Raw genomic sequence first — 47,747 nt, 5'->3', positions numbered from 1 at the left:
GCCGCCACATTATTAAAAAGCCTTTCAGGAAACTGAAAGGCTTTTGTGTTTTATAGCCCCTTGCTCTCGCTAAGCTAGCAAAGGAGTAAAGAGCGCTGTGGAAGTAGAAGGAAGATATATGCTTCGCGATATAATGTTGATATATGCCTTTCGGCGATATAGTCATGCCTATTTAAACTTTAACCAACATTCTTTAACCAACATTTCAACTCAATCAAATAGTCAATTCACATCATAACTCAATAACTCAATCAACCATTAACTCAATCAACTAATCCCCGCTAACTTTTAAACCTTCAAACCTTTCAACCCAATTTCCAATTTTTCAATCTTATAATCTCTAATCCCTTAATAACCTAATCAACCAATAACTAAATAACTCAATTAAATACCCCTAGTTCTCCTTACTCAAGAACAACTTTCTGAGCTTGTAATCCGCTTTCTCCACTAGAATCTTTATATTTGCCAGCAAAGTATTGTTATGCATAAAAGACTCATCCTTGATCAAAAGCATATTGATATCATCCTCAGAAGGTTTTGTTATCAATTGATTGAAAATCATGACAATTTTGAAAATACTGTCCTTCTAGGTCTTCAGCCTAGAGGCCCAGTTGTTTTAAATAAAATTATTGCAATCATCAAGGAAATCACTGGAATAGATGTTCCCTTTGGTTATTTAGATGCTACTTTTCACAGAGATGATTTTAGAAGACGAGACTTTCCATTGAAAGCCAATGAAACAAAAATCAATTTTTTAATTGAAGGTAAAAAAGTCATACTTGTAGACGACGTCCTCTATAAAGGTAGGTCTGTCAGGGCAGCGATGGATGCGATGATTGCCTTTGGTCGACCTGCAAAGGTAGAATTGATGGTTTTGGTGGATAGAAAATTCACAAGGGACTATCCGATTATGCCAGATTATTATGGGATGAAAGTGAATACACTTGAAAGCCAATATGTGGTAGTAGAGTGGAAAGATCAAGGATTGGAAGAGAATGCGATTTGGATAACTGAAAAAGCTCATTGATAATAAAACATGTCACAACTCAGCACGAAACATTTACTTGGAATCAAAGATATTACAGCAGATGATATCAACCTTATTTTCGAAACAGCTGATAACTTCAAAGAGGTAATCAATAGACCAATCAAAAAAGTGCCTTCTCTTAGGGATATCACGATTGCGAATATTTTCTTTGAAAATTCTACAAGAACCAAATTATCCTTCGAACTAGCAGAGAAAAGGCTTTCTGCTGATGTAGTCAATTTTTCCTCCAGTAATAGTTCCGTTAAAAAGGGTGAGACATTGGTCGATACCGTCAATAATATCCTTTCTATGAAAGTGGATATGGTGGTTATGCGACATAGTAGCCCTGGAGCGCCACATTTTTTGTCCCGAAATATCAAAGCAAATATCGTCAATGCCGGAGATGGTACGCATGAGCACCCAACCCAGGCTTTACTAGACGCTTTTTCAATTCGTGAAAAACTTGGTGACGTAGCTGGGAAGAAAGTTGCCATTATTGGTGATATTCTACACTCTAGGGTAGCACTTTCAAATATTTTCTGCTTACAGAAATTAGGAGCTGAGGTAATGGTTTGTGGACCAACAACACTGCTCCCTAAGTATATTGGGAGCTTAGGAGTAAAAGTAGAGCATGATGTCAACAAGGCACTTCAATGGTGTGATGTGGCTAATATTCTTAGGATTCAACTTGAAAGACAGCAAATCAAATACTTTCCTTCCTTGCGAGAATATGCTCTTTATTTTGGGGTGAACAAAAAGATGCTTGACAATTTAGATAAAGAGATCGTCATCATGCATCCAGGTCCAATCAATAGAGGTGTCGAGTTGAATTCCGATGTTGCGGATAGTGAGCATTCCATCATCCTCAATCAAGTAGAAAATGGTGTCGCTGTTAGGATGGCTGTGTTGTATTTGTTGGCAGGAGTGAGGTAAAGTTTGTTGTGATTCAATAGCCTAGGTCAGCAAACCAAAATTGCTTCTCAATTTTCTTTCCCTCAGTTGTTGTAAAATGATAAGATTTGCTGAGTACTTCTCTAGTGCTGACTTTAATAGGTACTTTGAATAGAGGTCCATCATAACAAAAAGTATGGAATTCCCCATTTTCTCCACAAGGATCAACTTGATCAGGTAGATTCTCCAAGAAATCAAGATTGAATATCTTACCAAGCCATTTTTTTGTTATTAAATCAGCATCAGCTGCACAGATCAACGTTTGGAAACCTGCTGCAATAAAATCCCTTGCAGCTTGTGCGGTATCTTTTTTCCAAAGTGGAAAAATAGCATTGAAGCCTCTTTTGGAAAGCTGTTGTTCTCGATAAGCTTTCAGGTCTTCCAGATAAATATCCCCATAGGCAATGGTCTCAATTCCCTCTGCCTTCAGTGTATCGAGGTAAGTGTTTATGGCTTTTTCATACTCTTTATTATCACCACTAGCTGGATAATAAATTTTGTCTAATGGCAAGCCGATAGATTTTGCTTGCTGCTCCGCGAGCGATTCATGAATGCCATGCATGCCCACTCTTCGGCTTTCTTCACCGAAGGTGGTATGCAATCTATTTACTTCAAATCGGGTATCATTCATCAGGTGCCAGAGGGCAAAAGCACTGTCTTTGCCTCCTGACCAACTCATGGAAATCTTGATTTTTTTCATTTACCTTTTGAATATAAAACCTGATGGACCTACTCCTGTTGGAATTGTCTTTACTTTGGTTCCACTTTGATTGATTACTACGGCTGTTCCAGAACCTTGGAAACCATTGTTTTCAGCAACATATATATTTTTATCAAAGTAGTCAAATCCAAGTCCATAAAAACCGTTTCCTTCATACAGGGAAGCATCTATGACTTGACCTGAAGTGATTGAAATTTTGGCTACAGCATCATTGTAATCTGGCCATCCTGTTGAAGTAATGACATATGCCTCTCCATTTTCACCCAATGTCAACTTCGAAGTTGGTCTAGAAATATTGATTTCAGTCGTATTGCTAATGCTGTAGTTACTCTTATTGATTTCGTGAAAGAAAACAGTGCTTGAATTTCTAGTAAATAAGTATAATTTTCCTCCATCTTCTAAAAATCTAACAGGAGTGCCAGTAACTTCAATACTTCTACCAACTGTATCCACGCCAATTCTCATTACATCTATTGTCCGTGCTGCTGAACATGCAATAAGTAAATCGTTATTGATTTGATGAAAGCTTTCTGGACGGCTGGAAGTCTTTGCCTTTTTTGCAACCTCTCCACCCAATGGACTATTGACAATAGCAATGAATGAATCCGGGTTTGCGAAACTAGCATTAAAAGGACCATAATCGGCAATATAAATTTTGTTGTCAACCACAATTGCAGATCTTGGCTGGATCAGTTCAGGGTCTTCATCATCTATATTTCCACCTACAGAGCCTAAACTTTGAAAATTGACTTTATTGACAATTTCTACTTTTCCAGTGTTGGAAACGATGTAAAAATAATCACCGTCTTCAACAAGATTCTGTATTACTCCTGCAAAAGGTCTATTATTGACTTTTTCAAATATGTTTTGCTGTACCTCCCCCGTATTGAAATTATAATGGCTAATGTCCCCATCACGAGATGAGAAATTTCCTTCATTGATGATCAAAAGCCCCTTTTCGTACTCTCCCAGAGGTCGTTCCTCGCCACTACCTTCACAAGAATAGATAAATAATGATAAGGCTAGTAAATAGCCTAATAATCTTAGATTTTTCATAGTGTTAAATTGATATTGATTAGATAGTTTCTTCCAGGCATAGCCCTCAGCCTGAGAATTTGATAATCATTGTTTGTTATGTTGTTTACCTGAAAACCCACAGTTGCTTTTACTTTGGATATGATTGTTAAACTTTTACTAAGGCCGAAGTCCAGTAACCCATAGGGTGCAACTGATGAAATATTATCGGTATTGATATACCTTTCTCCGATCCAATGTCCATTTACAAAAGCAGAATTTGATTTGTATGTGAAGCGTAAATTTCCCTGAGCCTTATGTTTGGGTGTATAAGGAAGTTGATTCCCCTGTGAACGGTCATTTTCAGATAAATTATTGAGAATCGTCGCTAGAGTGTAATTGTAACTTCCATTGAATTCAAATCGGTATTCACCAAAAGATCTTGTTGCAGTGGTAAAGTACTCTAAACCTTGATTTCGGACTTCACGGATATTTTCTGGACTCCAAAAACTCCCTCTTGGCAGCCAAATGATCCAATTGTCAACCCACATGCTGTAGAGATTGATCTGATTGCTGATCATGAAATCATTGTTTTCGAAAACATGGTTCAAACCAATTTCTGCACTGATACTTTCTTCAGATTTTAGATCTGGATTTCCACCTGGAACCCAAAATCGATCATTGAGTGTAGGGATTTTATAGCTCTTTGAAATTGAGGAATGTGCGCTGAATTTATTCTTTTCATTTTTGAAAAAAGTCCATTCGGTTCCAATGCTTGGCGTGAACGGAGCAAAATCTCCATTGAAAAGCATTTGTCTAAGATTCACAGAAAATGATAAGCTCGGAGAGGATAGGTAGTTGATGGATTGATAGAGTTCAAGTCTGTCTTCCTTCGCTTCATAGGTGCTGAGGTTTCCTATGACATGGTTCAGACGCAGACCTGATTTAGACTTTAGCTTTTCCGAAATAGTCCAGTCGATGTCAGAAGATATGAGAAATTGTGAAGTTTTATTTAAGCTATTGTTGAACTGTAATTCATCAAGAACAACCCCTGTTTTGATGTTCCAGATGGTAGAGGATGTGAATCTAAAGTAGTCTAGCACTGCTCTGAAATTCCTGTCTTCTTGACGATCTCTATCGTTTGAGCCCATTACTGGCTGGATTTGCCTATCCGTCTTATTCCACCAAATGGAGGTGCTTATTTGCTGATTAGCTCGAATATTCCAAGCCAAGTCTTGCATGGCTCCGATTTGCTGAATGGCTGCATTGCTTTGACTTTCTTCTGGGCTTCCTGCTCTTGCCAAGTTTTTGAACTTAAAGTTGTTCTTGGAGGTATTTCGATATACCCGACTTCTGCTTGAGAAAAGCCCATTGGAATAGCCATATTCTACTAGCTGATTCCATCTACCAAAGCTGCCAAGGGTACTAGCTACTCTGGTTTGATGCCCTTTGTTGAATGTGTTTTTATTGTTAAGATGAATGGCTCCACCGATGGCATCAGTGCCATATAGTGCTCCGCTACTGCCATAATGTATCGTAGCTTCGTCAAATCCTCCAACTGGCAATATTGAAAAATCTGCTTGACCAAGCGAGGGGCTATTGATTGGGATTCCATTCCAAAAAACTGCATTATGACCTGCAGACGTACCTCTCAAAGTAAGAGACGCTAACATACCAGGTCCATATTGTCTCAAAAATAATCCAGAACGCTGCTGAAGTAGATCTGCTAAAGTTTGACCCTGAAAATCGTTCAGGTCTCTACTATCTATTTTTTGTAGTGTTTGCCCAAAACTGTATTTTTCAAGTGGCGCAACATAGACTTCCACTAGTTTGAGTTCAACTGTGTCTTGAGTATTCAATACAGTTTGAATTGCTTCTTTTGAAAAAGAAGCAATGAATAAGAGACTAATAAGTAACAATGCCTTTCGAATTAAATAATGATAGATTATTTAATACAAAGTCATCGGATTAGTAAAATTGAGATAAATGGGAACGTGATCAGACGAAGGAAATTGGATTTGCTTTTCTCTTATCTGATGTAGATCATCATCTTCTCAGCTTTTCACCCGAAAGCTTTGAATCATCAGAAATCGGCAGGTCTCCTGGCTTCCCTGAGTTTGTCAGCCTTCTCGCCCCGAACCTCGGGACAATGGCAATGTAGGTGGACAAACTTCTATTCTGAAAGTAATTCAGAATGGGGTTACAGTTGCGGGGACAGCTTCGGTGTTTCACCGAATTCCCTTTTAATCTCGAGAGCCTGAACAAGGATCGAGAACCGCTTTCTATTTGCAAACATAAGTAAACTTACTTTCTGTTTTCAAATAATATTCTGATTTTTTAATAAATTCTGCATCAGAAGCCTTGAAAATTGGTATTAATAGTCCGTGACCAATTTTTGTTTTAGGTGCTTAATTTCATTACCTAGTGATATCTGTGGTTATATGACCGCGTTGAACTTTGTAGGATTAATAAAAGCCATTACTATCTTTGAGCCTTTGAAGCGTTAAAATCTTAAATCAAATCATGCAAAATTTAAAGTGTATTCTCTGTGTGTTTTTCTTTTGCATAGCTTTTTCTTGTAAAGAAAAAAGCCAATTTCAAGCACAAGAAGAAATAATTTTGGAGAATACCTATGCGTCTGGTTTCAAGGTGATTCAAGGGAGTGGATACAAAGTTTTGGAAGTCTCAAAAGGCTTTCCTGGCGAGCATGATGCATTCAATTATTTGGTAATAGAGGACAGTTCCGTGCAGTTACCAAATAGAGCATTCAATGCAGTCATTAGCTTGGGACCCTCATCAATAGTTATGACTTCAACTTCACATATTCCTCACTTAGATTTGTTGGGTGAATCAAAAAAGTTGAAGGCATTTCCAAATTTAGATTTGATTTCTTCGCCTGCAGTGCGAGAACTGATTGAGAAAGGTGAGGTAAAAGATCTTGGGAGTGGAGCACAGGCTAATATAGAATTGATTATCGATCTTCAACCTGATTGGGTGATGATATCTACTTTGGGTGGAGATTTGAAGCATATTGAGTTGCTCAAGCAAGCTGGAGTTCCAGCTGTAATCAATGGCGAATATGTAGAGCAAGATCCCCTAGGTAGAGCAGAGTGGATCAAGTTTACAGGAGCATTGTTAGGTAGATATGAGGAAGCAGTTGAGATATTCAATACTATTGAAGCAGCGTATCTAGAAGCAAAGAAGCTTGCGGAAAGTGTGAGTCAAGAGGATAAACCAAAAGTTATGGCAGGAGTGATGTACAAGGATATTTGGTACGTACCAGGAAGTGACTCTTGGGGAGCTCAATTGCTTCTGGCCGCTGGCGGGGATTATATTTTCAAAGATCAAAGAGGATCGGGAAGCGCCCAACTGAATTATGAATATGTCTTAGATCAAGCTCAAGAGGCTGATTTTTGGCTTGGAGCATCTGACTTCCCTTCACTTCAATCTATGCGTGATGCAGATCAGCGCTATACTGCTTTCAAGGCTTTTGAATTAGGAAATGTATATTCTTACACTTCCAAGAAAGGACCTACTGGAGGGATTGAATATTTTGAACTTGGATATATGCGCCCTGATTTGATTCTTAAAGACTTGATTAATATTTTACACCCCAGCCTATTGAAAGATTATAAATCTTATTTCTACACCAGATTGAATGAAGAATAGCATCCCACACCGTAACCTATTCCTATTCCTTGGACTTGGTTTGATTATATTGTTTCTAATCAATCTAGGGGTAGGGTCTGTTTTTATTCCAATTGCTGAAATTATATCAGGCTTGTTTGGTGGGGAATTTTCAAAGAAATCATGGGAAGTAATCATTTATCAATACCGTATTCCCAAAGCTTTTACAGCAGTTTTGGCTGGGATTGCATTAGCAGTAAGCGGTATACAAATGCAGACTTTTTTTAGAAATCCACTTGCTGGACCTTATGTACTTGGTATCAGTTCGGGAGCTGGCTTAGGCGTTGCTATTTTAGTCCTTACTGGGTCTATGTTGGGATTGAGCCTGTTTGCTGGAGGTGTAGGAGGTTGGGCAGTGGTGATTGCGGCCACTATTGGGGCTATTTTAGTCCTATTATTGATGAGTTTGACCGCTTGGAAAGTTAAGGACAGCATGACCTTATTGATCGTAGGTTTGATGTTTGGAAGTCTTGCAGGGGCTATCGTTTCAGTTTTGGCGTATTTTAGTGATGCAGATCAATTGAAGATATTCACAGTCTGGTCTATGGGAAGTCTTGGCGGGACTACAATTTCTCAGCTCAAGATTTTTGGTCTGGCAGTTTTGATAGGGTTGATTCCTGTTTTGGTTTTTATCAAATCCTACAATGCCATGCTATTGGGAGAAGCTTATGCTGAAAGTATGGGAGTCAATATTCGCCAACTACGATGGGCTATGATTATCAGTACGGGAGTTCTTGCTGGTAGTGCTACGGCATTTTGTGGTCCAATTGCATTTATAGGAATCGCAGTGCCACATATGGCTAGGATTATTTTTAAGACGGCGGATCATGGTGTTTTGATTCCTGCTTCATTATTGCTTGGAGCGGTTGTCTTGTTGATTTGTGACTCAATTAGCCAATTGCCTGGCTCAGCACAATCATTACCGATCAATGCTGTCACCTCGTTGGTTGGTGCTCCTATGGTAATATGGTTAATTTTGAAACGTAATTTTAGCAAAGAGTTTTGAGTCGACGTGATATCATATTGCAAGCAGAAGGACTATCAATAGGCTATGGGAGTAAGTCTCAAGCTGCTATGATAGCAGAAGAACTGTCTTTCAAGCTAGAAAAAGGTCAACTTACCTGCCTATTAGGCCCGAATGGAGTAGGTAAATCAACCCTGATCAAAACTATCTTGGGGCAAATTGCTCCACTGAAGGGTTCCATTAAAATGAATGGTAAGCCACTACTCAATATCGGATATAAGGAATTATCGAAAAGTATAGCGGTAGTTTTGACTGAAAAGGTCAGGTTAGGTAATTTGACTGTTCGGGATTTAGTTGCTTTAGGAAGAACACCACATACTAATTGGTTGGGGAGTTTGAGTAAGCAAGATCAACTTATAATAGATCGAGCCATTCGGCTTACACACATCTCGTATATCCAAGACAAAGTTTTGAGTGAACTCAGCGATGGACAACTTCAAAAGGCTATGATTGCAAGGGCATTGGCGCAGGATGGAGATTTATTGATACTTGACGAACCCACTGCACATTTAGATCTGATCAATAGATTTGAAGTGATGCAGTTATTAAGAAATATCGCTCATGAAGAAGAGAAAGCAATTCTGCTGGTAACCCATGATTTAGACATCGCCATAGATACTGCTGACGAATTTTGGCTGATGCAATGTGGTTTACCATTAGTAATAGGTACTCCAGAAGATCTGATTGTAAATGGACAAATTAATTTACTACTACCCTCAGAGCGATTGAGTTTTGATAAAATGACAGGTAAAGTTTTGACTTCGAGTGATGTAAATTATCCGTTGATGGAGGGAGGAGATTACCTGATTTTTTGGATGAAATTATTTTTAAGAAAAATTCACAGTACAAAAGTTAATTCAATTTCTAAGATTTCGATAATTGATGATCCATTTTCAATTTATATAGAGAAGCAAGAAAATCATTTTCGATTTGAGACTTTTAATGATTTCAAAAGTTTCCTGAAGGATTGATGATTAAACTATTTTAGACACTTTTTAACAATTTCAAGTAATTATTTTTAAATTACTCAATAGTCATTTACGGCTTAAGTTATTGTGATTCAGTATATTGAATTATAAAGATATATTTTATTGGTTTTTAAATATCAAGTTAGTTGGGATGGATTTTTGTAAGTCTATATTATCATATCTGAAAAAGACTCAGATCATCAGAGTCTATTTGATTTATTGTTTGATGATTCTGTTTTATGGGGCAAATTTAGAAGTACTTGCAAATCAAAGTAAAATTGACAGCCTTCACCAAAAGCTTCAAACAAGTAAAGCTGATACAAATAAAGTTTGGATTTTAAGAGATTTGGCATTTTATCATTTAGAGGAAAACTTAGATTCAACCTTATTCTACAGTCAAAAAGGATATGTGCTCGCTAGAAACCTTAATTTCATTTCTGGGCAAATATGGAACCTTTATCAGAAAGCACTTGCTCTTGAATTCGGTGATGACTTTAATGAAGCAATGTCTACATATCGATTTGCCTTGGATCTAGCAGAAGAATCAAATGATCTGCTCAGTATAGCTAAGCTAAAGAATGCAATAGGTGCGGCATATTATTATAATTCTGATTATGCATTGGCTACTTTGGCTTATCAAGAAGCCATGGAAATTTCTGATGAAATTCATTATACAGAAGGCTTGAGTCATGCTTTAAATAATTTGGGAATCATCTACAGCAACAAAAAAAATTATAGCAAAGCTTTGGAGGCCTATGAGAGATCGCTGAGTTTAAAGTTAGCTAGTGCTGATACAATTGGAATTATAAATTCAAATTATAATATAGGGTTGCTCTATGCTTATCTTCAAGAATATGATAAGAGTTTGAATGCATTTAGGCAAGCGAAAAAATTAAATCTCTATACCAAAACACCAAGGGATCAAGCAGTCATTCAAATAGGAGAAGGTGTTGCATTGTACCATTTAGGTACGCTTGAAGAAGCTTATGAGCTATTAGATAAAGGGATTTCCATGCTGAAATCAGATAAGTCACATGAAAAAATTGCGGCTTTGGCTTATTTGGGAATCCTAAAAATCAAGAAGGGGGAAAAAGCAACAGGGCTGCAAGACTTATTGCAAGCCAACGCCATGGTTGAGCTAACTGGAAGATTGGAACTTCAAAAGCAAGTGACCAAAGAGCTAGCTTCCGCATATGAACTTCTGGGTCAAACTGATCAAGCTGTTCATTATTGGAAAATTTATGACCATGTGAAAGATAGTATCAATAGTGAACAGAGGATGTGGGCTTTTGAAGAGATGCAAGCCAAATACGAATTGATTGAAAAAGAGAAGTTGATAAATAAGCAAAAAGCAGCTTTGTATGCTCAAACAAAAAGCAAGTTTACAATTATCTCTGCTTTGGTTATGCTGTTTTTACTCACCATTTTTCTAGGATATAGGATTTATTTTTTGAAAGTAAAGTCTCATCAAAAGGATTTCAAACCCGAATTCATTCATCAATCAATAGACTTACTTGATTTTAAATTGGTCAATAGCCATTTGCCAACACCCCTCACAAGTAGGGAATGGGATGTGGTACAATTGGTAGAATTAGGGAAAAGTAATTGCGAAATTGCAGCTACACTTTTTGTAAGTGAAAATACAGTAAAAACACATTTGAAGAACATATTTATTAAAGTTGAGGCCCAAAGCAGGACAGATTTGATTCATAAGCTGAGGGCAATGTCATTGATTTTACACTAGGGTTAGGGTTTTTCACCCTTTAGGGTGATTTAAAAAATGTATTGAAATAGGAAATTTAGACTTCATTCCTTATCTAAAACCCACACACTATGAAAAAAGTATTTAAAGTTTTGGCATACTTAGTTACCTTATTGGTGATTTTAATTTTAGCAGTAATTGCTTATATTTCCCTAGCACTTCCAAATGTGGGGGATCCACCAGTAGATTTCAAAGTAGATATCACATCAGAGAAAGTAGAACATGGAAAGTATATGGCTTACCATGTTATGATGTGCGTGGACTGTCATTCTGTGAGAGATTTTTCGTTGTTTTCAGGTCCCCCAGTACCCGGTACAGAGACTTCTGGAGGGGAGAGATTTGATCAAACCATGGGTTTTCCCGGTGTTTTTATTTCAGCCAACATTACGCCTTATGGTATAGGGGACTGGACAGATGGTGAATTATTTCGATTGATTACGACTGGTGTAAAGCGAGATGGAACACCAATATTTCCTGTGATGCCATATCATAGCTATGGAAAGATAGCTTCTGAAGATATCGAAGCTGTGATAGCCTACTTGAGATCTCTTGAGCCTATAGAAACAAATCATCCGAAGTCCAAGGCAGATTTCCCTTTTAATTTGATCCTAAGAACGATGCCTACCAAAGCAACTTTGGTACAGAAGCCTGATCCTTCTGATCAGATTGCGTATGGTAAGTATTTGGTAACTGCATCCGCCTGTGCAGATTGTCATACCCGATTTGAAAATGGAGCTTTTGTTGGTGAGCCTCTAGCCGGCGGACGTGCTATGGAAATGCCAAATGGACTATTGACTACACCTAATTTGACACCACATGAAAGTGGGCTTAAGAATTGGACTGAAGAGATGTTTGTGCAGCGATTTAAAATGTATGAAGAAGGACATTATATTCCAGAGAAGGTTCAGGATGATGATTTTCAGACAATTATGCCATGGGTGATGTATGCTGGTATGAAGGTCGAAGATCTCAAGGCTATCTATGCTTATCTTCAGTCCCTTGATCCAGTAGAAAATTATGTAGAAAAATTTGTCGCCAAAAAGTAATTGCCCATGAGAATTTCTCGAACGTATTTATTTTCATGCTAAAAGGAAACTTTGAGATTTGAATTAAGCTTAATGTGTCTTAGTACCTTTGTGGCTATGATGATTAATCATACCACTAAGAGTCCAAGATACAAAGCTTGTTCAGGTTAATTACTAAATTAGGTTGGGAAGGAAAATTTCACTCATACTTTCAAGACCACTTTATTATTTTAATAAAAAGCATCTTCAAAATGCCTAAAATTGATGTTGGCGTGCTTGTCTTGATAGACTCCTACTATGTCAAATCGAATGTCTTGATGCCAGTCTTGCTCGTGGATGTAGTGGTCAGCAGCTTTGATCAAGAGTTTTCTTTTTGTGTAGTCGACAAACTCTTCAGCGAATCCGAAGCCAGTTCCGCTTCTAAATTTGACTTCTACAAATACCAATATGCCTTTATGTTCAAAAATCAAGTCAATTTCGGCATGTCCATACCTGTAGTTTGCAGTTCGGAAGCTGTAACCCTTGCTCGAAAGCCACTCTTTGACCAAGTCCTCTGCGAGCTTTCCTTTTTCATTATGTGTTGCCATCACAATAAATGTTTAATTTTGAAAAATCATTTTAAAAATGTCCTCTGAATCATCAACCACTACTAGAACTTAATGTAAAAGGTGGGCGTTTTGACAAATAAATATTTCAAAGGTGAATCAAGTTATCAATAAAAAAGTAAAATTTCTAGACTTAGGCAGCAAAGATTACAAGGAGACTTGGGATTTTCAGGAAGAACTTTTTGCTAGAACTGTAGCTAGGAAAATTGAAAACAGGAAATCAACAGATGATAAGCAATTAGCTACTGATAATTACCTGATTTTTGTGGAGCATCCTCACGTCTACACCTTAGGCAAGAGTGGAGAGTTGGCTCATTTGCTTTTGGATGAAGTGGGATTAAAGCAAAAGCAGGCGACTTTTTACAAGATCAATAGAGGGGGGGATATCACCTATCATGGTCCAGGTCAGTTAGTGGGTTATCCGATTTTGGACTTGGACAATTTCTTTACAGATATTCATAAGTACCTACGTTATCTGGAAGAGGCGATCATATTGACCTTAGCAGAGTATGGGATCATTGCAGGCAGAATTGAGGGGCTTACTGGGGTTTGGTTGGATCATGTAGAGCAGCAGAACCCAAGGAAGATATGTGCTCTCGGTGTCAAATCCAGTCGTTGGGTCACCATGCATGGTTTTGCGTTCAATGTCAATGCTAATTTGGAGTATTTTGGAAATATTGTGCCTTGTGGAATTGCAGACAAAGCTGTCACTTCCATGCATCTCGAACTGGGGAGATCAGTAGATGAGGTAGCAGTCAAAGAAAAAGTGAAGAAACATTTGGTCAATCTTTTTGAAATGGAATTGATCGAAGGAGAAATATAATATGAAGAAGGATATCAATTTTCATCCTGTCACAGGAGTGAAATTAGCCATCGCTAGAGAGCTGGTGGACGGTCAAGAGGAATGGGCTGTTTACATGATCAATTTGAACATGATAGAATTACACACAGTGATGATCACGAGCAAAGGATATGGGCTTATCGATGGAGAACAGCGAAAGACCTCTGTATTGAGGCACATGATTCAAGAAGTGGGTTCTCAATCTATCGCTAAGATAGAGCCTATTGATCCTGCGGTATTTACATTGAACAATGAATTTTGGCTGAGCTATTACATTTTGGATCAGATATTTGACAAAAAGTTTATCTTTACAGAAGGGAGTATGGACCCTTCTAACATCAGGATGATTCCTGAGCTTGGTCTAGAGGGTGTCCTTCATGGATAAACGACAGATTTATGAAGAATTTTTTTGAAGAATTGAATGATATCCTGTTTTTGGATATTGAGACGGCCTCTGTTGAGTCTGATTTTGAAACGCTATCGGAAAGGTATCAAGAGGAATGGTTGAAAAAAGAGAAACTCATCCACAAATCAGATGAAGCCATTGAGCCAGGGAGTTTGTTTTTCGAAAAGGCAGGGATTTATGCTGAGTTTGGAAAGGTACTCTGTATAGGTGTTGGTTACTTTGTTTTTGATAAGGATAAGGATGAGCTGGCGTATCGCACCAAGACTTTTGCAGGAGAGAATGAGTATGAAACACTACAGGGATTCACCACTTTACTTGAAAAAAAGCCATGGGTTCTCTGTGCGCACAATGGGAAGGAGTTTGATTTCCCCTATCTCTCCAGAAGAATTTTGATCAATAGAATTCCTTTGCCAGAACCACTACAAATGGCTGGTAGAAAGCCATGGGAGATCAGACATTTGGATACCTTGGAGCTTTGGAAGTTTGGTGATTACAAGCATTATACACGCTTAGAGTTGCTGGCGACTGTTTTCGATATTCCTACTTCCAAAGAGGGGATCGATGGTTCCCAAGTGAATGATGTGTACTACAACCAAGGAGGCTTAGCAAGTATCAGGGATTATTGCCTTCGTGATGTATTGGTGACTGCAAGAATTTACTTGGCCTTCAGGGGGGTGCCACCTGAAATTGAGTTTGAAATCATCAATTTGGATCTAGAAATAGAGTGACCTAAAATAACTTTTTCGCTTTATATTTTAAGATTACACTCGTGTTATTTCAAAATTGAAGTCATGTTAATCCAAAATTGAAGTCATGTTAATTCAAAATTGAAGTTGTGTAAATTCAAAATTGAAGTTGTGTAAATTCAAAATTGAAGTTGTGTAAATTCAAAATTGAAGTTGTGTTATTTCAAAATAATTAGTATTTTTGAAATAAAAAAATGCTGATTAACAGGAAGATATATGATTCGGTAAAGGCAATGATCCTAAAGTACCCTATTATTGCTTTGACTGGTCCGAGACAATCTGGGAAGACTACTTTGTTGAAGGATTTGTTTCAGGGGTATCGATATGTCAGTCTTGAGAATCCGGACTATAGAAATTTCGCTGAAAAGGATCCAAATGGTTTTTTGGAGGAGTATGATCATCATGTGATTTTTGATGAGGTGCAGAGGGTGCCAGCGCTGTTTTCTTACCTCCAGACAAAAGTGGATGATCATCCAGACCGGATGGGAGCTTATGTGCTTTCAGGGTCTCAGAATTTCCATTTGATGCATAATATCACGCAGAGCCTGGCGGGAAGGGTAGCAATATTTAAGCTCTTTCCACTGGATCATCAAGAACTTGGTTCTGTTGGTTTATTGCAAGATGAGTTTTCAGACAATTTAGTCAAAGGTTTTTATCCCGCGATTTATCATAGAGATATTCCGTCTAAGGTGTTTTATTCCAATTATATTCAGACTTATATCAATCGGGATGTGAGTGAATTGATTGCAATCAGAGAAATGCGCTTGTTTCAAAATTTCCTATCACTTTGTGCGGCTCGTGCGGGACAGTTACTGAACCTGAATGCTTTGGCTAATGAATGTGGTATCACACAGCCTACTGCGAAGGCATGGCTTTCAGCATTGGAGCAAAGTTTTATTACGTTTCAGCTGTATCCTTATTATAAAAACTTCAGCAAAAGGATTTTGAAAACCCCGAAACTGTATTTTTATGATACAGGATTGTTATGTCATTTGCTTAAGATTTCATCTATGGAGAAGCTTTTGATTCACCCTGTCAAAGGAGCTTTGTTTGAGAACATGATGATTGCAGAATATGTGAAGCAAATGCATCATTCCAATAATTTGGAAGATATATGGTTTTGGAGAGATTCGGCAGGGAATGAAGTCGATCTACTTGTGGATCAAGGGTTGGATGTGAAGGTTTATGAGTTCAAAGCGACAAAAACCATTACAACGGATATGTTTGATGGGCTCAATAAGTTTGAGGAAATTTCAAAAATCCAGAATTTAACAAAATCACTTGTCTATGGAGGCGATGATAATCAATCAAGAACAGCAGGTGACTTGATTTCATGGAAGCGTTTTCCAAGATGAGTTAAATAATCTTTGTTTTTGAAATGGAACCTTTTAGACAATAATCTTCTTCTTATCTTTGGGTATAATAAATGTAGTCGCTTTGAATAGCAGCCCAAAAGTAAAGATTAGTCGCCTCAATTTTTCAGTACATAGCAAATCGGAGCTATTTGAAAAAGTACATCAGCTTACAAGCTTTTCATTGCAAACCAATACTTTTCTTCGGAATACTGAATTCCGAATGGGATAATTATTAAATTAAAGAAATTAAAAACACGACCATTTTTATGGGAAGAAAATCAAACAACAAATCAGACAAAGGCAAGAAAAAAGGAGGTAAAGTCATGGACGCTGCCCAGCTTGCTAGAAAGATCTTAAACTTTTTGGATAATAACTTTGGAGAAGAATTCAATGCCAAACAGATCATTAAAAAATTAGAAATCAGAGACTCTGTCACCAAAGGAGGCGTAGAGCCGATATTGCATAAGCTCGCCGCTGGAGGATCTGTGTCCAAGTCTCCGAGGAATTATTTCTCCTCGACCAAAGACCCTGAGTTTGTCGAGGGTATAGTGGATTATGTGAATCCTAGATTTGCTTACATCATAGCTGATGCCAAATTCAATGTGGAGGAAGACATCCTTGTCAAAGAAGCAGACTTGAAAAATGCTTTGGATGGAGATAGGGTGAGAGTGATGATTTTGCCTATGAAGGGGAGAACAGGAAGGTCAGAGGGCAAGGTACTTGAAGTACTAGAGAGAAGTAGGGATGAATTTGTAGGTAGGGTGGAGATATCTCCAAGATTTGCCTTTGTGGTACCAGACTTTAAGAAAATGCATCATGACATCTTCGTGCACAAAGGTGATCTAGGCGGAGCAGAGCACAATCAAAAAGTAGTAGTGAAGTTGACCGAATGGAGAGAGGGGGATAAGAATCCTACTGGAAAAGTCACCAGGGTATTAGGCAAAGCAGGAGAGCATGAGGTAGAGATTCACTCTATTATGGCTGAGTTTGGCCTGCCATTCGAGTATCCAGCTGATATAGTAGCGGAAGCTGAAGCCATACCTGAGCAGATTTCTCCCAAGGAGATCAATGCCAGGAAGGATTTTAGGGGAATTACGACTTTCACGATAGATCCAGCGGATGCAAAGGATTTTGATGATGCCATCTCTTACCGAAAACTAGACAATGGGAATTATGAAATTGGCGTACATATAGCAGATGTGACGCATTACGTGCTACCTAAGACAAGTCTTGAAAAAGAGGCCTTTGATCGAGCTACATCCGTTTATTTGGTAGATAGAACCATTCCAATGCTTCCTGAGCGATTGAGTAATGGACTGTGTTCCTTGAGGCCGAATGAAGATAAATTGACTTTTTCCTGTGTCTTTGAGATGGATGAATCTGGTGATGTTTTGAAGCATTGGATCGGTCGGACAGTGATTCATTCGGATCGCAGGTTTGCCTATGAAGAGGCACAAGAAAATATCGATAGCCAGTCAGGGGACTTCTTTGAGGAATTGACTTTGCTAAATGAATTGGCTAAGAAATTAAGAAAAAGAAGGTTTGACAAAGGAGCGGTGAATTTTGAAACCGTGGAGGTGAAGTTTAAGCTTGATGAAAAAGGTACACCACTGGGACTTTTTGTCAAGGAGCGCAAGGATATACACAAGATGATAGAAGAGTTCATGCTGTTGGCAAACAGAACGGTGGCAGAATTCATTTACAATAAAAACAAAGGTGCCGATACTTTTGTATATAGAGTTCATGATCACCCCGATCTAGAGCGCTTAGAGACATTTTCCAATTTTGCCAAGAAATTCGGTCATGAAATCCAGGTGGGAGAGGGGAATCGGATCTCCAAAGCACTCAATAAATTGATGGATGAGATTCAGGGTAAGCCTGAGCAGAATGTATTGGAACAATTGGCGATTCGTAGTATGGCCAAGGCAATCTATACCGTAGAGCCTAGAGGCCATTTTGGATTGGCATTTAAGCATTACACGCATTTCACTTCACCTATCAGAAGGTACCCTGATATGATGGTACATAGGCTATTGCAGCATTATTTGGATGGTGGAAAGTCTCCTGAGTCAGAGAGTTGGGAAGATAAATGTCTGCATTCCTCAGATAGAGAAAAGCGAGCTTCCAATGCTGAGCGGGCATCTATCAAATACAAGCAGGTAGAATTTATGTCTTTGGCTGAAGACAAAGATTATGTGGGAATTGTCTCAGGTGTGACCGAATGGGGTGTGTTTGTAGAAATCACTGAAACCAAATGTGAAGGAATGATTAGAGTTCAAGATATGGACGATGATTATTATGAATTTGATGAAAAAAATATGCGCCTGATAGGTAGCAAAAATAAAAAAATGATCACTTTGGGTGATCAAGTCAATGTCCGTGTAGTTGCAACGGATATAGACAGAAGAACCATAGACTTGGAATTTGCAGATAATGAATCAAACGACAGAAAACCTAAGCGTAGATAAGCTTTTAGCTGATTTAGAAAACCACATTCAAAGGCACCATTATGGTGCGTCTCCTAAAGAACTATATGAGCCCATCAGCTATATCATGAGCTTGGGAGGCAAGCGGATCAGGCCTCTTTTGGCATTGATGGCTTATAGTCTTTATAAGGACAACTATCAGGACATTCTTAGCCCTGCCGCAGCAGTGGAGGTTTTTCATAACTTCACTTTGATGCATGATGATATCATGGATGATGCTCCATTGAGAAGGGGGCAAGCGACTGTACATGAAAAGTGGAATGCCAACACCGCGATCTTGTCTGGTGATGTGATGTTGGTCAAAGCTTACGATATGCTGCTAGATATTTCCTCTGATAAGCTTCCAGTGGCCTTGAGTCTATTTAACCAAACAGCAGCTGAAGTCTGCGAAGGACAACAACATGACATGAATTTCGAAAGAATGGATCACGTCACTGATGTAGCATATATAGATATGATTCGTCAGAAAACGGCTGTTTTACTTGGTTTTTCATTGCAACTTGGTGGGTTGTTGGCTGATGCTACACCTCAAGAGGTGCAGAAGTTATATGATTTTGGTGTCAATATTGGGATTGGTTTTCAGCTTAAAGATGACTTGCTAGATGTCTATGCAGACAAAGCTAAGTTTGGTAAGCAAGTAGGTGGTGATATCATTGCCAACAAAAAGACTTACTTGTTGATCAAAGCCAAGGAATTGGCTACTGGTGCTCAATGGGAGCAATTAGAAAGTTGGCTTGCAAAGAAAGCGTTTGACAAAGAAGAAAAAGTAAAAGCTGTAACAGCTATCTATGATCAATTAGGGATCAAAGCATTGACCGAGGCGAAGATGCACGAATATTTTCAGCAAGGATTCGAGCAGCTTAAGTCTCTGAAAGTACCTAATAGTGTTAATTTTGAGATTCTTCTCAAGCTTACAGAAGATTTAGTCAATAGAGAAAAATAATCCTTTAGCTTTTCAATCATGATAGAATTATCAACGACGGTGGTCCTTATAGTGATCACCGTTTTGACTTCCTATTGGGGGTTCAAAAATCCACAATTACTCAATCGGTGGATGTTTACGCCTTATTTAATTCAAGAAAGGAATCAATGGGATAGATTTGTGTTGTCAGGGTTTATTCATAAGGATGGTACACATTTGCTTTTCAATATGTTTACCTTCTTTTTCTTTGGTGGAGCTGTGGAGCGGTTTCTCTTGTATCAGTTGGGTTTTATACCAGGAACGTTGGCATTTGTGGCTTTTTACGTGGCAGCTATCGTAGTAGCGGATATTCCTACCTATATGAAGGAAAGAGGGAATAGCTACTATCGTGCGTTGGGAGCAAGTGGGGGAGTGGCAGCTACGGTATTTGCCAGTATCATTTTGATGCCCTTATCTGATATTTGTTTATTTGGATTGATCTGTCTGCCAGGCTTTGCTTTGGGAGGCTTGTTTTTGATCTATTCTATTGTACAAGCCCGCAAGGGAAACGATGGAGTCAATCACGACGCTCATCTGTATGGTGCATTATTTGGGATTATATTTATCTTGATTCTCAGTCCTAGTAGTGCTTTGAATTTTCTAGACCAAATAAAAAGCTTCAGGTTGTTCTGACCTAAAGCTTTTTACATTATGATAATTTTTTTCTAATCTTTATTTGTCTTTTTGAAGTTGTCTGATGTTTTTGTCGGTTACAGACTTCAGCATTCCGATCCAATTCTCACCTTTTTCTTCAGCGAATACATCTGGCCCTGGTACACCTACCCTCATGCCAATTGTAGTAGTGGCTGTCCCGCCTTGTCCTTCTGCTTTGAAATATACATCCAGTGCATTGATATTAGAAGTGAATCTAGAGAGTTTATCTATGCTGGCTCTGATTTCAGCTTGAACAGATTCGCTTACATCGAGATTTGGAGATTGAACATCGATCTTTACTCCTTTATAATTTTCTGTGTAGTTCATGGTTATAAAATTTAGATTTGTTTCGAAAATATATCTAATTATACGAATTTCAGGTGTTAAAAGTCACAAAAAAGCCACTCAATTTGAGTGGCTTTTTTAATCATCTCAGTCTGAGACTTATTTTTTTGTCAATTCAGTTTTCATCTCTTCGATGTTTAGAATTTTAGAGATTTGATTGCTTTCGATCTCTCTGAATTTAGTCAACTGAACATCAATTTGCCTGGTGATTTCAGCTCTTACTTCCTCAGCACCATCGGTAGGTCTGTATTCACCCGTACCTGCAATTACATTGAGGTGAGCGAGTTTGTTATTCAATCTGATAGGGTAGTTCAATGGATCTTGCCCACTTCTATTTTGAGTTTGATAGAGTTCCTTTTCAATATCAGATATTTGTTTCACGATAGGCTCAATTCTTCTTTTTTGCCTGGCATCTTTTTCAGCGATTGCATTGAGTTCATCTCGGTACTTCCTGATCATGATGATGGCTTCGTGAGTTTCGGTAAGTTTATCCCTTACAGCCAACAAGAAGTCATATTGGGCTTGCAGATCATCTTGTGTAGAAGGATATCTCAGGTCAGGTAGAACTTTGAATCCTTGTTCTTGAGCTACTCCATCTACGATTAGCTTTACTTTATAATCACCAGGGACCACCTTTGGACCTCTCAACGGACCAGACCACATGATCATCCCTTCAAATCCCCTTGCATCAGGAATTCTCAAATTCCAGTTAAATTCATTAGATCCAAGGCTATATTTTATTTTTTCGCCACCTTCCGCTTTGGAAGAAAATTCCCTAATGAGCTTATTGTTATTGTCATAAAACTCAAACCTGACCTCGTCTTTAGGTTCATCTTTCAAGTGGTAATATACCAATACACCACCTGGTCTATTTGTTCCAGCAGTCAGAGACTCTCTTCTCACCCCATCAAGTCGATAAGAATCTTGTGGTTTAAAAAGATGGAATGGTTTGGTGGCAATATCATTTGACATTTGGTGCAAGACTGTCAAGTCATCAATAATCCAGAAACTTCTTCCTTGAGTAGCTGCGATCAAGTTATTTTCTTTGATCGTCAAATCTGTGATTGGAACTATAGGTAGATTTAGTTGGAAAGGTTGCCAGTTTGATCCATCATTGAATGAAATGTACATGCCAGTCTCAGTCCCTGCATAGAGGATACCACGCTTGACAGGGTCCGCCCTTACCACTCTTGTAAAATGTTCACTGTCGATACCGTTGACTATTTTAGTCCAAGTTTTACCATAATCGGTAGTTTTGTACAGGTACGGTGCAAAATCACCATTTTTGTAAGAAGTGGCTGCAAAATACACTCCCCCCTCTTCAAAAGGATGTCCTTCCATACTGTTGATTTGGGTCCATTCTGGAAGGTCTTTTGGAGTGACATTTTCCCAAGTAGCTCCATTGTCTTTGGATACATGGACCAATCCATCATCAGAACCTGTCCAGATTACTCCTGCTTTGATTGGATTTTCAGCTGCTGAGAATATAGTGCTGTAGTACTCTACAGAAGTGTTGTCTTTAGTAATTGGCCCTCCAGATGGTCCAAGTTTTTCCTTAGCATTTCTGGTAAGGTCTCCACTGATGGTTTGCCATGACTGACCTCCATTGGTAGATCTGTGAACTTGGTTAGAAGTAGTGTAGAGTACTTTTGAATCGTGGATAGAGAAGAAAATAGGGAAATTCCATTGGAATCTATATTTCATTCCTTCCGCTCCATGCCCCATTGGATTGTCAGGGTAGACATTGACATTTCTTCTGGCCATGGTGCCATGATCCAGTCTTTGGAGTAGTCCACCATAGTTTCCACCAAAGACCACGTCAGGATTGTCAGGATCTACAGCGAGCCATCCACTTTCAGATCCAGCACTAACTTCCCAGTCAGATTCTGTAATTGCCCCACCTTCATTTCTATGAGCGATTCGCATGGTACTGTTATCTTGCTGAGCGCCGTAGATTCTGTAAGGGAAATGATTATCTGTAGTCACTCTGTAGAACTGTGCGGTTGGTTGGTTCATATAAGTAGACCAATTAGCACCTCCATCATGGCTAACCTGAGCGCCGCCATCATCAGCGATCACCATCCTCTTGTTGTTGTTAGGATCTATCCAAAGGTCATGATGATCTCCATGTGGAGCGGAATGGCTTGTGAATGTTTCACCCCCATCAGTCGATTTATGATACCTTACATTGACAACATAGACAGTATTTTCTTCTTGTGTGTCTGCGTAGATTCTCGTGTAATACCAAGCTCTTTGTCTGAGGTTTCTATCTTCATTGGTTTTTTCCCAAGTTTTGCCTCCATCATCAGATCGGAAAACACCCCCATTGAGGTTTTCTACAATAGCCCAAAGTCTATTTGAGTTAACAGGAGAAACCGTGATGCCCATGATCCCAAGCAATCCCTCAGGAAGTCCAGGATTTCTAGATATTTCTGTCCAGTTCTTACCACCATCGGTACTCTTAAAGATTTTAGAACCTGGGCCACCACTTTCTAGGCTGTATGGAGTTCTTTTGACTTCCCAAGTGGTCGCATAGAGCGTTTCTGGATCATTTGGATCCATGATCAAGTCGATGGCACCTGATACTTCATTGACATAAAGTATCTTTTCCCAATTGTATCCTCCATCGGTAGATTTGTATACACCTCGGTCTGGGGTTGGTTTGAATATATCACCTAGTACTGCTGCGTATACTACGTCTGGATTTTTTGGGTGAATTCTTACCCTCGGGATAAATCTTGAGTCTTTGAGCCCTGTTTGTTCCCAGGATTTACCAGAGTCTTTACTTTTCCAGATGCCATAGCCATAGGATACATTACCACGGACAGTTTTTTCGCCACCGCCTACATAGACGATACTCGTATCACTTGGGGCTACAGCGACAGCACCGATTGAGCCACCAAAATAACCATCAGAAACAGATCGCCAAGTTTTCCCTGAGTCGTCTGTTCGCCATACACCGCCTCCAGTTGCACCGAAGTAGTAAGTGTCAGGAGCTCCAGCAATACCTTCTACGGCTGCAGATCTACCACCTCTATGTGGTCCTACTAGTCGCCATTGTACTGCTTCATATATCTTTTCATCATAGGTCTGAGCCTTGATTTCTGGCGTTGGTATGATCAAAAACCAGAGAAGAAAGCTTAAGATTGGAATATAGATTTTTCTCATAGTATAAAGGGTTTGTTATTGATTCTCATAATTTACTTTATTTTGAAGGGTACACATTAGGAAAAATGATCAATGGTCAAAAGTCTATTTGAAAAAAAGCTGTTTGGAATACTACTGATCCCAAACAGCTTGCTAAGATTGAAATATTAATTTCCGTAATTTGGATTTTGTGTCATATTTGGATTGGAGAGTAATTCATCCCTTGGGATTGGTAGAATTTGCTTCCAAGGTTGGTCCAAACTCACTGGCGCAGCAGAATTCTTGCGACTTACACTTCCTAACACTGTAAGTGCTCTCCCTGTCCTTACCAAGTCAAAGAAACTATGACCTTCAAAAGCAAACTCAAATTTTCTTTGCTTTTCGATTTCTAAGAGAATATCCTGTGTAGAAATAGGCCCTGAATACGCTCCAGCACCCGCTCTATTTCTCACTGCATTGATGTCAGCGATAGCTAGTGGAAGAGTAGTTGGACTTTGAGCATAAGCTTCAGCTCTATTGAGATACATCTCAGAGACTCTAATGACATGGAAGTTGTCGATATTTCCAGGCTTTCTATACTTTGTAGGATAGAATACACCTTGCACACCATCAAAGCCAAACATGGTACCTCTTATGTCATTGCTATTGGCTTGAATCTCTGCAATGAAGCTTTCGTGAACAGCTAACTCACCCCGACCTCCTTGGGCTCCTGGGAAATACCAAAATCGCATACCACTTTGATCCGCCGCAATAAACTCAAGTTCAAAGATAGATTCGGAAGTAAACTCCCCGGCAAATATTCCCAAATAATCATTTAAGAGGCTGTATTTGCTATCATTGATCACGTCAGTGCTGAGTCTGATTACTTCTTGGTAGTTTTTAGTATACAAGTAAAACCTAGAAAGTAAAGCTCTTGCAGTTCCTTTTACAGCCCTAGCTTTGGTGGCGGTGTTATTCGCTTGTGTTTCAGGAAGAAGGTTGAGTGCATTTAATAGGTCAGCCTCTACCTGGTTGTAGCCGTCTATCAGTACAGGTCTACTTGGGTAAAGTGATTCATTGACAGCTCTAGAAGGTGTCGTGGGAAGCACAACACTACGCTCACCATGCACTCCAGGAACACCCCCAAAGACTCTATTCAAATCAAAGAATGCCAATGCTCTGACAAAATATGCTTGACCGATGATGTTGTCTTTTCTGGCCTGAGTCATTTCTATGTTCGGAACCTCTGCAATGATATTATTGGCTTGGTTCACGGCTCTATAAGCAGCCGTATAGAAGTTGGTGATTTCAAGGTTTGAGGCGTCCAGTTGATATGTATCCAATTCTCTGTAGAAATCCCAAGTTCCTACACTTTGAGAAATATCACTGGATACATCACTGATAATTTGAAAATTTCTACCATAATAGAAACCAGATTGCAATTGATGGTACAATCCTGCTAGTGCAGCATCAGCACTTTTTTCGTTGGTAAATGCTGTCTGATCTGATATTTGTGTTTCAGGTTCTTGATCCAATACATTACATGCTGTGTTCAGACCAAATCCTAAAATCGATATACCTAATATTAATTTGTTAAATTTCATGATTTCTTGGATTTAGAATGTGATATTGAAACCTCCCATAAATACTCTTGGCTGCGGCATAGCGTAGAAATCCACTCCTTGTGTGGTAGCTGTACTAGCTGTTGAGTTGACTTCAGGATCCATTCCACTGTAATTAGTGAAGGTCAGTACATTTTGACCGCTGATATACACTCTTGCAGAGGTCATCCCAAGTTTGGATGCCAAAGAGGCTGGCAAAGTATAGCCAATGCTTAAATTCTTCAATCTCAAATAGGATCCATCTTCTACAAACCTTGAAGGCCTAAGGTTGGCAGCATAGTTGGCATTAGTCATTCTAGGAACCATGGTGATGTCTCCAGGCTGTAGCCATCTATCAAGCTGGCTAGATAGGAAGTTTGTATTCCTTGTTCCACCATGCTCTTGGAAGAATTTATTCCAAAAAAGCTGATCGTTACCATAAGAGTACTGAAAGAAAATCATGGCATCGAAATTCTTATACCTGAAGGTATTGGTGAGTCCACCAAAGAAATCAGGCCATGCATCACCTACAATAAACCTATCAATATTTGGATCAAATGGTCTATTTGGATCTTTTGTCTCCCATATTGGGTCTCCAGTTTCAGGATTTACACCTAACTGCTTGTGCATCCAGAATGAGTACATAGGTATACCTTCTTCCATTCTGATGATATCTCTGTTGTACACAGGTATAGCCTGTGCTAGCTTTTTAATGTTGTTTCTATTTTGAGCCACATTGAAATTGACATCCCATGTAAAATCTTGTCTATTCACCAAGTTTCCAGCGATTGAAAGTTCAAATCCTTTGTTTTCCATTTCACCGAAATTTTGGAAAATACTGCTGAAACCACTGGCTCTAGGGATAGGTACTGCTAAGAGCAAGTCAGTAGTCTGTTTGTTGTAGTAATCAAAAGAGACATTGAGCCTGTCACTGAACATGGCAAAGTCAACCCCAATATTAAATTGAGCCGTTCTTTCCCATTTCAAATCTGGATTTGCTAACTGAGAAGGTTCGGTTCCAGGAGTGATTGCATAATTAGCCCCACCTGCCCATAGTCCTCTTGATTGGAAATCGTTGATGCCGTTTTGATTACCAGTGACACCATAGCTAGAACGTAGCTTTAGATCAGATACAAATTGACCTTTGTTGAAAAAGTCTTCCTCAGAAATTCTCCAGCCTACTGCTGCAGAAGGGAAAGTCCCCCATCTATTGGCTGTACCAAATCTAGAACTACCATCTCGACGTACATTCAAAGTCAATAGATATTTGTTTTGAAGCGAGTAATTTATTCTAGTAAACAAAGAAGCAATTCCCCAGATAGATCCATCAGAGGAGGATGTTTGAACAGCAGCAGAAGCAATTCTTTTGAAGTCATTGGACGGGAATTGCTGTCCTGTTGCCGAAGTTCTTTCAAAAGTTGATTGCTGTAAAGTAGTTCCTAATAGCACACTCAGGCTATGTCCACCATCAAAATTTGTCTGATAGTTCAAGACATTCTCTTGAATCCAGTTGTCATTAACAGAAACAATTGAAGTAGCTTGACCATTGACAGCAGCACCTGCATTGAGTAGGGTGTTGATGTAAGTGTCTTCTTTGACATTATTATAATCGACGCTGAAATTACTTCTCAAAGTGAGACCAGGGAAAAATTCATATTCTCCATATACCGTGGCCAAGACTCTATTTGTCACCATGGTAATATCATTTTCATTGATTACAGCTATTGGGTTCTCAAAAATAGAGAACTTAGTGTAGCTGCCATCTGGCTGGTATGGAGGCAAGTTAGATGGGAAGAAGTGTGTACCACCTAGTGCTCCAGCAATATTGTCATCATTATTGACCCTATTTCTGATATTTCTTGAATATAGGATACTGGTTCCAATTTTTAATTTATCCGAAACGAAAGCATCAAGATTAAGTCTTCCAGTTCTTCTTGTAAATGAAGATGGAGCAACAATTCCATCCTGATTGAAATCTGAAGCAGATGCTAAATACCTTATTTGATCATTACCTCCAGTAACAGAAACATCAAAATTGGTGATCGGAGCATCTCTAAAAACAAAATCAGCATAATTTGTGCTGATGGCTTGAGATGGGTTAGGATATATAGGTTGGCCACCATTATTAACAGCTGCTTCATTGCGGAGCATCTCAAAAGTGGATCCATCTACCAAGTCTGGCTTTCTCCAAGCGCTTTGTACACCATGATAGGCTCCAATCGTTACCCTGGCTTTTTGGCTTTTACCTCTTTTGGTAGTGATCAAAACTACACCATTGGCAGCTCTTGCACCATAAATGGCTGTAGCTGATGCATCCTTTAAGATTTCCATGGATTCAATATCGGCAGGATTGATATCAGCCATTGCATTTGCTGTACTACCACCAAGACCAACAGCTGATAAGTTTCCGGAGACAATTGGAATACCATCTACTACATAGAGTGGGTCGTTGTTTGCATTGATCGAGGTAGTACCTCTTACTCTGACAAACATACCACCTCCAGGGATACCTGAATTTGATGATACCAATACACCAGCTGCACGTCCCTGCATCATCTGGTCAGGGCTAGGCATGGGTAGGTTTTCAATGTCCTTGGAGCTTACTGATGAAATAGCCGAAGTGAGCGTCTTTCTGTCTTGCTCACCATAACCGACAATGATCACTTCTCCTAGCTGCTTGACATCTTCACGTAGCGTAATGTTAATACTGCTTCTAGTTCCAACAACCACTTCTTGGCTTAAATAGCCAATGTAGGTGAAAATCAAAACCGCATCATTATTGGGGACTTGAATTGTAAAGGAACCATCAATATCAGTGACTGTTCCGACTGTAGTTCCTTTGATTTGGATGTTTGCACCAGGTATCGGCTGGTTGTCTGAGCCTGATATCACTGTACCAGATACACTTTTTTGTTGGGCATGCAGATAGCCCGTCGATGCAATCAATGATAACATGACTGCGAGTAAAACTTTCCTCATAGTTAGACTGGTTTATATTGTTGTACAATAAACTTCTTAAAAGTTAAAAAAAATCTAGCTCAAATTTCAAGTATTTAGCTTAATAAAAGAATAAAAAATGGTAAACTTAAAAGTAATCTTTAAATAGTTTTAAAAATGAATTTATATAATGATTTTAGGCTTTTAATTGAATAATTAGCGGAATTTAATTCTGTTTTATTATTGAAAATACCAATCTATTGAAAGAATTTTGTATTTATTAATTTTTTATATGTAGAATTTACTATTGTAATATGTTCTTTTATTGATCAAAAAAAACTGTCAGCCAAAAAAGATTGACTGACAGTTTAAACCTAAGTAAGCATAATGATTTAATCAGCTTTCTCGTAAAGCTTTTTAAGATGAGGTACGCCTTTTTCCATCCACTCGGGAGCAGGCTTATTCATCAAATGATGGTCAAAGTACTCTTTCATCCTTCTTTGGAAGTCTTTTTGATTAGCCTCGTTGGCTAGGTGATGACCTTCATTTGGATAGGAAAGGAAGATCACTTCTTTACCCATTCTTCTGGCAGCATTGTATAATTCAAGTCCTTGTGACCAATCCACCGCTCCATCTTTGGTGCCATGAAGAATCATGAATGGCGTTTTGATATTTGGGATGTGAAACATCGGATTTTCACGCTGATAGATTTCTCTATGTGTCCAAGGTGTCACGCCATACCCCATTCTTACTTGACCGATTTCCATGATTCCATGGTGTACAGTTCCACTACTGCCATAGATATTATTGTAGAAGCTCTCCAAATTGGTAGGTGGAGCGCCTGTCACGATACACTTAAACATATCTGTCTGAGTCAGGATAAATGAAGTCTGATATCCACTCCAGCTATGCCCTTGAAGCCCTATGTTGTTTTCATCCGCATACCCTTGCTTGATCAATTCTCTGGCAGCAGATGTGATGACATCTAGCGAGCTAGTGCCAGGCTTGCCTTCTTCAAATACAATGTCTGGCATAAAAATCACATAGCCATTGCTTGCGTAGGTGGAGAAATGCGGTCGGTCATCATATACTGGCATAGAGTACTGGTGATGTCGCTCTGACATGGTTTCGTAGAAGTAAATAATCGTAGGGTAAGCTTTCCCTTCTTCATAATCAGCAGGTAACGTCATGGTACCTTGCAACTTGTTGCCTCTGCTGTCAGTGAAATCAACCAATTTTCTGCTTCCCCATGCATATTCAACTTGCTGCGGATTGGCATCGGTTAGTTTTTTTTGGCCATTAAACTTACTATTTGCAGCATAGTAATCTGGATAATCTACAAATGTTTGTTTGGTGAAAAACACTTTATCAGCATTCTCAGCTTTTATTGGTCTTCCATAACTCAGGTCCTCATACACCAAAGCTTTTGGCTGAGAACCTAAGTTCAATTCAAAGAAACCTTCTTTTTTTGTCTTGTCACCATAGGCAGTCAGAAGCAGGGGTTTTTTCGTGTCTATCCAATCTTCTTCACTGTCTAGAGAGAGATATCTCAATCTAATTTCTTGTTGATCCCCAATTTTGGTGATGTTTTCAGCTTTGGAGCCGTCTAGCGCCAGCATCCAGAGGTCATACTTATGATTGAGAATTACATTTTTGCCATCTTTGGTCCATCCAGCTACCCCGAAAGTTGGGTTTTCATGTGGATAAGGATGCTCCATGTCCATAAAAATGACAGCTGCTTTCTCAGAAATATTCGTTTTTTTATCTGTCTGAAGGTCGTAAGCGATAATAGCCGTGTCTTTTTGATATAAATAAAATCTTCCGTCAGGGGAAGACTCTAAAGTTCTGATCACTAAATCTTCTATTTTTTTGCGAGAGCCATTATTGATATCTACCCTATATAGATCTGCTGGTGAAATCCCCCAATTGACATCACTGATATATGGGCTGTCATCTCTTCCTATTCTGTATTGGGGATGTTTGGAGTCCATCACATATTTGAGATCATCATCAGCAAGTCTGACGAATTTGTCATCTGCTATATGATAGATAGCATTGTAAGTGTAGTTTTTGTCTCTATTTGCTCTTACGATCTGTACCGATTGTATATAATCATCTTTCCAATGCCAAACGTCTACATTTGCAATGGTGTCCTTACTCATTTTTACTTTAACTTCTTGTTCCTTAATTCCCAAGCCTACCGTTTTACCATCATTGCTAAAGCTTAGCCTTCCTTTTTCACTGATGACGTAGTCACTTGGGAAACCATTCGCCTTATTGGATAGCACCTTTTTTACTGGTGATTTGTCTAAAGCTGTGAAGACAATCAGCTCGTTGTTTTGATGGATAAGAGAATCAACTTTATTTCCTTTCAATACGGCAAGTTGATTGCCTTTACTACTCCACTCAGCTTTTTTTGCTTGAGCATCATCCCAAGTAAGGCTTTGATAGATAGCTTTGTCACTATCTAAAGAACGGGTGGCCATGTTTTGTAAATCAAGTACAAATACACCATTTCCTACTTGATCTTCGGCATCTACAAGGTATGCCAAATGACTACTTTTTTGATTGAAAGCAAATTCTACAATATTTCCTAGATTTAAGGCTGTTTTAGTGGTCAGGTTGTAAAGTACGAGGTCAGCTCCTCTGACATCGGATTTAGCATTTTCTGGTTTGTCCTTCAATACTGCCCAATATTTTCCATCATTTGAGAAAGCCATTCTATTGGCTCTTTCAACAGAGAATTTATGATCAGAGTTTAGCGCTTTTACATGTGCAGTACTTGGAATAGGTTTTCGCGCTTTCCTTAGTTTTTCTGATTCGGATTTATTTGGCTTAGTTAAGTAGGCAAAGAAATTACTGTTTTTTGAGAATGTTGGAGATGACGCATATGGGATACGCTCCAAGTTCTCAGGGTTGAGTGATTTGAGATGCAGTGTATCATCTCCACCATTAGGCCTCAATGCATAAGCAAACCAATTCCCATCTGCCGAGGCTGTTGGAGAAATGATTCTTGACCACCTCGAATAGTCTTCGAGTTGCAGAGGTTTTTTTTGGGCATAAGTTATTCCCACAAAAAGCATCAAAATGATCAAGATGCTATATTTTTTCAATTTCATATGATTGGAGTTTAGTGATTTATATTTATCAAAGCCAATATGAAATGAAAATAGGAAGATTCAAATAGAAATTACATTTATGGTTTTATTCGCTCATGACAAAAAAAAGAGGACTAACCTAAGCTAGCCCTCTTTATATTCTTGATTGGTATTGATTATGCTTCCGCAGGAACTACGTGTACATAAGACTTACCATCAAACTTCTTTTTGAATTCTACTTTTCCATCAGCAGTTGCGAAAAGCGTATGATCTTTACCCAAACCTACGTTTTCTCCTGGATGATGCTTAGTACCTCTTTGTCTTACGATGATGTTACCAGCAATTACTGATTCACCGCCGAATTTCTTCACACCTAGTCTTTTGCTATGTGATTCTCTTCCGTTTTTGGAACTACCGACACCTTTCTTGTGAGCCATATTCTTTAATGTTTATTGATTCCTAAGGGAATTCTTATAATACAATATTTTCAATCAATACTTTAGTGAAGTCTTGTCTGTGACCGTTTTTCTTCTTGTAACCTTTTCTTCTTTTCTTTTTGAAGACGATTACTTTGTCACCTCTTACATGATCAAGAATCTTTCCTGATACCTTTGCTCCCGCGATTAATGGAGCACCGATTGACACTGTACCATTGTCATCTGCCAACAATACTTGGTCAAATTCCACGGAAGCGCCAGCCTCGCCTTGCATTTTTGGTGCATAGACATACTGATCTTTAGTTACTTTGAACTGCTTACCTGCGATGTTAACGATTGCGTACATAGAATTTGTTTGAAACTATTTTATCAAATTGAGGTGCAAATATAGGAAGTCTATGTCATACAAAAAAATAAGTTTATAAAATTGATCACCAAGGCTGGATATTTCTGAGTTTTGATCTATCATTTCCCTCAAAAATATTTGATTTTTAGCAGTCAGGGGACAATTTTATTCTATCCAAAAATTAAACCTGAAATATGCAAAAGAATTTTTATGGTATGACATACAAGTATTGTGTGTTCGTTTCTCGCAAATGCATATTCAATCGCTTCACTACATTCAACTCATCAACATAGAAATGTCTATACTATACTAGCTAAACAATTGATTATTTGGTCTTTAGACCTCTTCTTGATAGTCAAAGGAGTAGATTATGACGAACTAAATTGCATATTGTGGCTTGATTCAAGTGGCTTGAAAAACTATTGACCAATGGTCAAAAAATAATTGATTTTCGTCCAAAAAATATTTTTCAATTTTTTTTCAAAAAGATTATTAGCTTGATCTTGTTGTATTTAGTTTAATATAAGATGTAATTAAAATAATTTAAACACATGTAAATCAATATATTATAATATTTTGAACAAAGGTCATAAAACTAAGTAAATAGCCTACTTTTGGGTTTTATTATTCAAAATTGTTGTTCATATTTGTTCAGAGGCAATTCACTCTTTTTGTCTTTTAAGCCCTAGCAAGTCGAAGTAAATCATGTTTAAAGTCTTTGAGAAGAGACTTTCAATCATTAAACTATTATAAAAATGCAACAGATCGAACCAATTCTTCAGGATAACAAAAATCGTTTTGTCCTTTTTCCAATTCAGCATAACGATATCTGGCAATATTATAAGAAAGCGGAGGCTAGTTTTTGGACTGCCGAAGAGATCGATTTGAGTCAAGATTTGAATGATTGGAAAAATCTAAATGATGGAGAAAGGCATTTCATTTCTCATGTATTGGCATTTTTCGCTGCTAGTGATGGCATAGTAAATGAAAATCTTGCAGAGCATTTCGTTGCTGAAGTACAATATACAGAAGCTAAGTTTTTCTATGGTTTCCAAATTGCGATGGAAAATATCCATTCAGAAACTTACAGCTTACTCATTGATACTTATATCAAGGATGCCAGAGAAAGAGATAAGTTACTCAACGCAATTGAGCATATTGATTGTGTCAAGAAGAAGGCAGAGTGGGCATTGAGGTGGATTGACAATGGAAGTTTCCAAGAAAGATTGATAGCTTTTGCGGCCGTAGAGGGTATTTTCTTCTCTGGGTCTTTTTGTTCTATTTTCTGGTTGAAGAAAAGAGGTTTGATGCCTGGATTGACATTCTCCAATGAATTGATCTCAAGAGACGAAGGCTTGCATTGTGATTTTGCTTGTCATCTTTACACACAGCATGTCAATAATCAATTGCCAAAAGAAACAGTAACTATGATTATCAAAGATGCTGTCGAAATTGAAAAGGAGTTTGTTACCGATGCCCTGCCTGTTAGATTAATTGGAATGAATTCTGATTTAATGTGTCAATATATAGAGTTTGTTGCAGACCGGTTGTTGATAGAATTAGGTTGTGAGAAGGTATGGAACAGTACCAATCCATTTGACTTTATGGACATGATTTCATTACAAGGAAAGACGAACTTCTTTGAGAAAAGAGTTGGGGATTACCAAAAAGCAGGTGTGATGAAGTCAACAGAAACGAGTGACTCGCCTAAATTCTCTATTGGAGAAGATTTCTAATATAATTTTTAAAGCCCAAACCAAAGATATCATGCTAGTAATCAAAAGAGACGGAAGAAGAGAATCAGTAAGATTCGACAAAATCACTGCAAGGATAGAAAATCTTTGCTATGGATTGGACAATAGGTACATTCAGCCTATTGAAGTAGCCAAAAAGGTAATCGATGGCCTGTATGATGGTGTCACTACGACAGAGTTAGATAACCTCGCTGCTGAGATTTGTGCCTCGCTCACCGTAAAGCATCCTGAGTATGCTACTTTGGCTGCTAGAATAGCTATTTCCAACCTTCATAAAACTACCAGTCAATCTTTTTCAAATACCATGAAAAGATTGTATACCTATATCAATCCCAAGACTGGTGAAAATGCAGCTCTGATTGCACAGGATGTGTATGGTATTATCAAGAAAAATGCCGCCAAACTAGATGAAGCAATAGATTATAACAGAGACTTTTCATATGATTATTTTGGCTTTAAAACGCTTGAAAGAAGCTATTTGACTCGTTTGGATGGTAAAGTGGTAGAGAGACCTCAGCACATGTTGATGAGAGTGTCAGTGGGTATTCACAAGGAGGATATCGAAGCCGCTATCGAAACATACAATTTGCTTTCAGAAAAGTGGTTTACGCATGCTACTCCTACACTTTTCAATGCAGGTACACCTAAGCCGCAGTTGTCTTCTTGCTTCCTTTTGACTATGAAGGACGACAGTATCGATGGGATTTATGATACCCTCAAGCAATGTGCTAAAATATCACAATCAGCTGGTGGAATTGGGCTTTCAATTCATAATGTACGTGCAAAAGGCTCGTATATCAAGGGAACTAATGGAGTTTCTAACGGCATCGTGCCGATGCTGAGAAACTTCGACATGACTGCGCGTTATGTCGATCAAGGCGGAGGAAAAAGAAAAGGAAGCTTTGCAATTTACTTGGAGCCGTGGCATGCTGATGTGAAGGATTTCTTAGAGTTGAAGAGAAATCACGGCAAAGAAGAGATGCGCGCCAGAGATCTATTTTATGCCATGTGGATTCCAGACCTATTTATGAAGCGCGTTGAGCAAAATGAAAGCTGGTCATTGTTCTGTCCAAATGAAGCTCCTGGATTGGCAGATTGTTATGGTGCTGAGTTTGAGAAATTATATGAAAAATACGAAAGAGAAGGAATTGCTCGTGAGACAGTGAAAGCTCAGGAGTTGTGGTTTGAAATTTTGGAATCTCAAATAGAGACTGGAACGCCATACATGCTGTACAAAGATGCAGCAAATATGAAATCCAATCAGAAAAACCTTGGGACAATAAAGTCCTCCAACTTGTGTACTGAAATCATCGAGTATACTGCTCCAGATGAGGTTGCTGTTTGTAATCTTGCCTCTATAGCATTACCTAAGTTTGTACTGGAAGGAAAAGATGGTGTCAAATATTTTGATCATCAAAAGCTTTATGAAATCACCAAAGTCGCAACTAGAAACCTGAACAAGGTCATAGATGTCAACTATTATCCTGTAGAAGAAGCAAGAAGGTCAAACTTTAGACATAGACCAATTGGTTTGGGCGTACAAGGTTTAGCTGATGCCTTCATTCTATTAAGAATGCCATTTGATTCTGAGGAAGCAAAAAGACTCAATGAAGACATTGCAGAGACCATGTATTTCGCAGCAATGGAAACATCCATGGAATTGGCGAAAGTAGAGGGTACTTATGAAACTTATGAAGGATCTCCAGTTTCTCAGGGACTTTTCCAATTTGATCATTGGAATGTAACTCCTAAATCAGGTAGATGGAATTGGTCAGAATTGAAAGCAAAAGTGAAGAAGTACGGTATCAGAAACTCACTTTTAGTTGCTCCTATGCCGACTGCCTCTACTTCTCAGATTCTAGGCAACAATGAGTGTTTTGAGCCTTACACATCAAACATTTATACCAGAAGAACCTTATCAGGAGAATTCATAGTAGTGAATAAGCACCTGATGCGAGATCTCATCAATCTAGGATTGTGGAATGATAATTTGAAAAATAGGTTGATTGCTGCTAATGGATCTGTACAAAATATCCCAGGTATTCCTCAGAATATCAAGGATCTCTACAAGACTGTATGGGAGATATCTCAGAAGAATATTATCGATATGGCGGCGGATAGAGGGGCATATATTTGTCAATCTCAGAGTATGAATGTGTTCTTACAGGATCCTAATTTCGGGAAGTTGACCTCTATGCATTTCTATGCTTGGAAAAAAGGACTTAAAACAGGTATGTACTATCTGAGATCTCAGGCCGCTACAAGTGCAATTCAGTTTACGGTAGATAAGGCTGCCTTGAATGTAGACTCTCAAGCTCAACCTGTATCTTCAGATTTGACTATGACACAACAAAAGCAAGATGCCATCGCATGTTCATTGGATAATCCAGATGACTGCGAGATGTGTGGCAGTTAATTAAGTAAGGAGTAATATTTAGAGTTCGTTTATGGTTAGAAAAGCGTCTGATTTTGTCGGACGCTTTTTATTTTTCTTTTGGTTCAAATAAAGCCCCATTGACAGCGACTTTGGTAATGAAAAAAACATCTCTGTTTTGCTGTCTGCCATCTTCGTCTTGGTACTTGATATTTTGTTTTCCTGTCAATAAGTAATTGTTGTCATACCACCAATATAGCATCAGACTTCTTGCTTCCGTATCCCTGATTCTTTCTGTTTCGTTGATGAGTTCTATTTCGAAAAGTTCATTTTCGAAAATTACTACCCCATCTTCTATGTAGCTTAGTGCTAGCTTTTCTCCCTCCAGATACATGAAATGTAATTTCTTCCCATCATAACTGAGTTCGCCAAATTTACTAGGGTTGTTGGTGGTCCTACTAGGAAGTCTCAAGGAATTATCCCAAATAATACCACCATCATTATCCAAGAGTAAAATCTGGGCTGCATGAAATTTATATTCACCCTCCCTGGAATTATTAAAATTCGGATTATAAGGCATGCCTCGATAACCAAAATAAGGGTCATAAAACATGTTATTGTAAAAAGGGCTATAGGGATTGATCCTGTAGAAACTATTAGCATATACACCATCTCTAGGAAAATACCGAGGGTTGTTTGCAGTAAACAGGTCACTGTAGATGAGGTATCCATTACCAAGGGAGATAACTTCTCGTGTAGAAAAGGCAGGTTTGATGGTAGGTACTTTACCTTTGTTTAAGTTTTTTTCTAAGCTTCTGAGTCTTCTTTCTCTTGTTTTCTCTGGAAGGTAATTGTAGAAATTCTCAAGATTTTCGAGCGTATAGTATTTGCTGACTACTTCCCCAAATTCATTGATTTCGGACATGTAAATTCCCTGATAAGCTTCTTGCTTTTTCTTTCCATAAGTCCCGATCAAAGCTTGTTGATACTCTTGGAAAGGAGTCAAAATTCCCTCAATGATTTCCATCTTGGGATCGTCAAGACCTTTTAGGGTGATTTCTCTAAGTTTGTTGCCTTCAAGGTCAAAAGTAATTACCAGTACTTGTTTGACTTTATATTGATCTCGCTTACTTAATAACACATCAATTACCCCAAGCTCCTCGTCCTTGCGTAGTTGCAGAATCTTTGAATCTTTAGAGTATATTCCTTGCGCGGTAATGACATTACTTGATTCAATATCAAAGAATTGAATAACAGGGAGTGATTCGGAATCTCCCATAAAGACCATTTTGTCGCCCATCACAAAAAACTCCTTAAGCTCCATGTCCAATACATTGGACATATCATATTCTATGTTTGACTCTTCATTTATCTTTATTTTGATGATGTAACGGTCCTTGCTAGCGTAAGAATTTCCCTTTTGGAAAAGGGCATAGAAAGCATCGTCATTCCAGTCATACCCGATTAAATCATATCCAGATTTGACAGGAATCTTGTTCATGAAGCCTTGATTGAGGTTGAAATCTGTATTGAAGATTTCAAATGTTGGCGTGTTGCTTGAACTTCTGTCCTTATTTGTTCTAAATGCAATCAGCCCATTTTCAGTGAAAATGGTCATGTAGTCACTTTCGCCAAATTTGACTTCCATTTCAAGTCTTTGTACAAAATCAACCTGGGCCATTACTGGCGTTAAGAGATATATTGCTAAAAAAACGCTGAGTATATATTTCATAATTCCTGTATTCAGCTAATATTTTTTGGTTTATCAGATCGAAAGACGACGAGTTTTCAATCATTGATGCTTAAGATACACCTTAAGATTTTATTTTAAAACAATTAATCCTGACATTTGTCCTTATCTGTAACCAATATTTTTGAAGCCTTGGATCAAAAAGAAATCATAAAAAAATTAAAGCTCATCATCAAATTGATGGAGCTGCATGACGAAAATTCATTCAAAATTAGAAGCTATCAGTCTGCGGTGAATACTTTGGAGCGGGGAGAAGATATTCAAATCGTGGGTAAAAGTATTGCTGAACTTCAAGAAATAGGGGGTATTGGAAAAAGTATCGCAGAGGTAATTTTTTCTCTTGGTGACGCAGGTACACATACTTATTTGGAGGAATTGTTACAAAAAACGCCAAGTGGTATTTTGGAGGTATTAGAAGTAAAGGGTTTGGGTCCGAAGAAAGTAAAAGTTCTTTGGGAAGAAATGAATATCACTTCTACGCACGAGTTGATGGAGGCTTGCCAATCAGGTCAAGTTGCTAAGATTAAAGGTTTTGGCGAGAAAACTCAGGAAAGCATCATCCAGGTCCTGGAATTCAAAGCAGCCAATCAAGGCAAATGGCTTTATGCAGATATTGAAGGTGCTGTTAGTGATTTGTTAGACAACTTGGCGAAATTAAACTCGATCAATGATATAGTGACAGTTGGTGAATATGCTAGAAAGCTTGAAATCATCACAGAAGTGGAATTTTTGATAGCTACTGATGACAGAAAAGGAGCATTTGAGGCACTAGCCAAAATTCAAGGTTTAGCATTCAACGAGAAAAAAAGTAGTCCATTTAAGTGGAGGGGTAAATTGATTGATCCAGAACTGAGTTTGATTATTCATCTCACATCGAAGGATGATTATGTCAAAGAGAAAATTCTTAGGACAGGGAGCAAAGCTCACTTACTTTATCCAATGGAAGGCAATGTTCCCTTTGTAGATGTTTTAAAAACAGGTGATTTCCAATCAGAGCAGGAAGTATATCAAGCGGTAGGATTGAGTTGGATTCCAGAAGAATTAAGAGAAGGTTTCTTCGAGTTTGATTGGGCCAAAGAAGCGCAATCACTTCTGGAGGAAAAAGACCTGAAGGGAATATTACATAATCACTCTACTTACAGCGATGGAAAACATACCCTTCGCCAAATGGCCGAATACTGTAAGGAATTGGGGTATGAATACTTGGGTATATCAGACCATAGTCGTACCGCTTCTTATGCTGGAGGGTTGGACATTGACAAAGTAGCAAAGCAGCATCGTGAAATAGATGAATTGAACAAGGAACTTGCACCTTTCAAGATTTTTAAGGGTATAGAAAGTGATATATTGACTGATGGTAGCTTGGATTATCCAGACGAAGTATTGGCTAGTTTTGACTTTATCGTCTCTTCTATTCACTCAGGTCTGAGTATGGATAGAAAAAAAGCCACAGCGAGACTACTTAAGGCAATAGAAAACCCTTATACAACTATATTGGGCCATCCTACTGGGAGGTTGCTACTTAGGAGGGAAGGTTATCCAATAGATCATCAAGCCATCATTGATGCATGTGCTACCCATCAGGTAGTGATAGAAATCAATGCCAACCCATGGAGACTGGATCTTGACTGGAGATGGGTTCATTATGCTTTAGAAAAAGGAGTGAAGCTTTCCATCAATCCTGATGCCCATGCTATGGAGGGCTATGCAGATATGCGATATGGAGTGTTGGTAGGGAGGAAAGGAGGACTTACCGCAGATATGACTTTCAATGCACTGAGCCTTGATGAGATCACAAAATATTTCAATGAAAGAAAAAGTAAATCAAGAAAATAATCACCTATGAACTGGATGGAGAAGGACGAGAAGCTCTTGTTGCAGCGCTCGTTTTTATTTGGAGCAACTGGAATCGTTTTATGCTTACTGGCCTTGGCAAATAGTCATTTTGGGTTACTCGCTGCTCCGATGGGGCCATTGAATGGAGTTGGTGTGGCTTTACAGTTTTTTGGATTGAGCATAGCAGTCTTAGTCTTGAGAAAAAGGAAGATAAAAGAGGAAACCAAAGACAAGGCCAAGCAAATGATTTTGGTATTGGCCGTGGCTTTGTTGTTTTTCTTTATGGTCATCTGAGTTTAAATTAAATAAGGTATGTTTAAAAGCATCTTAATTGGATTAGGATTTACTATGATATTTCTTGTTTCTTGTAGACATCAGGAATTTTGGCAAGAAGGAGATATTTTATTTCAGGATGGAGATTGTGGGGATTTTTGTGATGCGATCAAAAAGGTGACACAAGGTTATCAGGGTAGAGATTTTTCGCACAATGGATTATTGATGAAAGAAGGTGGACAATGGTTTGTTTTAGAAGCTATCGGTAAAGGCGTAAGCAAGACCCCCTTGGTTGATTTTCTCAATAAGCATCTAGACGATGCAGGAAACCCTAAAGTCATGGTAGGAAGGCTCAATTCTGAATACCGAGATTTGATTCCAAAAGCCATTGAAGAAGCCAAAAAGCTTCTTGGTAAACCTTATGATTCTGTTTTTGATTTTGAAAATGATGCCTATTATTGTTCTGAGTTGATTCATTTTGCTTTCAAAGCAGCCAATGATGAGCAGAATCTTTTCACTCCTAAGCCTATGACTTACCGAGATCCAGACACAGGAGAAATGTTTCCTGTTTGGGTGGAATATTTTGATAGATTGGGTGCTGATATCCCAGAAGGAGCATTAGGTTTGAATCCCGGAGGGATGTCACTGGAGCCCGTTTTAGAAATGTTGGAGCTTCCAATGTGACTTTTGTTGCAGGTCGATTTTAATTTGAACAATTACCTTTGGCTATTGCTTTAGTGTTAATCATTTAAATTCGGATTATGCTGCGTTCCTTTTTCCAATTACAGATCAAAGCATTTGATTACTTAGATAGTCACTGGGAAGGCCCTACGGTATCCAAAGTGATCAGTAATATTGTGCTAGGTTTTTTTTTGATAGGCCTATTATTAGGTTTACTTAATTTTCTAGGCTTTTGGGTTTATAGTTCACTATTCAGTCCTTTTTTCTCTATCGAATTGGCATTCAATGTATTATTGATTTTCGAAGTGTTGGGGTTGATTTTTTTGATTCCAAAGTCAGTTGCGGATTCTGTAGGGAAGCAGTTCGAAATCATATCTTTGGTTTTACTGAGGGATGCATTCAAAGAGTTTGGCCATTATCTGGAATCAGTCAATTGGGAAGTGGAGTTTGTCATGGAATTGTTGCCGATTATTTCTGACGCCTTTGGGGCGATATTGATTTTTTTCATAACAGGCATCTTTTACAAGAACCAAAAGCATCTTCGCATTACACAAAGTCACGAAGAACAGAGAGGATTTATAGGGATCAAAAAGTTGCTTTCGATTTATTTGACGATTTCGTTTTTTGGTTTAGGGGTGTATGATATTATTTCTAGTTATCAGACGCATCAATTTATCTACAGTATCAAGCTATTTTACACCTTATTGATATTTACAGATGTGTTTATTCTCTTGTTTTCACTCCGATATACCACCAAATATTTTAATTTGTTCCGTTATTCATCATTTGCTTTGGCTACCATTTTTCTTAGGTTGACCTTGTCAGCACCAGCCTATTACAATGTAGGCTTGGCTGTAATCGCTGGATTGATGGTGTTGGGTGTGACGGCCATTTATAATATGCTTTTGAATAAAGTGCCAGAACTGGAAAAAGTTGAAAAAATAAGTTCCTGATTTTGAATAGAAATAGCTTTTATTGGCTGAAAAATACATTTTTTTTGAGGGTCTAGTTTGGAAAAAATGAAGCAACCTGTTATGTTTGCATCACGTTAAACAAACGGGTTTAACAAAATCACAAAATTCCTCCTTAGCTCAGTTGGTTAGAGCACATGACTGTTAATCATGGGGTCCTAGGTTCAAGCCCTAGAGGGGGAGCAAAAGCGGTCAGATGGCCGCTTTTTTTGTTTATACCTCTTTATTTTAATTTGAGGAGGTTTTTTGGTTGCAAACTTTTCTGACTCTTCAATTTAATAAAAATGATTTTTAGTTTAAATCATTGATTTTCAGAAAGAAGTGTAGGTTTAAGTTTCATAGGGTTGATATAATAACCGAAATGGAGTTTAATTAATTTTCAATTCTTATTTTAGATAAATGAATTCAAGCACTAAAAGTAATATGGCATTGATTAATGAAAATTTGAAATTATCCCCAAAAACTAGTCTGTTTTTTTTCTTTATAAATAAAGGAGTTATTTGGGTATTTTTTTGCTCAATGTTGCTCGTTTACATTAATAACTTCTTTCCAAAGATCATCTTTTCAGACCTCTTTTTTAAATTATGGAAAATATCTGAGAATATAATATACTCGTTAATTGCTGCAAGTATATTTTATTTTTTCCTAGAAGTCCTACCAAAAGTTAAATCTCAAATAGATTTTTATTCATATACTTTATCATTACAAAGCAGGCTAAAAACCCATTTATTTTTTTTGAAAAAAGCTCTTGATTTAATACCTAAGAAAACAGAAGTGCTTACCGAATCAATCTCAATTAAAAAAAAGAAGGTACCTCGGGAATTAGGAACGATAAATAAATATGATGTTATATCAATTCTTAAAAAAATTAATGAAATTAAAAGAAGAGAAATAGAAATATTTAATAAACTGTTTGAAGCGCACAACGGAAATGTTGTTGAAAAGGTGTTTTATTATAGACTAAACATCATAAAAACAACAGATTTACCAATTGAAGGTAAATTACTTGATGTCTACACTGAAATCAGCATCCAAATTGAATCTCTAAATGAAATTGAAAGACTGATTTTAGGTCATGTTAATATAAAAAATCAGTCATCTTAAATACAATTATAAACCTCTTTTAAAGTCAAAAATACCCTACTCCGGTTGCAACTATCGTTGATAGGGGGAGCGAAAGCGGTCAGATGGCCGCTTTTTTTATTTTTACCCCTTTCTTTTAATTTGAGAAAGTTTTTTACGGTTGCAAGTTTTTAAAAAACGTGAAATTTATGCTAACGAATCAACCTTGACCACGCTTATACGAAATAGTTGGTGGTACATCATATGGGTCAATCTCTACGATTTTTCCATTTCTAACGACAACCAATGGACTATTCTTGGCCTTTTTAAATTCGACTAGCTTGCGATAAGCTTCCTCTAGTCCCTTGACTATTTTGTCTCTTTCCTCTTTTAATTGGTCTTTAGTCTCCATAATGTGTTTGTTTTAAACCTTCCCATATCTCCCTGTTATTAATTGTAACGCCATTAACCCCGCCTTCTGCCACTATTTCATAAGTGTCTCCAGAATTATTTACAAATAGCCAGTTATCTACTTTGGGCAGAAATAATCTGAAAAAATTCTCAAGACCGCTTTTATATCTTCTTCTGATAACATCTTCAGGTATATGATGTCCGCCCTCTTTTACTCGCCTTGCTACCCTTGAAACAGCCAAGTCATCGGAATCTAACCAAAAAAACAAACAGGTTACCTGATAATTTAATTCCTTTGCTCTTTCAACAAATTGCACATAACTCCTTGTAGAAAGCGTCGTTTCAAAAGCAAAATTTTCCCCTGACTCTAATAACTTTTTGATTCTTTTCAGCATATATCTTCCAGCTTCAATACCAGCTTTTTCTGGTTGGAAAGGAGAGATTCCTTTTGCAATTTCATCCGCATTCACAAACTCTTTACAGTCCAAGATTTCAGGCAAAATGGTATACGAAGCAGTAGTTTTACCTGCTCCGTTACAACCTGCTATGATGTAAAGTTTCTTCATTCAATACAAATATACACTTTACTATCTAATCATCATTTTACCCAATCCATGAAGATAATATTGGTGCGATTACTTCTTACAACCTACTGAGTGAAAGTATTAATTAGTCAACTCCTTCATTACATCTTTTAAAACCAAAAATACCTTACTCCGGTTGCAACTATCGTTGATAGGGGGAGCTAATGAGAAAAAGAGGTCAGAAACGACCTCTTTTTTGTTTTTATGTTTCTCTCCTTTAAAAAGAGAAAGTTTTTTACGGTTGCAAGTTTTTAAAAAACGTGAAATTTATGCTAACGAATCAACCTTGACCACGCTTATACGAAATAGTTGGTGGTACATCATATGGGTCAATCTCTACGATTTTTCCATTTCTAACGACAACCAATGGACTATTCTTGGCCTTTTTAAATTCGACTAGCTTGCGATAAGCTTCCTCTAGTCCCTTGACTATTTTGTCTCTTTCCTCTTTTAATTGGTCTTTAGTCTCCATAATGTGTTTGTTTTAAACCTTCCCATATCTCCCTGTTATTAATTGTAACGCCATTAACCCCGCCTTCTGCCACTATTTCATAAGTGTCTCCAGAATTATTTACAAATAGCCAGTTATCTACTTTGGGCAGAAATAATCTGAAAAAATTCTCAAGACCGCTTTTATATCTTCTCCTGATAACATCTTCAGGTATATGATGTCCGCCCTCTTTTACTCGCCTTGCTACCCTTGAAACAGCCAAGTCATCGGAATCTAACCAAAAAAACAAACAGGTTACCTGATAATTTAATTCCTTTGCTCTTTCAACAAATTGCACATAACTCCTTGTAGAAAGCGTCGTTTCAAAAGCAAAATTTTCCCCTGACTCTAATAACTTTTTGATTCTTTTCAGCATATATCTTCCCGCTTCAATACCAGCTTTCTCTGGTTGGAAAGGAGAGATTCCTTTTGCAATTTCATCTGCATTCACAAACTCTTTACAGTCCAGGATTTCAGGCAAAATGGTATAGGAAGCAGTAGTTTTACCTGCTCCATTACAACCTGCTATGATGTAAAGTTTCTTCATTCAATACAAATATACACTTTACTATCTAATCATCATTTTAACCAATCCATGAAGACAATATTTGGTGCGATAACTTCTAATAATCTTGCTGAGAGAAAATATTACTTAGTTAACTCCTCCATTACCTCTTTTAAAACCAAAAACACCCTACTCCGGTTGCAACTATCGTTGATAGGGGGAGCTAATGAGAAAAAGAGGTCAGAAACGACCTCTTTTTTTGTTTATACCTATCTTAATTATTAGACTTTTCGTATCGCATTCAATTATAATCGTATCAATTCGTATCATTGTGTAACAGAGATTTCAGATCATAATTGTATATTTACGTATCAAATCGCATCTTATTTTTTTCAATACAATAGTTGCTAATTTAGTCTTTTATTGAGCTGTAATAGTAATGAACAAACAACTACTAATTCTAAGCAACGATTTACTTTCAGATTACTTGGGGAAAGTACCGGAAGGGTTAAAATATGCTTTTGAAGCATTGAAAGACGCCGAAATCTCCACAGATACCTTTAGTTTTTACATCTCTGTATCCTCAGTATATAGCAGCAAAATAGAAGGAGAGGCTATAGATTTGGATAGTTATGTTAAACACAAGAAATTCGGTATTGAGTTTTCACCGGATTACACTAGAAAAATAGATGACCTCTACGACGCCTACACCTTTGCAAAGGTCAATGAGCTCAATAAGGAAAACATTGCCCAAGCCCATTCATTGCTCAGCAAAAATATCCTTAATAATAGCAGGCAGGGAACGTATCGCGCACAAAACATGTATGTCTCCACTCCTGATGGTCGTATTGAGTATGTAGCAGCTTCAAGCTTCACCTTTTGAATTAGAGGTAGAAATGGAAAAGTTTTATTCCGATTTGACACTACTACTCAAATCAGAAATGTCTATTGAGGAAGTTTTTTTTTATGCATCAATGATTCATTTAGTCTTTGTCAAAATTCACCCCTGGAATGATGGAAACGGAAGAAGTGCACGATTACTTGAAAAATGGTTTTTAGCAGAAAAATTAGACGATAAGGCCTGGTATATGCAAAGTGAAAAAATGTATTACGACCAACATCAAACTTACTACTCAAACATCAGACTTTTAGGCTTAGAATTCCCTATGTTGGATTATAAAAATGCGTTTGCTTTTTTATTGATGCTTCCATCTTCTGTAATAAAAGGAATAGAAATAACTTAAAAGATTTTCTTGAAAATTTCCATAAATTTTAAATATACCCAACTCCCGTTGCAACTATCGTTGATAGGACGAGTAAAAGCGCTCATCTGACAGCTTTTTTTGTTGTGTTTCTGTTTTTTTGACTGAATATAATTTCATAGTATATTTGACTATGCAAAAATTAGATAGAACCCATAGCACTTCTGGTAATCTTTTTCAAAATAAAGAAGAGATCATTCATTATTTAGGAATGAGTAAGGAAGAAATTGCTAAAGTTTTTGCCTATTTAAATAGCGTTTCCTTTAATTATGCTTTAGGTGATCCTCCCAAAATGGATAAGGATGCATTTTCAATGCGCAAAATTTAGTCATGGGAAATGTTTTTAATCCAGATTTTCAAGAGTTTTTATTGGCTCTGAATAGAAATGAAGTCAATTATGTCTTAGTAGGTGGATATTCTGTTATCTATCATGGATTCCCACGGACAACAGGAGATTTAGATTTGTTTGTTGAAGTTTCACAAAGCAACTACCAAAAATTGGTTAAAGCATTTGAACAATTTCAAATGCCTATGTTTGACATGACAGAAGATTCTTTTCTACATCAAACTACAATAAATGTGTATACATTTGGAAGACCTCCTGTATGTATTGAGATTTTAAAAGAAATCTCTGGATTTACTTTCCAAGAAATAAGTAATAATGCATTGAATACAGTATTTGAGGAAATACCAATGAAAGTAATTCATTTAAATGACTTAAAACGAAATAAGCAGATAAGTGGCCGTGGAAAAGATTTAAATGACTTGGAAAATCTTTCTAAACTATAATTATATTCATTTTACTTTTTAATCAACATTTATCCAAGTAAACCTATCAGATAATATTGGTACTATAACTTCTTATAATCTTATTGCAGTAAAGTCTTATTGAGATACAGCCTTGATTACATCAAGTAGTATCATAAACGCCCTACTATGGTTTATTTAGTCTTTGTCAAAATTCACCCCACGAATGATGGAAACGGCAGAAGTGCCCGATTACTTGAAAAATGGTTTTTAGCAGAAAAATTGGGCGATAAGGCCTGGTTTATACAGAGTGAAAAAACGTATTACGACCATCATCAAACCTACTACTCAAACATCAGACTTTTAGGCTTAGAATACTTTACCTTGGATTATTCTAAAGCACTTCCTTTTTTACTGATGCTACCCTATGCTACAAAAACTTTATAGGCTCAGCAGTTGAGTTTTTTCAATAGAAAAAGAAAAAATAAAAGATTGCTACTTCACCATTTTTGACATTTTCGAAATGCCCGATGGTACGTCGACTGCCATCCATAACCCTATCAGATTCAATGTAACCAATTGTTCTTCTGCTTGCATCCATGATCCGACTCTGCTCGATGTAACCGACGGTTTTTCTGCTTGCATCCATGACTCTACCATTTTCTATATAACCTAGCGTTCGCCTTGAAGCATCTGTGATACGAGAATGATCAATATGCCCTATGGTAGTACGAGTTGCATTCATCACCCTACCATTTTCAATATAACCAACAGTTCTTCTACTCCCATCCATCAAGCGCTGTGCTTCTGCTGCAAAGCCAAGTCCAAAGAAGAGGATCAATGTTAAAAAGGTAAATCTCATTATCTGTCAATTTTAGCCCATCCTAGATTCGGAATATAGGTCATAAGCGGCGATCAAAGATT

43 protein-coding genes, 1 tRNA gene and 1 riboswitch are annotated in these 47,747 nt (G+C 37.8%); of the genes, 27 read left to right on the top strand and 17 right to left on the bottom strand.

Annotation, left to right across the window (positions count from 1 at the left end):
- Nucleotides 1-481 precede the first annotated feature (481 nt).
- Entirely contained in the window at nucleotides 482-1,027 is a 546-nt protein-coding gene (gene pyrR, locus BW935_RS17175; RefSeq protein ID WP_076503015.1) for a bifunctional pyr operon transcriptional regulator/uracil phosphoribosyltransferase PyrR, read from the top strand.
- Between the two features lie 9 nt (nucleotides 1,028-1,036).
- Nucleotides 1,037-1,960 carry an aspartate carbamoyltransferase catalytic subunit gene (locus tag BW935_RS17170; RefSeq protein WP_076503014.1) on the top strand — a complete coding sequence of 308 codons (924 nt, stop codon included), beginning with the start codon at nucleotides 1,037-1,039 and terminating at the stop codon, nucleotides 1,958-1,960.
- A gap of 13 nt (nucleotides 1,961-1,973) precedes the next feature.
- Here the strand turns inward: BW935_RS17170 and BW935_RS17165 are convergent, their stop codons facing one another.
- Genes BW935_RS17165 through BW935_RS17155 form a run of 3 tightly spaced genes read right to left on the bottom strand, consistent with a single transcriptional unit; the run spans nucleotide 1,974 to nucleotide 5,632 of the window.
- Nucleotides 1,974-2,678, bottom strand: coding sequence for a Dph6-related ATP pyrophosphatase (locus BW935_RS17165; protein ID WP_076503013.1), 705 nt, complete (start codon nucleotides 2,676-2,678; stop codon nucleotides 1,974-1,976).
- A complete protein-coding gene (locus BW935_RS17160) occupies nucleotides 2,679-3,755 on the bottom strand; it encodes a YncE family protein (protein ID WP_076503012.1) in 1,077 nt (358 codons plus the stop codon). It lies immediately after the preceding gene.
- Nucleotides 3,752-5,632, bottom strand: coding sequence for a TonB-dependent receptor (locus BW935_RS17155; RefSeq protein WP_076503011.1), 1,881 nt, complete (start codon nucleotides 5,630-5,632; stop codon nucleotides 3,752-3,754). Before BW935_RS17155 ends, BW935_RS17160 begins: the two co-directional genes overlap by 4 nt.
- Nucleotides 5,633-5,788: 156 nt before the next feature.
- Nucleotides 5,789-6,008, bottom strand: a riboswitch (cobalamin riboswitch).
- A 228-nt stretch (nucleotides 6,009-6,236) separates the two neighbouring features.
- On the opposite strand from BW935_RS17155, the gene BW935_RS17150 reads away from it, so the two are divergent.
- From BW935_RS17150 to BW935_RS17130, 5 genes are all read left to right on the top strand, one after another.
- A complete protein-coding gene (locus tag BW935_RS17150) occupies nucleotides 6,237-7,382 on the top strand; it encodes an ABC transporter substrate-binding protein (protein WP_076503010.1) in 1,146 nt (381 codons plus the stop codon).
- Nucleotides 7,372-8,406, top strand: a complete 1,035-nt coding sequence (locus BW935_RS17145; RefSeq protein ID WP_076503009.1) for an iron ABC transporter permease — start codon at nucleotides 7,372-7,374, stop codon at nucleotides 8,404-8,406. The genes BW935_RS17150 and BW935_RS17145 overlap by 11 nt, the downstream gene beginning before the upstream one ends.
- A complete protein-coding gene (locus BW935_RS17140) occupies nucleotides 8,403-9,395 on the top strand; it encodes an ABC transporter ATP-binding protein (RefSeq protein WP_076503008.1) in 993 nt (330 codons plus the stop codon). The genes BW935_RS17145 and BW935_RS17140 overlap by 4 nt, the downstream gene beginning before the upstream one ends.
- A gap of 148 nt (nucleotides 9,396-9,543) precedes the next feature.
- Complete coding sequence (locus tag BW935_RS17135) at nucleotides 9,544-11,136, top strand: LuxR C-terminal-related transcriptional regulator (protein WP_076503007.1); 1,593 nt, start codon at nucleotides 9,544-9,546, stop codon at nucleotides 11,134-11,136.
- 89 nt (nucleotides 11,137-11,225) lie between these two features.
- Nucleotides 11,226-12,200, top strand: a complete 975-nt coding sequence (locus tag BW935_RS17130) for a c-type cytochrome (RefSeq protein WP_076503006.1) — start codon at nucleotides 11,226-11,228, stop codon at nucleotides 12,198-12,200.
- 209 nt (nucleotides 12,201-12,409) lie between these two features.
- Here the strand turns inward: BW935_RS17130 and BW935_RS17125 are convergent, their stop codons facing one another.
- A complete protein-coding gene (locus tag BW935_RS17125; RefSeq protein WP_076503005.1) occupies nucleotides 12,410-12,766 on the bottom strand; it encodes a YraN family protein in 357 nt (118 codons plus the stop codon).
- Nucleotides 12,767-12,878: 112 nt separating this feature from the next.
- On the opposite strand from BW935_RS17125, the gene lipB reads away from it, so the two are divergent.
- The 7 genes from lipB (at nucleotide 12,879) to BW935_RS17090 (ending at nucleotide 20,212) form a co-directional block, all read left to right on the top strand.
- Nucleotides 12,879-13,607 carry a lipoyl(octanoyl) transferase LipB gene (gene lipB / locus BW935_RS17120; protein ID WP_076503004.1) on the top strand — a complete coding sequence of 243 codons (729 nt, stop codon included), beginning with the start codon at nucleotides 12,879-12,881 and terminating at the stop codon, nucleotides 13,605-13,607.
- Nucleotide 13,608: 1 nt separating this feature from the next.
- On the top strand, nucleotides 13,609-14,010 hold the full coding sequence (locus BW935_RS17115) for a hypothetical protein (protein ID WP_076503003.1): 402 nt from the start codon (nucleotides 13,609-13,611) through the stop codon (nucleotides 14,008-14,010).
- Between the two features lie 11 nt (nucleotides 14,011-14,021).
- Nucleotides 14,022-14,759, top strand: coding sequence for a 3'-5' exonuclease (locus BW935_RS17110; protein ID WP_076503002.1), 738 nt, complete (start codon nucleotides 14,022-14,024; stop codon nucleotides 14,757-14,759).
- A 212-nt stretch (nucleotides 14,760-14,971) separates the two neighbouring features.
- A complete protein-coding gene (locus tag BW935_RS17105) occupies nucleotides 14,972-16,132 on the top strand; it encodes an ATP-binding protein (RefSeq protein WP_084565986.1) in 1,161 nt (386 codons plus the stop codon).
- Between the two features lie 266 nt (nucleotides 16,133-16,398).
- Entirely contained in the window at nucleotides 16,399-18,600 is a 2,202-nt protein-coding gene (rnr, locus tag BW935_RS17100; RefSeq protein WP_076503001.1) for a ribonuclease R, read from the top strand.
- Nucleotides 18,566-19,561, top strand: a complete 996-nt coding sequence (locus BW935_RS17095; protein ID WP_076503000.1) for a polyprenyl synthetase family protein — start codon at nucleotides 18,566-18,568, stop codon at nucleotides 19,559-19,561. The genes rnr and BW935_RS17095 overlap by 35 nt, the downstream gene beginning before the upstream one ends.
- Nucleotides 19,562-19,582: 21 nt before the next feature.
- Entirely contained in the window at nucleotides 19,583-20,212 is a 630-nt protein-coding gene (locus tag BW935_RS17090) for a rhomboid family intramembrane serine protease (RefSeq protein ID WP_076503017.1), read from the top strand.
- Nucleotides 20,213-20,251: 39 nt separating this feature from the next.
- Here BW935_RS17090 and BW935_RS17085 read toward each other — a convergent pair whose 3' ends face one another.
- The 7 genes from BW935_RS17085 to rplU form a co-directional block, all read right to left on the bottom strand.
- Complete coding sequence (locus BW935_RS17085; protein ID WP_076502999.1) at nucleotides 20,252-20,560, bottom strand: HPF/RaiA family ribosome-associated protein; 309 nt, start codon at nucleotides 20,558-20,560, stop codon at nucleotides 20,252-20,254.
- A 117-nt stretch (nucleotides 20,561-20,677) separates the two neighbouring features.
- Nucleotides 20,678-23,746, bottom strand: a complete 3,069-nt coding sequence (locus BW935_RS17080) for a WD40/YVTN/BNR-like repeat-containing protein (RefSeq protein WP_076502998.1) — start codon at nucleotides 23,744-23,746, stop codon at nucleotides 20,678-20,680.
- 146 nt (nucleotides 23,747-23,892) lie between these two features.
- Nucleotides 23,893-25,308, bottom strand: coding sequence for a RagB/SusD family nutrient uptake outer membrane protein (locus BW935_RS17075; protein ID WP_076502997.1), 1,416 nt, complete (start codon nucleotides 25,306-25,308; stop codon nucleotides 23,893-23,895).
- A 12-nt stretch (nucleotides 25,309-25,320) separates the two neighbouring features.
- Nucleotides 25,321-28,284: a SusC/RagA family TonB-linked outer membrane protein gene (locus BW935_RS17070; protein WP_076502996.1), complete on the bottom strand. Its 2,964-nt coding sequence runs from the start codon at nucleotides 28,282-28,284 to the stop codon at nucleotides 25,321-25,323.
- A 350-nt stretch (nucleotides 28,285-28,634) separates the two neighbouring features.
- Nucleotides 28,635-31,361, bottom strand: coding sequence for a S9 family peptidase (locus BW935_RS17065; protein ID WP_076502995.1), 2,727 nt, complete (start codon nucleotides 31,359-31,361; stop codon nucleotides 28,635-28,637).
- A gap of 155 nt (nucleotides 31,362-31,516) precedes the next feature.
- Entirely contained in the window at nucleotides 31,517-31,777 is a 261-nt protein-coding gene (gene rpmA / locus BW935_RS17060) for a 50S ribosomal protein L27 (protein ID WP_076502994.1), read from the bottom strand.
- A 34-nt stretch (nucleotides 31,778-31,811) separates the two neighbouring features.
- A complete protein-coding gene (gene rplU, locus BW935_RS17055; protein ID WP_076502993.1) occupies nucleotides 31,812-32,123 on the bottom strand; it encodes a 50S ribosomal protein L21 in 312 nt (103 codons plus the stop codon).
- Nucleotides 32,124-32,878: 755 nt separating this feature from the next.
- On the opposite strand from rplU, the gene BW935_RS17050 reads away from it, so the two are divergent.
- Nucleotides 32,879-33,859, top strand: a complete 981-nt coding sequence (locus tag BW935_RS17050; protein WP_076502992.1) for a ribonucleoside-diphosphate reductase small subunit — start codon at nucleotides 32,879-32,881, stop codon at nucleotides 33,857-33,859.
- 31 nt (nucleotides 33,860-33,890) lie between these two features.
- On the top strand, nucleotides 33,891-36,293 hold the full coding sequence (locus tag BW935_RS17045; RefSeq protein ID WP_076502991.1) for a ribonucleoside-diphosphate reductase subunit alpha: 2,403 nt from the start codon (nucleotides 33,891-33,893) through the stop codon (nucleotides 36,291-36,293).
- Nucleotides 36,294-36,360: 67 nt separating this feature from the next.
- On the opposite strand, the gene BW935_RS17040 is transcribed toward BW935_RS17045, so the two are convergent.
- A complete protein-coding gene (locus tag BW935_RS17040; RefSeq protein WP_076502990.1) occupies nucleotides 36,361-37,983 on the bottom strand; it encodes a transcriptional regulator in 1,623 nt (540 codons plus the stop codon).
- A gap of 198 nt (nucleotides 37,984-38,181) precedes the next feature.
- Between BW935_RS17040 and BW935_RS17035 the strand changes: the two genes are divergently transcribed.
- The 6 genes from BW935_RS17035 to BW935_RS17010 all read left to right on the top strand — a co-directional run bounded on the left by BW935_RS17035 (nucleotide 38,182) and on the right by BW935_RS17010 (nucleotide 42,866).
- The gene (locus BW935_RS17035) at nucleotides 38,182-39,837 is read left to right on the top strand and encodes a DNA polymerase/3'-5' exonuclease PolX (RefSeq protein WP_245802734.1); all 1,656 of its coding nucleotides are present in this window, start codon (nucleotides 38,182-38,184) and stop codon (nucleotides 39,835-39,837) included.
- Nucleotides 39,838-39,843: 6 nt separating this feature from the next.
- On the top strand, nucleotides 39,844-40,131 hold the full coding sequence (locus BW935_RS17030) for a hypothetical protein (RefSeq protein WP_076502989.1): 288 nt from the start codon (nucleotides 39,844-39,846) through the stop codon (nucleotides 40,129-40,131).
- Nucleotides 40,132-40,149: 18 nt separating this feature from the next.
- Complete coding sequence (locus tag BW935_RS17025; RefSeq protein WP_076502988.1) at nucleotides 40,150-40,794, top strand: YiiX/YebB-like N1pC/P60 family cysteine hydrolase; 645 nt, start codon at nucleotides 40,150-40,152, stop codon at nucleotides 40,792-40,794.
- Between the two features lie 77 nt (nucleotides 40,795-40,871).
- Nucleotides 40,872-41,744, top strand: coding sequence for a hypothetical protein (locus BW935_RS17020; RefSeq protein WP_076502987.1), 873 nt, complete (start codon nucleotides 40,872-40,874; stop codon nucleotides 41,742-41,744).
- A gap of 127 nt (nucleotides 41,745-41,871) precedes the next feature.
- Nucleotides 41,872-41,945: transfer RNA gene (locus BW935_RS17015), tRNA-Asn, on the top strand.
- Nucleotides 41,946-42,185: 240 nt separating this feature from the next.
- Nucleotides 42,186-42,866, top strand: a complete 681-nt coding sequence (locus BW935_RS17010; RefSeq protein WP_076502986.1) for a hypothetical protein — start codon at nucleotides 42,186-42,188, stop codon at nucleotides 42,864-42,866.
- 178 nt (nucleotides 42,867-43,044) lie between these two features.
- Here the strand turns inward: BW935_RS17010 and BW935_RS17005 are convergent, their stop codons facing one another.
- The 4 genes from BW935_RS17005 to BW935_RS16990 form a co-directional block, all read right to left on the bottom strand.
- Nucleotides 43,045-43,236, bottom strand: coding sequence for a hypothetical protein (locus BW935_RS17005; RefSeq protein WP_009187140.1), 192 nt, complete (start codon nucleotides 43,234-43,236; stop codon nucleotides 43,045-43,047).
- Nucleotides 43,226-43,801, bottom strand: a complete 576-nt coding sequence (locus BW935_RS17000; protein WP_076502985.1) for an ATPase — start codon at nucleotides 43,799-43,801, stop codon at nucleotides 43,226-43,228. The genes BW935_RS17005 and BW935_RS17000 overlap by 11 nt, the downstream gene beginning before the upstream one ends.
- 298 nt (nucleotides 43,802-44,099) lie before the next feature.
- Complete coding sequence (locus BW935_RS16995; RefSeq protein ID WP_009187140.1) at nucleotides 44,100-44,291, bottom strand: hypothetical protein; 192 nt, start codon at nucleotides 44,289-44,291, stop codon at nucleotides 44,100-44,102.
- On the bottom strand, nucleotides 44,281-44,856 hold the full coding sequence (locus BW935_RS16990; RefSeq protein WP_076502985.1) for an ATPase: 576 nt from the start codon (nucleotides 44,854-44,856) through the stop codon (nucleotides 44,281-44,283). Before BW935_RS16990 ends, BW935_RS16995 begins: the two co-directional genes overlap by 11 nt.
- A gap of 397 nt (nucleotides 44,857-45,253) precedes the next feature.
- Here BW935_RS16990 and BW935_RS18735 point away from each other — a divergent pair, with 397 nt between their 5' ends.
- The 5 genes from BW935_RS18735 (at nucleotide 45,254) to BW935_RS16970 (ending at nucleotide 47,270) form a co-directional block, all read left to right on the top strand.
- Complete coding sequence (locus tag BW935_RS18735) at nucleotides 45,254-45,697, top strand: hypothetical protein (protein WP_245802733.1); 444 nt, start codon at nucleotides 45,254-45,256, stop codon at nucleotides 45,695-45,697.
- 13 nt (nucleotides 45,698-45,710) lie between these two features.
- Nucleotides 45,711-46,058, top strand: coding sequence for a Fic family protein (locus BW935_RS18730; RefSeq protein WP_245802732.1), 348 nt, complete (start codon nucleotides 45,711-45,713; stop codon nucleotides 46,056-46,058).
- A gap of 151 nt (nucleotides 46,059-46,209) precedes the next feature.
- Nucleotides 46,210-46,404 carry a hypothetical protein gene (locus BW935_RS16980; RefSeq protein ID WP_076502984.1) on the top strand — a complete coding sequence of 65 codons (195 nt, stop codon included), beginning with the start codon at nucleotides 46,210-46,212 and terminating at the stop codon, nucleotides 46,402-46,404.
- A gap of 2 nt (nucleotides 46,405-46,406) precedes the next feature.
- Nucleotides 46,407-46,865, top strand: coding sequence for a hypothetical protein (locus BW935_RS16975; protein WP_076502983.1), 459 nt, complete (start codon nucleotides 46,407-46,409; stop codon nucleotides 46,863-46,865).
- Nucleotides 46,866-47,012: 147 nt separating this feature from the next.
- Nucleotides 47,013-47,270, top strand: a complete 258-nt coding sequence (locus BW935_RS16970; protein WP_076502982.1) for a Fic family protein — start codon at nucleotides 47,013-47,015, stop codon at nucleotides 47,268-47,270.
- A 19-nt stretch (nucleotides 47,271-47,289) separates the two neighbouring features.
- Here the strand turns inward: BW935_RS16970 and BW935_RS16965 are convergent, their stop codons facing one another.
- The gene (locus BW935_RS16965; protein WP_076502981.1) at nucleotides 47,290-47,685 is read right to left on the bottom strand and encodes a 5-fold beta-flower protein; all 396 of its coding nucleotides are present in this window, start codon (nucleotides 47,683-47,685) and stop codon (nucleotides 47,290-47,292) included.
- Nucleotides 47,686-47,747: the final 62 nt, after the last annotated feature.

Source organism: Belliella pelovolcani (genome assembly GCF_900156785.1).
Classification (GTDB): Bacteria; Bacteroidota; Bacteroidia; order Cytophagales; family Cyclobacteriaceae; genus Belliella; species Belliella pelovolcani.
The sequence above is the reverse complement of the archived record's forward strand: the minus strand, read 5'-3'. Positions and strand labels throughout refer to the sequence as shown.

Bases quoted from the DNA above. Each gene is read 5' to 3' on its own strand.
- pyrR (WP_076503015.1), top strand. From the start codon at position 482: ATGCATAAAAGACTCATCCTTGATCAAAAGCATATTGATATCATCCTC.
- BW935_RS17170 (WP_076503014.1), top strand. From the start codon at position 1,037: ATGTCACAACTCAGCACGAAACATTTACTTGGAATCAAAGATATTACA.
- BW935_RS17165 (WP_076503013.1), bottom strand. From the start codon at position 2,678: ATGAAAAAAATCAAGATTTCCATGAGTTGGTCAGGAGGCAAAGACAGT.
- BW935_RS17160 (WP_076503012.1), bottom strand. From the start codon at position 3,755: ATGAAAAATCTAAGATTATTAGGCTATTTACTAGCCTTATCATTATTT.
- BW935_RS17150 (WP_076503010.1), top strand. From the start codon at position 6,237: ATGCAAAATTTAAAGTGTATTCTCTGTGTGTTTTTCTTTTGCATAGCT.
- BW935_RS17145 (WP_076503009.1), top strand. From the start codon at position 7,372: ATGAAGAATAGCATCCCACACCGTAACCTATTCCTATTCCTTGGACTT.
- BW935_RS17135 (WP_076503007.1), top strand. From the start codon at position 9,544: ATGGATTTTTGTAAGTCTATATTATCATATCTGAAAAAGACTCAGATC.
- BW935_RS17130 (WP_076503006.1), top strand. From the start codon at position 11,226: ATGAAAAAAGTATTTAAAGTTTTGGCATACTTAGTTACCTTATTGGTG.
- BW935_RS17125 (WP_076503005.1), bottom strand. From the start codon at position 12,766: ATGGCAACACATAATGAAAAAGGAAAGCTCGCAGAGGACTTGGTCAAA.
- BW935_RS17115 (WP_076503003.1), top strand. From the start codon at position 13,609: ATGAAGAAGGATATCAATTTTCATCCTGTCACAGGAGTGAAATTAGCC.
- BW935_RS17110 (WP_076503002.1), top strand. From the start codon at position 14,022: ATGAAGAATTTTTTTGAAGAATTGAATGATATCCTGTTTTTGGATATT.
- BW935_RS17105 (WP_084565986.1), top strand. From the start codon at position 14,972: ATGCTGATTAACAGGAAGATATATGATTCGGTAAAGGCAATGATCCTA.
- rnr (WP_076503001.1), top strand. From the start codon at position 16,399: ATGGGAAGAAAATCAAACAACAAATCAGACAAAGGCAAGAAAAAAGGA.
- BW935_RS17095 (WP_076503000.1), top strand. From the start codon at position 18,566: ATGAATCAAACGACAGAAAACCTAAGCGTAGATAAGCTTTTAGCTGAT.
- BW935_RS17085 (WP_076502999.1), bottom strand. From the start codon at position 20,560: ATGAACTACACAGAAAATTATAAAGGAGTAAAGATCGATGTTCAATCT.
- BW935_RS17080 (WP_076502998.1), bottom strand. From the start codon at position 23,746: ATGAGAAAAATCTATATTCCAATCTTAAGCTTTCTTCTCTGGTTTTTG.
- BW935_RS17075 (WP_076502997.1), bottom strand. From the start codon at position 25,308: ATGAAATTTAACAAATTAATATTAGGTATATCGATTTTAGGATTTGGT.
- BW935_RS17070 (WP_076502996.1), bottom strand. From the start codon at position 28,284: ATGAGGAAAGTTTTACTCGCAGTCATGTTATCATTGATTGCATCGACG.
- BW935_RS17065 (WP_076502995.1), bottom strand. From the start codon at position 31,361: ATGAAATTGAAAAAATATAGCATCTTGATCATTTTGATGCTTTTTGTG.
- rpmA (WP_076502994.1), bottom strand. From the start codon at position 31,777: ATGGCTCACAAGAAAGGTGTCGGTAGTTCCAAAAACGGAAGAGAATCA.
- rplU (WP_076502993.1), bottom strand. From the start codon at position 32,123: ATGTACGCAATCGTTAACATCGCAGGTAAGCAGTTCAAAGTAACTAAA.
- BW935_RS17050 (WP_076502992.1), top strand. From the start codon at position 32,879: ATGCAACAGATCGAACCAATTCTTCAGGATAACAAAAATCGTTTTGTC.
- BW935_RS17045 (WP_076502991.1), top strand. From the start codon at position 33,891: ATGCTAGTAATCAAAAGAGACGGAAGAAGAGAATCAGTAAGATTCGAC.
- BW935_RS17040 (WP_076502990.1), bottom strand. From the start codon at position 37,983: ATGAAATATATACTCAGCGTTTTTTTAGCAATATATCTCTTAACGCCA.
- BW935_RS17035 (WP_245802734.1), top strand. From the start codon at position 38,182: ATGGAGCTGCATGACGAAAATTCATTCAAAATTAGAAGCTATCAGTCT.
- BW935_RS17030 (WP_076502989.1), top strand. From the start codon at position 39,844: ATGAACTGGATGGAGAAGGACGAGAAGCTCTTGTTGCAGCGCTCGTTT.
- BW935_RS17025 (WP_076502988.1), top strand. From the start codon at position 40,150: ATGTTTAAAAGCATCTTAATTGGATTAGGATTTACTATGATATTTCTT.
- BW935_RS17020 (WP_076502987.1), top strand. From the start codon at position 40,872: ATGCTGCGTTCCTTTTTCCAATTACAGATCAAAGCATTTGATTACTTA.
- BW935_RS17010 (WP_076502986.1), top strand. From the start codon at position 42,186: ATGGCATTGATTAATGAAAATTTGAAATTATCCCCAAAAACTAGTCTG.
- BW935_RS17005 (WP_009187140.1), bottom strand. From the start codon at position 43,236: ATGGAGACTAAAGACCAATTAAAAGAGGAAAGAGACAAAATAGTCAAG.
- BW935_RS17000 (WP_076502985.1), bottom strand. From the start codon at position 43,801: ATGAAGAAACTTTACATCATAGCAGGTTGTAACGGAGCAGGTAAAACT.
- BW935_RS16995 (WP_009187140.1), bottom strand. From the start codon at position 44,291: ATGGAGACTAAAGACCAATTAAAAGAGGAAAGAGACAAAATAGTCAAG.
- BW935_RS16990 (WP_076502985.1), bottom strand. From the start codon at position 44,856: ATGAAGAAACTTTACATCATAGCAGGTTGTAATGGAGCAGGTAAAACT.
- BW935_RS18735 (WP_245802733.1), top strand. From the start codon at position 45,254: ATGAACAAACAACTACTAATTCTAAGCAACGATTTACTTTCAGATTAC.
- BW935_RS18730 (WP_245802732.1), top strand. From the start codon at position 45,711: ATGGAAAAGTTTTATTCCGATTTGACACTACTACTCAAATCAGAAATG.
- BW935_RS16980 (WP_076502984.1), top strand. From the start codon at position 46,210: ATGCAAAAATTAGATAGAACCCATAGCACTTCTGGTAATCTTTTTCAA.
- BW935_RS16975 (WP_076502983.1), top strand. From the start codon at position 46,407: ATGGGAAATGTTTTTAATCCAGATTTTCAAGAGTTTTTATTGGCTCTG.
- BW935_RS16970 (WP_076502982.1), top strand. From the start codon at position 47,013: ATGGTTTATTTAGTCTTTGTCAAAATTCACCCCACGAATGATGGAAAC.
- BW935_RS16965 (WP_076502981.1), bottom strand. From the start codon at position 47,685: ATGAGATTTACCTTTTTAACATTGATCCTCTTCTTTGGACTTGGCTTT.